The organism is Nostoc sp. (genome assembly GCF_036917415.1).
Lineage (GTDB): Bacteria > Cyanobacteriota > Cyanobacteriia > Cyanobacteriales > Nostocaceae > Nostoc.
On the sequence record NZ_JBALDJ010000119.1, the window covers coordinates 1 to 57,671 of the forward strand.

The 57,671-nt window shown below is 42.5% G+C and carries 56 protein-coding genes and 3 pseudogenes (1 of these 59 running past the window's edge); 39 read left to right on the top strand and 20 right to left on the bottom strand.

Annotated features, from left to right (window positions below; genetic code table 11):
* From V7K41_RS28920 to V7K41_RS28930, 3 genes are all read left to right on the top strand, one after another.
* On the top strand, positions 1-2,731 hold a 2,731-nt coding region (locus V7K41_RS28920; protein WP_334853829.1), incomplete at its 5' end, for a COR domain-containing protein.
* Between the two features lie 302 nt (positions 2,732-3,033).
* Positions 3,034-3,912, top strand: a complete 879-nt coding sequence (locus V7K41_RS28925) for a peptidoglycan recognition family protein (protein ID WP_334853830.1) — start codon at positions 3,034-3,036, stop codon at positions 3,910-3,912.
* 141 nt (positions 3,913-4,053) lie between these two features.
* Complete coding sequence (locus V7K41_RS28930) at positions 4,054-5,313, top strand: FAD-dependent hydroxylase (protein ID WP_334853831.1); 1,260 nt, start codon at positions 4,054-4,056, stop codon at positions 5,311-5,313.
* A 34-nt stretch (positions 5,314-5,347) separates the two neighbouring features.
* On the opposite strand, the gene V7K41_RS28935 is transcribed toward V7K41_RS28930, so the two are convergent.
* Positions 5,348-6,868 (bottom strand): site-2 protease family protein, encoded by a 1,521-nt coding sequence (locus tag V7K41_RS28935; protein WP_334853962.1) that lies wholly within the window; start codon positions 6,866-6,868, stop codon positions 5,348-5,350.
* Between the two features lie 193 nt (positions 6,869-7,061).
* Here V7K41_RS28935 and V7K41_RS28940 point away from each other — a divergent pair, with 193 nt between their 5' ends.
* A complete protein-coding gene (locus V7K41_RS28940) occupies positions 7,062-7,763 on the top strand; it encodes an MBL fold metallo-hydrolase (protein ID WP_334853832.1) in 702 nt (233 codons plus the stop codon).
* 60 nt (positions 7,764-7,823) lie between these two features.
* Here the strand turns inward: V7K41_RS28940 and V7K41_RS28945 are convergent, their stop codons facing one another.
* Positions 7,824-7,997 (bottom strand): hypothetical protein, encoded by a 174-nt coding sequence (locus V7K41_RS28945; RefSeq protein WP_334853834.1) that lies wholly within the window; start codon positions 7,995-7,997, stop codon positions 7,824-7,826.
* A 122-nt stretch (positions 7,998-8,119) separates the two neighbouring features.
* Here V7K41_RS28945 and V7K41_RS28950 point away from each other — a divergent pair, with 122 nt between their 5' ends.
* A complete protein-coding gene (locus tag V7K41_RS28950) occupies positions 8,120-8,497 on the top strand; it encodes a hypothetical protein (protein ID WP_334853836.1) in 378 nt (125 codons plus the stop codon).
* A gap of 87 nt (positions 8,498-8,584) precedes the next feature.
* Here the strand turns inward: V7K41_RS28950 and V7K41_RS28955 are convergent, their stop codons facing one another.
* On the bottom strand, positions 8,585-8,953 hold the full coding sequence (locus tag V7K41_RS28955; RefSeq protein ID WP_334853837.1) for a hypothetical protein: 369 nt from the start codon (positions 8,951-8,953) through the stop codon (positions 8,585-8,587).
* Between the two features lie 195 nt (positions 8,954-9,148).
* Between V7K41_RS28955 and V7K41_RS28960 the strand changes: the two genes are divergently transcribed.
* On the top strand, positions 9,149-10,639 hold the full coding sequence (locus V7K41_RS28960) for a glutamine synthetase family protein (protein WP_334853838.1): 1,491 nt from the start codon (positions 9,149-9,151) through the stop codon (positions 10,637-10,639).
* Positions 10,640-11,136: 497 nt separating this feature from the next.
* On the top strand, positions 11,137-11,286 hold the full coding sequence (locus V7K41_RS28965) for a hypothetical protein (protein ID WP_334853839.1): 150 nt from the start codon (positions 11,137-11,139) through the stop codon (positions 11,284-11,286).
* Positions 11,287-11,470: 184 nt separating this feature from the next.
* On the opposite strand, the pseudogene V7K41_RS33040 reads toward V7K41_RS28965, so the two are convergent.
* Positions 11,471-11,613, bottom strand: a pseudogene (locus V7K41_RS33040) (ISAzo13-like element ISMae28 family transposase); the annotation flags it as partial.
* A 407-nt stretch (positions 11,614-12,020) separates the two neighbouring features.
* Between V7K41_RS33040 and V7K41_RS28975 the strand changes: the two are divergent.
* The 15 genes and pseudogenes from V7K41_RS28975 (at position 12,021) to V7K41_RS29045 (ending at position 25,200) form a co-directional block, all read left to right on the top strand.
* Positions 12,021-13,880, top strand: coding sequence for a glycoside hydrolase family 2 protein (locus V7K41_RS28975; RefSeq protein WP_334853841.1), 1,860 nt, complete (start codon positions 12,021-12,023; stop codon positions 13,878-13,880).
* Positions 13,859-14,959: a galactose-1-phosphate uridylyltransferase gene (gene galT, locus V7K41_RS28980; protein ID WP_334853845.1), complete on the top strand. Its 1,101-nt coding sequence runs from the start codon at positions 13,859-13,861 to the stop codon at positions 14,957-14,959. Before V7K41_RS28975 ends, galT begins: the two co-directional genes overlap by 22 nt.
* 409 nt (positions 14,960-15,368) lie before the next feature.
* Positions 15,369-16,682: a hypothetical protein gene (locus V7K41_RS28985; RefSeq protein WP_334853846.1), complete on the top strand. Its 1,314-nt coding sequence runs from the start codon at positions 15,369-15,371 to the stop codon at positions 16,680-16,682.
* A 116-nt stretch (positions 16,683-16,798) separates the two neighbouring features.
* Positions 16,799-17,086, top strand: coding sequence for a hypothetical protein (locus tag V7K41_RS28990; protein ID WP_334853847.1), 288 nt, complete (start codon positions 16,799-16,801; stop codon positions 17,084-17,086).
* The gene (locus V7K41_RS28995; protein WP_334853848.1) at positions 17,086-17,481 is read left to right on the top strand and encodes a type II toxin-antitoxin system VapC family toxin; all 396 of its coding nucleotides are present in this window, start codon (positions 17,086-17,088) and stop codon (positions 17,479-17,481) included. The genes V7K41_RS28990 and V7K41_RS28995 overlap by 1 nt, the downstream gene beginning before the upstream one ends.
* Before the next feature lie 98 nt (positions 17,482-17,579).
* On the top strand, positions 17,580-18,668 hold the full coding sequence (locus V7K41_RS29000; RefSeq protein WP_334853849.1) for a M24 family metallopeptidase: 1,089 nt from the start codon (positions 17,580-17,582) through the stop codon (positions 18,666-18,668).
* Between the two features lie 5 nt (positions 18,669-18,673).
* Positions 18,674-19,777, top strand: a complete 1,104-nt coding sequence (gene galK, locus V7K41_RS29005; protein WP_334853850.1) for a galactokinase — start codon at positions 18,674-18,676, stop codon at positions 19,775-19,777.
* Positions 19,767-19,973: a hypothetical protein gene (locus V7K41_RS29010; RefSeq protein ID WP_334853851.1), complete on the top strand. Its 207-nt coding sequence runs from the start codon at positions 19,767-19,769 to the stop codon at positions 19,971-19,973. The genes galK and V7K41_RS29010 overlap by 11 nt, the downstream gene beginning before the upstream one ends.
* Positions 19,974-20,739: 766 nt before the next feature.
* Positions 20,740-21,951: an efflux RND transporter periplasmic adaptor subunit gene (locus V7K41_RS29015; RefSeq protein ID WP_334853853.1), complete on the top strand. Its 1,212-nt coding sequence runs from the start codon at positions 20,740-20,742 to the stop codon at positions 21,949-21,951.
* Positions 21,951-22,010: pseudogene (locus V7K41_RS29020) on the top strand (hypothetical protein); the annotation flags it as partial. The gene V7K41_RS29015 and the pseudogene V7K41_RS29020, both read left to right, overlap by 1 nt.
* An 18-nt stretch (positions 22,011-22,028) precedes the next feature.
* Positions 22,029-22,235: a hypothetical protein gene (locus V7K41_RS29025; RefSeq protein WP_334853854.1), complete on the top strand. Its 207-nt coding sequence runs from the start codon at positions 22,029-22,031 to the stop codon at positions 22,233-22,235.
* A gap of 270 nt (positions 22,236-22,505) precedes the next feature.
* On the top strand, positions 22,506-22,784 hold the full coding sequence (locus tag V7K41_RS29030; RefSeq protein WP_334853855.1) for a hypothetical protein: 279 nt from the start codon (positions 22,506-22,508) through the stop codon (positions 22,782-22,784).
* Positions 22,785-22,794: 10 nt separating this feature from the next.
* Positions 22,795-22,992 carry a hypothetical protein gene (locus V7K41_RS29035; protein ID WP_334853857.1) on the top strand — a complete coding sequence of 66 codons (198 nt, stop codon included), beginning with the start codon at positions 22,795-22,797 and terminating at the stop codon, positions 22,990-22,992.
* 227 nt (positions 22,993-23,219) lie between these two features.
* Positions 23,220-24,029: a phytanoyl-CoA dioxygenase family protein gene (locus V7K41_RS29040; protein ID WP_334853858.1), complete on the top strand. Its 810-nt coding sequence runs from the start codon at positions 23,220-23,222 to the stop codon at positions 24,027-24,029.
* A gap of 154 nt (positions 24,030-24,183) precedes the next feature.
* Positions 24,184-25,200, top strand: coding sequence for a glycoside hydrolase family 43 protein (locus V7K41_RS29045; protein ID WP_334853859.1), 1,017 nt, complete (start codon positions 24,184-24,186; stop codon positions 25,198-25,200).
* Here V7K41_RS29045 and V7K41_RS29050 read toward each other — a convergent pair.
* A complete protein-coding gene (locus tag V7K41_RS29050; RefSeq protein ID WP_334853860.1) occupies positions 25,194-25,676 on the bottom strand; it encodes a DUF4383 domain-containing protein in 483 nt (160 codons plus the stop codon). The two genes, V7K41_RS29045 and V7K41_RS29050, sit on opposite strands and share 7 nt — an antisense overlap.
* 1,440 nt (positions 25,677-27,116) lie before the next feature.
* On the opposite strand from V7K41_RS29050, the gene glf reads away from it, so the two are divergent.
* The gene (gene glf, locus V7K41_RS29055; protein WP_334853861.1) at positions 27,117-29,558 is read left to right on the top strand and encodes a UDP-galactopyranose mutase; all 2,442 of its coding nucleotides are present in this window, start codon (positions 27,117-27,119) and stop codon (positions 29,556-29,558) included.
* Positions 29,559-30,043: 485 nt separating this feature from the next.
* The gene (locus tag V7K41_RS29060) at positions 30,044-32,251 is read left to right on the top strand and encodes a family 1 glycosylhydrolase (RefSeq protein ID WP_334853862.1); all 2,208 of its coding nucleotides are present in this window, start codon (positions 30,044-30,046) and stop codon (positions 32,249-32,251) included.
* Between the two features lie 31 nt (positions 32,252-32,282).
* Here the strand turns inward: V7K41_RS29060 and V7K41_RS29065 are convergent, their stop codons facing one another.
* On the bottom strand, positions 32,283-32,519 hold the full coding sequence (locus tag V7K41_RS29065) for a hypothetical protein (protein WP_334853864.1): 237 nt from the start codon (positions 32,517-32,519) through the stop codon (positions 32,283-32,285).
* 376 nt (positions 32,520-32,895) lie between these two features.
* Between V7K41_RS29065 and V7K41_RS29070 the strand changes: the two genes are divergently transcribed.
* The gene (locus V7K41_RS29070; RefSeq protein WP_334853866.1) at positions 32,896-33,150 is read left to right on the top strand and encodes a hypothetical protein; all 255 of its coding nucleotides are present in this window, start codon (positions 32,896-32,898) and stop codon (positions 33,148-33,150) included.
* 131 nt (positions 33,151-33,281) lie between these two features.
* Here V7K41_RS29070 and V7K41_RS29075 read toward each other — a convergent pair whose 3' ends face one another.
* Positions 33,282-33,920 carry a histidine phosphatase family protein gene (locus V7K41_RS29075; protein WP_334853868.1) on the bottom strand — a complete coding sequence of 213 codons (639 nt, stop codon included), beginning with the start codon at positions 33,918-33,920 and terminating at the stop codon, positions 33,282-33,284.
* A gap of 400 nt (positions 33,921-34,320) precedes the next feature.
* Between V7K41_RS29075 and V7K41_RS29080 the strand changes: the two are divergent.
* From V7K41_RS29080 to V7K41_RS29100, 5 genes and pseudogenes are all read left to right on the top strand, one after another.
* A pseudogene (locus V7K41_RS29080) lies at positions 34,321-35,535 on the top strand (alpha/beta hydrolase family protein); the annotation flags it as partial.
* A 591-nt stretch (positions 35,536-36,126) separates the two neighbouring features.
* Complete coding sequence (locus V7K41_RS29085; protein WP_334853870.1) at positions 36,127-36,837, top strand: alpha/beta hydrolase; 711 nt, start codon at positions 36,127-36,129, stop codon at positions 36,835-36,837.
* A gap of 377 nt (positions 36,838-37,214) precedes the next feature.
* Entirely contained in the window at positions 37,215-37,706 is a 492-nt protein-coding gene (locus tag V7K41_RS29090) for a hypothetical protein (RefSeq protein ID WP_334853872.1), read from the top strand.
* A gap of 136 nt (positions 37,707-37,842) precedes the next feature.
* Complete coding sequence (locus V7K41_RS29095; RefSeq protein WP_334853874.1) at positions 37,843-38,082, top strand: hypothetical protein; 240 nt, start codon at positions 37,843-37,845, stop codon at positions 38,080-38,082.
* Between the two features lie 144 nt (positions 38,083-38,226).
* Positions 38,227-39,045: an SDR family NAD(P)-dependent oxidoreductase gene (locus V7K41_RS29100; RefSeq protein ID WP_334853875.1), complete on the top strand. Its 819-nt coding sequence runs from the start codon at positions 38,227-38,229 to the stop codon at positions 39,043-39,045.
* A gap of 270 nt (positions 39,046-39,315) precedes the next feature.
* On the opposite strand, the gene V7K41_RS29105 is transcribed toward V7K41_RS29100, so the two are convergent.
* From V7K41_RS29105 to trxA, 4 genes are all read right to left on the bottom strand, one after another.
* Positions 39,316-39,981 carry a nitroreductase family protein gene (locus V7K41_RS29105; protein ID WP_334853877.1) on the bottom strand — a complete coding sequence of 222 codons (666 nt, stop codon included), beginning with the start codon at positions 39,979-39,981 and terminating at the stop codon, positions 39,316-39,318.
* Positions 39,982-40,126: 145 nt separating this feature from the next.
* A complete protein-coding gene (locus tag V7K41_RS29110) occupies positions 40,127-41,239 on the bottom strand; it encodes an alkene reductase (protein ID WP_334853964.1) in 1,113 nt (370 codons plus the stop codon).
* A gap of 535 nt (positions 41,240-41,774) precedes the next feature.
* Complete coding sequence (locus V7K41_RS29115; protein ID WP_334853879.1) at positions 41,775-42,569, bottom strand: SDR family NAD(P)-dependent oxidoreductase; 795 nt, start codon at positions 42,567-42,569, stop codon at positions 41,775-41,777.
* A 249-nt stretch (positions 42,570-42,818) separates the two neighbouring features.
* Positions 42,819-43,142, bottom strand: coding sequence for a thioredoxin (gene trxA, locus V7K41_RS29120; protein ID WP_012412473.1), 324 nt, complete (start codon positions 43,140-43,142; stop codon positions 42,819-42,821).
* A gap of 80 nt (positions 43,143-43,222) precedes the next feature.
* Here trxA and V7K41_RS29125 point away from each other — a divergent pair, with 80 nt between their 5' ends.
* Complete coding sequence (locus V7K41_RS29125; RefSeq protein WP_334853881.1) at positions 43,223-43,573, top strand: ArsR/SmtB family transcription factor; 351 nt, start codon at positions 43,223-43,225, stop codon at positions 43,571-43,573.
* A gap of 50 nt (positions 43,574-43,623) precedes the next feature.
* Here the strand turns inward: V7K41_RS29125 and V7K41_RS29130 are convergent, their stop codons facing one another.
* Positions 43,624-44,373 carry a nucleotidyl transferase AbiEii/AbiGii toxin family protein gene (locus V7K41_RS29130; protein WP_334853883.1) on the bottom strand — a complete coding sequence of 250 codons (750 nt, stop codon included), beginning with the start codon at positions 44,371-44,373 and terminating at the stop codon, positions 43,624-43,626.
* Positions 44,370-44,606, bottom strand: a complete 237-nt coding sequence (locus V7K41_RS29135; protein ID WP_334853885.1) for a hypothetical protein — start codon at positions 44,604-44,606, stop codon at positions 44,370-44,372. Before V7K41_RS29135 ends, V7K41_RS29130 begins: the two co-directional genes overlap by 4 nt.
* Before the next feature lie 253 nt (positions 44,607-44,859).
* Here V7K41_RS29135 and V7K41_RS29140 point away from each other — a divergent pair, with 253 nt between their 5' ends.
* The 3 genes from V7K41_RS29140 to V7K41_RS29150 all read left to right on the top strand — a co-directional run bounded on the left by V7K41_RS29140 (position 44,860) and on the right by V7K41_RS29150 (position 46,390).
* Positions 44,860-45,240 (top strand): hypothetical protein, encoded by a 381-nt coding sequence (locus V7K41_RS29140; RefSeq protein WP_334853886.1) that lies wholly within the window; start codon positions 44,860-44,862, stop codon positions 45,238-45,240.
* 1 nt (position 45,241) lies between these two features.
* Positions 45,242-45,655, top strand: a complete 414-nt coding sequence (locus tag V7K41_RS29145) for an HNH endonuclease (RefSeq protein ID WP_334853888.1) — start codon at positions 45,242-45,244, stop codon at positions 45,653-45,655.
* A gap of 120 nt (positions 45,656-45,775) precedes the next feature.
* Positions 45,776-46,390 carry a pentapeptide repeat-containing protein gene (locus V7K41_RS29150; protein ID WP_334853890.1) on the top strand — a complete coding sequence of 205 codons (615 nt, stop codon included), beginning with the start codon at positions 45,776-45,778 and terminating at the stop codon, positions 46,388-46,390.
* 303 nt (positions 46,391-46,693) lie between these two features.
* On the opposite strand, the gene V7K41_RS29155 is transcribed toward V7K41_RS29150, so the two are convergent.
* Positions 46,694-47,983 carry a glycosyltransferase gene (locus V7K41_RS29155; RefSeq protein WP_334853892.1) on the bottom strand — a complete coding sequence of 430 codons (1,290 nt, stop codon included), beginning with the start codon at positions 47,981-47,983 and terminating at the stop codon, positions 46,694-46,696.
* 122 nt (positions 47,984-48,105) lie between these two features.
* On the opposite strand from V7K41_RS29155, the gene shc reads away from it, so the two are divergent.
* Both shc and V7K41_RS29165 read left to right on the top strand, forming a co-directional pair.
* Positions 48,106-50,022 (top strand): squalene--hopene cyclase, encoded by a 1,917-nt coding sequence (gene shc, locus V7K41_RS29160; RefSeq protein ID WP_334853894.1) that lies wholly within the window; start codon positions 48,106-48,108, stop codon positions 50,020-50,022.
* A gap of 166 nt (positions 50,023-50,188) precedes the next feature.
* Positions 50,189-50,539: a hypothetical protein gene (locus tag V7K41_RS29165; RefSeq protein WP_334853896.1), complete on the top strand. Its 351-nt coding sequence runs from the start codon at positions 50,189-50,191 to the stop codon at positions 50,537-50,539.
* Between the two features lie 188 nt (positions 50,540-50,727).
* Here V7K41_RS29165 and V7K41_RS29170 read toward each other — a convergent pair whose 3' ends face one another.
* Positions 50,728-51,174 (bottom strand): TOBE domain-containing protein, encoded by a 447-nt coding sequence (locus V7K41_RS29170; protein WP_334853898.1) that lies wholly within the window; start codon positions 51,172-51,174, stop codon positions 50,728-50,730.
* A 356-nt stretch (positions 51,175-51,530) separates the two neighbouring features.
* On the opposite strand from V7K41_RS29170, the gene V7K41_RS29175 reads away from it, so the two are divergent.
* Positions 51,531-52,328: a hypothetical protein gene (locus tag V7K41_RS29175; RefSeq protein WP_334853900.1), complete on the top strand. Its 798-nt coding sequence runs from the start codon at positions 51,531-51,533 to the stop codon at positions 52,326-52,328.
* A 583-nt stretch (positions 52,329-52,911) separates the two neighbouring features.
* On the opposite strand, the gene V7K41_RS29180 is transcribed toward V7K41_RS29175, so the two are convergent.
* From V7K41_RS29180 to V7K41_RS29185, 3 genes are all read right to left on the bottom strand, one after another.
* Complete coding sequence (locus V7K41_RS29180; RefSeq protein WP_334853966.1) at positions 52,912-53,571, bottom strand: sugar transferase; 660 nt, start codon at positions 53,569-53,571, stop codon at positions 52,912-52,914.
* Between the two features lie 239 nt (positions 53,572-53,810).
* The gene (locus tag V7K41_RS33045) at positions 53,811-53,990 is read right to left on the bottom strand and encodes an STAS domain-containing protein (RefSeq protein WP_442943303.1); all 180 of its coding nucleotides are present in this window, start codon (positions 53,988-53,990) and stop codon (positions 53,811-53,813) included.
* Between the two features lie 47 nt (positions 53,991-54,037).
* On the bottom strand, positions 54,038-54,853 hold the full coding sequence (locus tag V7K41_RS29185; protein ID WP_334853902.1) for a WecB/TagA/CpsF family glycosyltransferase: 816 nt from the start codon (positions 54,851-54,853) through the stop codon (positions 54,038-54,040).
* An 831-nt stretch (positions 54,854-55,684) separates the two neighbouring features.
* On the opposite strand from V7K41_RS29185, the gene V7K41_RS29190 reads away from it, so the two are divergent.
* Complete coding sequence (locus tag V7K41_RS29190; protein WP_334853904.1) at positions 55,685-55,819, top strand: hypothetical protein; 135 nt, start codon at positions 55,685-55,687, stop codon at positions 55,817-55,819.
* Positions 55,820-55,853: 34 nt separating this feature from the next.
* Positions 55,854-56,147, top strand: coding sequence for a hypothetical protein (locus V7K41_RS29195; protein WP_334853906.1), 294 nt, complete (start codon positions 55,854-55,856; stop codon positions 56,145-56,147).
* Positions 56,148-56,149: 2 nt separating this feature from the next.
* Here V7K41_RS29195 and V7K41_RS29200 read toward each other — a convergent pair whose 3' ends face one another.
* Positions 56,150-56,830 carry a response regulator transcription factor gene (locus V7K41_RS29200; RefSeq protein ID WP_334853908.1) on the bottom strand — a complete coding sequence of 227 codons (681 nt, stop codon included), beginning with the start codon at positions 56,828-56,830 and terminating at the stop codon, positions 56,150-56,152.
* Positions 56,831-56,853: 23 nt separating this feature from the next.
* Positions 56,854-57,671: the 3' portion of a HAMP domain-containing sensor histidine kinase gene (locus V7K41_RS29205; RefSeq protein WP_334853910.1), read on the bottom strand. 601 nt of this gene lie beyond the right edge of the window; only the last 818 of its 1,419 coding nucleotides appear in the window; its start codon lies beyond the right edge, outside the window — the gene reads right to left on this strand; it ends in the stop codon at positions 56,854-56,856.

Below are 57,671 nucleotides of genomic sequence, written 5' to 3' on the forward strand. Positions count from 1 at the left end.
CCAACTCTCCAACTTGACAACGCTATCCCTCGATAACAATCAACTCAGCAGCCTGCCGCCAGAATTCAGCCAACTCTCCAACTTGACAACGCTATCCCTCGATAACAATCAACTCAGCAGCCTGCCGCCAGAATTCAGCCAACTCTCCAACTTGACAACGCTATACCTCGATAACAATCAACTCAGCAGCCTGCCGCCAGAATTCAGCCAACTCTCCAACTTGACAAGGCTATCCCTCGATAACAATCAACTCAGCAGCCTGCCGTCAGAATTCAGCCAACTCTCCAACTTGACAAGGCTAGACCTCGATAACAATCAACTCAGCAGCCTGCCGCCAGAATTCAGCCAACTCTCCAACTTAACTGAGCTATACCTCAATAACAATCAACTCAGCAGCCTGCCGCCAGAATTCAGCCAACTCTCCAACTTGACAAGGCTATACCTCGATAACAATCAACTCAGCAGCCTGCCGCCAGAATTCAGCCAACTCTCCAACTTGAGAAGGCTAGTCCTCGATAACAATCCATTAACCTCGCCACCGCCTGAGATTGTCGAGCAAGGAATGCAGGCAATTTTCACTTATCTTCGAGAAAGGTTAGAGGGTAGCCTACGGCAGTGGGTTTCTAAACTGCTAGTTGTCGGTGAAGGAGGAGTGGGTAAAACATCCTTGTTAAGAGCATTACGCGGTGAAGAGTTCGACACGCAGGAATCCACTACTCATGGTATTGAAATTAAATGGCTCGATTTAACCCATCCCGGAAAAGCAGGTACTACAATGCATCTGAAAACCTGGGATTTCGGCGGACAGGAAATCTATCATGCTACCCATCAATTCTTTCTCACCAACCGCTCCCTATTTTTACTCGCCTGGAATGCTCGACTAGGATTTGAGCAAGGTAAACTCTATTACTGGCTGGATACTATCAAAGCCTTAGCCCCAGAATCCCCAATTTTACTTGTCGCCACCCACATCGATGAACGAGATGCAGACCTTCCCCTCAAAGAATTATGCGACAAGTACCCCCAGATTATCAAACACTGTAAAATTAGCTCTAAATTCATCCGAGGAGTTGAAGAACTGCGGCAAGCAATTGCTGAAGCAGCCGCTAAGTTACCTTTAATGGGGGAAATCTGGCCTACCACCTGGCTAAATGCTGCCAATGCCATCCGCACCCAGCCGAAAAAACAAATCACACCGCAGCAATTGTGGGACATCATGGCTGATTCCCAAGTTGCTGAGATCAGTAAGGAAGTGCTGGCACGATGGCTGCATGAATTAGGTGAAATTCTTTACTTCCAAGACAACGAAGAACTTAACGATACCGTTATTCTCAAGCCCCAGTGGGTAACTGAATATATCAGCAAAGTGCTGGAAAGCGAAGACGTAATTAACCGCAAGGGCATTTTCACCCGTCAAGAAATGGCTCAACTTTGGCGCGACTTAGAGCCATCCATGCAAGATCACTTTTTGCGCCTCATGGAGCGTTTTGACCTTTCCTACCGCACTCAAGAAAACCGGGATCTCAGTCTGGTGGTGGAACGTTTGCCCCTCGACGCGCCTAATTATGAACAGAAATGGCAGCAAATTAAACAAACAAGTGAGTGCCATGAAATTTCGATGAAATTCCAACTCAATACCATTCCTGCGGGGATTCCCACTTGGTTTATTGCGCGTCAACACCGCTTCACAACTGGCATCCATTGGCGTAACGGTGTTTTATTTGCTTATGAGCAAGAACATTTAGCATTAGTGGAAGCTGTTAAAAGCGATCGCTATATTAAATTAATAGTGCGAGGCCCTAACCCGCTAAATTTCTTTGTCCTGCTTCGAGATGGCATCGAAGTCACTCTCGCCAGGTTTCCCGGATTAGATATTAAACGCACAATTCCCTGTCTTGGTCATAATGGTCAACCATGTACCCACGAATTTGACTATAAACAACTATCGCAACGCTGGGAAAAAAAGAAAGGAACAATTGAATGTCCAGAAGCTATGGAAGATGTATCAGTGCCAGAACTCTTATATGGCTTAAACTGGAATACCCAAAATGCAGTCCTAGAACGCATTGACCAGTTGGAAACAAAAGTTGTTGACGGACAAGCAGTAATTCTCGGTGAATTCAAAAATCTCCTAGAACTGACGCAACGGGGATTTACCAATGCATTCCGCCGCGAACAAGCAATGATAGATGCTCATTGTCCCAATGTTTTTATGCTGCGTCCTCATGGCACTAAAGTTTGGCAAAAAAATCTCACCGGACAGAAATTAGATTTACAACTCTATTGCCAAGCACCAGGCTGTTGGCATCCCACCCAAGAAGGCGGTTTATATGAAATAAATGAACCTGCCAAATGGCTGAGAGTAACTGCACCTTATATTGGTAACTTATTCAAAGTCTTGAAATATGCCGCCCCGATAATTGGCCCTTGGCTGGGTGTTATAGATCCCAAAGAATATGAAACGCTATTTAAAAATGACTTAGAACTATTTAAAGAAGTAGCAGCAAAATTACCTGAACTCAAACAATCTGAAGATTTAGAATTAGCAGACATTGCTAGAGGTGAAGATTTAGATCCAGAACGCGCTGATGGTGCAGCTTTGCGTGCCTTGCGTCAACTTTTAGAAGAAAAAGATCCCCAGCAGCACTGGGGTGGATTAAAGAAAGTCTTGACTCCAGAGGGACATTACCTCTGGCTATGCGAACATCACGCAGCAGAGTATAAACGCTAACCATATCAATCAGATTTGAGATTGCGATATTGAATTGTAGAGAAACAATTCATCAACTATTCCCTAAACCAGCAGCAATAGTTTTGAGAGTATTTAAATAGCTCCATGACAGAGGAAGCATTTAAAACAATTACTTAGGATTCTTATATATATTAATAGGGTATATTTGACTAGAATTAAGGTATTATAGCGATTACTATTTGGATACCATAAGCGGTAGGGGTTTACAGAAGTGCGCCTCTACAACTGACACGCCAGTTTAGCTATAAATTAATATCTACGGTTTTACGGGTATTAGAAAAATGAAGTTTACAGACTGGGTGACTAGGGTGCTACTAATCTGGCTGATGTTCGCCACTCTAATAGTAGTGCTGCTAATTGGACGAGCAACAAAATTACACAACAATCCGACAATATCCCGTACATCCAATCCACAGGTTACAGCTTTCAGTCAATATCCCCAGGCGCAATTTCAATCAGCGAAAGAGCCAGAGAAGAAATTTCAAAATGTTATCAAGTCTCCAGTCAAGACTAACAAAACTGTAGCAAGGTATATAACTACTCAAGCTTTTGCACAGTACAGACCTAATTATCAAGTTGCTTCGGTTGATCCAAGTAACTATGGAGAACGGTATGTTCAAGATGTTAACGGCGTAACTCTCCACAATCAACCAATTATCGTCCTCCATGAAACTGGTTATTCAGCTTCTAGCGCAGTTAATTTTTTTCAAGTAGCTCATACTGATGAAAGTGTGCAAGCAAGTTACCACGCTTTAGTCAAGTTAGACGGAACAGTGGTTTATTTAGTACCGCCAGAAAAGCGGGCTTTCGGTGCGGCTAACTCAGTATTTGAGAATTCCGAGGGAGTGGAAACTGTGCAGACTAATCCGAATTTGCCGGCGTCTGTGAATAATTTTGCTTATCACGTCTCTTTGGAAACACCGCCAGATAGTTATGATGCTAGCAGCCAACAAACCCATAGCGGCTACACGGAAACTCAATATCATTCTCTTGCTTGGTTAATTGCTCAAAGTCAAGTTCCAGATCATCGCATCACTACGCATCATTTAGTAGACCGTTCTGGTAAAAAAGTTGACCCAATAAATTTTGATGGTCAGAAATTTTTGAGCTTACTTAATACTTATCGTCAGGTTAGACCAATCTATCGAGTCAGCAAATAATTTGTAGAGACGCGAAAATTTGCAGAGACGCGAAAATTCGCGTCTCTATAAGGGTTCTGGATATAATTTTAAATTGTTAACTTGCTCTAGGAGGCGCGATCGCGTCAAAATAAGAGTTAGACGCTGTAACCTAACTTAATAATGACCCCAACGCAGCTTGAGCAAACTCTTTCCCCTCAACCAACACCGTCAAATGAGCGGGGATATGAATATGATTTGGTAATTGTCGGCGGTGGGATTATTGGGTTAACTCTAGCCTCTGCTTTAAAAGATTCTGGTTTGAGTATTTTGCTAATTGAGGCGAAAGTCGCATCAGTGGCGGTAGCGAAGGGACAAGCTTATGCAGTTCATCAGCTTTCGTCGCTAATTTATCAAGGAATTGGCGTTTGGGACAAAATGTTGCCGCAAATCGCCAAGTATTGCCGAGTTCGTCTTTCTGATGCCGATTATCCCGATGTGGTGGAATTTACCACAGATGATATAAATACCCCAGAGTTGGGTTATGTCGCAGAACACCAAGCGCTGTTGCAGCCGTTGCAAGATTTTGTCCAAGATTGCCCCAACGTGACTTATTTGTGTCCGGCGGAAGTGGTAAATACGCAATACCAGCAGCATATAGTCGCCATTGATATTAAAATTGCCGATCAACTAAAGACAGTCAAGAGCAAATTAGTTGTAGCAGCAGATGGATCGCGATCGCCAATTCGGCAAGCGGCTGGAATCAAAACCTCTGGCTGGAAATATTGGCAATCTTGCATCGTGGCATTTGTCAAACCAGAAAAACCCCACGATAACACTGCTTACGAAAGATTTTGGTCTAGCGGCCCCTTTGCGATTTTACCTTTACCAGGGAACCGTTGCCGTATTGTCTGGACAGCGCCCCATGAAGAAGCAAAAGCTTTGTGTGCTTTAAATGACGAGCAATTTTTGGCAGAACTCAGCCGCCGCTATGGCGATCAGATGGGGAAATTAGAATTACTAGGCGATCGCTTTGTTTTTCAAGTGCAACTCATGCAAAGCGATCGCTACGTTCTCCCCCGACTAGCATTAATTGGTGACGCGGCACACAATTGCCATCCCGTCGGCGGACAAGGTTTAAATTTGGGTATTCGGGATGCCGCAGCTTTGGCGCAAGTAATTCAAGCCGCGCATAAGGCAGGTAAAGATATTGGTGATATTCAGATTCTCAAAGGTTATGAACGCTGGCGCCAGCTAGAGAATTTGACAATTTTAGGTTTCACCGATTTGTTAGATCGGATGTTCTCTAATAATTTCTTCCCTGTGGTGGTGGTTCGTCGTTTGGGTTTATGGTTTTTGCAGCGAGTGCCTGTATTAAAAGTATTTATGCTGAAATTGATGATTGGCTTAAAGGGGCGGACTCCAGAATTAGCAAAACGATAAAGCTTGAGAATGCGATCGTTGATATCTTTACTTTTTAAATTTGCAAAAAGTTAGCGATCGCCTGCGGTAATGGCAGAATAATTACAATCAACAAAGCCATTGCCAGTAACCCACAAACGTCACGTTTGTTATCCAATTCAGTGACATCATTCAGTGCAGGTTCATCAATCAATGGCATAAATAATAAGATAATCGCCCACACCAAAAATTCTTCTCGTACTAAAGAAAGTAACAGCAACAACACGCGAGCAATTTGACCAATTACGATCGCAGTTCGTTGTCCAAACATCGCATGGACAATATGACCTCCATCTAGTTGTCCCACAGGCATCAAATTTAATGCCGTGACAACTAGTCCTAAAAAACCTGCTACTGCAACTGGATGCAAGTCAAGGGCTGATTTTGCTGTTAACTGACTTCCCAAAGCTAACTTCGAGAGTATAGCCAGTAAAATTGAATACTTGGGATTGAGGGCATCAGGATTTAAAAGTTGGGTTTTTTCAGTCAGGGAAACTATATCAGAATGAGCCAAACCCCATATTAGTAATGGCAAAGTAACAACAAAACCTGCAAGTGGCCCAGCGATACTAATATCAAATAAAGCTTTGCGGTTAGGAATGGGACTACGCATCTGAATAAATGCACCAAAAGTTCCCAAAAAGAAAGGTACAGGAATAAAGTAAGGCAACGTCGAGCGAATCTTATAGAATCTAGCTGTCAAATAATGCCCAAGTTCGTGAATGCCTAAAATAGTCATCAGTCCTAAAGCATAAGGCAATCCTTTGAATAGAACATCTGGGTTAGATAGAAGTTTGAACAAAGATCCAATTTGCCAGATAGGCGGCAGAGAAACACCAGCATTTTGCACTCCCACCAAGGTAGTAGTGATCAAAGTAGCTGCTAGCAGCATCAGCGCTAATCCTGGTCGAGTTAATTGTTCCTGGTTGCGTCGTGGTGTATTTGTCTGTTTAGCTGCTTGAGTGTTAGGAACCAGCACAAAGAAAGGTTTGCCATTGAAGCCTTCTTGAAAAATCAGCAAGAAGCGATCGCCAAATTGTGCTTCAATATTAGTTTTAATCTGCTGGTAAGCGTTGCTAGCTTTAGTTCGCAACTGCCCCCGACAAATCACAGATTGTGGTCGATACTCAATATTTTGAATGTAGTATACAGACCAAGGAAAACAATTTCGCAGTTGGGTTTCTTCCGTTGGTTCAATGGGACGCACTATTGGTTCTGGGGTAGGCTGGATAGTTGGTTGTGATTCTGAGGGTTGGGTTTGGGCTTCGGTCTGTGTATCTCTTGGTATTTGACGTCCCCATTGAAACAATACCCAGTATAAGACTGTGCAGACAAATACTGACCAGAGGATCAACTCTGGCGGTGGAGATTGTTTCGCTCCGTAGATTAGCGTCCATCCACTCAACAGGAATGCTGGTGTCATTAAAACCAGCCACAACAACCATACTGGTGTTCGGGTGATGTGAGCAACGCTGCGCTGCACCATGAGATAAGTAGCTAGCCCCAGCAGGAGGATAAACAGAAACCAAAATGCCATATTATCTTCAGTAATTTTGACAAAACGCCCCACCAGTAGCTTCAGCACCATAGCATTAACTACAAGGCAGACCTCAAATCCCAATTTTTTTCACAACGGTTAACAGTGCTGGTTAACGCTCAAGTTTCAATTCTTGAGAATTTCCGCACTGTAATCAAATTGTCCACAACTCCTCAGTTTCGGTTCTTTGATTATGTGCCCTTTACCTCAACAGCCAAGTCATACAACTAAGCCGCCACGGGCTGTCTTCCCTGACGAAGTTCTCAGCACAGGTTCTCTGCAATCGAACTTCGCACAAGAGAGCATTTTTGCCTTTCCACCCAATCGGGACACATTAGGGGGAACCTCTTATTTTATTGTAAGAAATGAAGGCAATATCCTCATAGATTGCCCTGCACTAGAAAAAACAAATCAAGATTTTTTGCGATCGCATGGAGGCGTGCGTTGCTTATTTATCACCCATCGCGGCGCCATTGGCAAGACTGCTGAATTTCAGCAAGCCTTTGGCTGCGAGGTGCTAATTCAAGAGCAAGAAGTGTATTTATTACCAGGCTTAACCGTAACTACCTTTAGGCAAGAATTTACTCTTGATGCTACAACACAAGTAATTTGGACACCAGGTCATTCTCCCGGCTCATCTTGTCTCTACTACAGCGAACTTGGGGGTATATTGTTTTCTGGTCGCCATTTACTCCCTAACCAGCATGGTCAAGCAGTACCATTACGGACAGCTAAAACCTTTCACTGGCCAAGGCAAATTCAGAGCCTTCGATTATTATTAGAACGTTTTACACCAGAAACTCTCCAGTATATTTGTCCTGGAGCTAATACAGGCTTTCTTAGAGGTAAGCATTTTGCACGCAGTAATAGCCTTTTTAGTCATTACTCTCCTTAAAATGCTCACTTAATGAGTAAAGTATGTGTAATTCCATGCAATTGTACCAACCTACCGATTCTATTTCTTCTCATCTAGTGCCTTTTGCACGGCATCCCTACAGAATTGTGCTGGATTGTCTTGCTTCTGTATCTCTTCCTTCATTTCCTTGGTAGCCCTGAAAGTAACATTCTCAGTCAAATCTCTACTTGGTTGGTTGTCAAAATTTTGAGGATTACCTTTACGGTTAGACATTGTTGAGATATGTAAATATAGCTTGTTTCGGAGCAAGCATCGAAATAGAGTTTTAATCGGTGGCGATACCAGTCAGCAAAACAGTTCACCACCGATACCACTTTTTTGGAAATGGTAACTCTATGTTCACACGTTCAGAACTCGAAATCAAAACCATCAAAGAACTTCATGACTTATGCTTACGCTACGGCATCAAACCAACCGGGAATAAAGGGTACAAGACTTCGTGGATTACATCATTGATGGTATTCCCTCAAATGGCGTTATCCCAGTTTGAGGCAGGTAAAGGATTAAAACCTCCTGCTTTTGCTTTTATGCAAGCACTGAGTAACGCTATAGATGAGATGAATTCACCCACTGATGAGCAAGCAGCACTGATTAAAATCTCCCTGGAAGGTAGGAGAATGCAGTCACCCGCTAGATGGAAACAGGAGAAGCTTATCAACCTGTACAAGGCGAAACAGAAACTAGAGGAGGTTATGTCTTTACTGGGTGACTAAGCGGGAAGTACTTAGACTATTGTATATATAACTCAATGGATGGGCTTCGTACCTCAGCCCATCCTACCGCGCTTGAGTGCAAACGTCTTATTTTTGTTTGCAGCTTGCGGTAAGTTCTAGATTGTAGAAAGTCCCTGATTTGGGATTAATTGAACGCAATTCCTGAATAAAAGCATTAAATCTTGTATTGCTTATGCCGAAGCCAGCTTCAGCACAAGCAGATAAACCTCCTTCGATGGGAATAGATCCTGCCCTGGGACTATATACAATGAATTTATCGACGGTGCTTGTACCGACTGCAAACCCGATAACTTGGCGAATTGCTTGCAAAGCGGCATTATCTAAGGGACCACCAATACTGCCAATACTGATATTAACCGCACGATTTTCAGCAAAGGCTGGCGCAGTAATCGACAATACTGCCCCGACAATCATTAAACTGGCGAACTTCTTCATTTTTCTCTCCTCCAAAAAATTGAAAAACTAATAATTAGGTTTCGATATGGATGAAGTACATCACAGACTTAGCCCTAGTGTTGTACCTCACTCGTTTTACTTTTATTCCCACTATAAGTATTGTCCATTTTGTTAGGTAGCGATCGCGTACTAGCCGAATAATTAGTAACATTAAAATATTTTCTTTCGTGTGCAATGAAAAGACCTGGATTTATTGAGCGTCATCACTTGTGGACAGAAATCCAAAAATCAGCATCTGAAAAGATCGAGGCTGTTGTTAAAGAACAGGATCTACTGTTGATTCGTACTGCTTGGTCAGACCAGCATGGCATTGTTCGCAGCAAGTCGCTCTTACCTCAAACGTTTTTAAGCGCCTTAGAAAACGGTATGCAAATCAGCACAGGGACATTCCTGTTTGATACTGGTGGTGCAATAGTATTTAACCCGTTTGTTCCTGGCGGTAGTTTAGATATGCCTTTGATGACAGGTGCGCCAAATCTTGTAGCTGTTCCTGACCCTGATACCTTCAAAATTCTGCCTTGGGCAAAACGTACTGGCTTTATTCTCTGTGACGAGTACTTTCAAAATGGTCAGGCAATGCCCTTTTCCAGTCGCGGTATTTTGCGCCAATCATTGGTAGAGTTACATCAAAGAGGGTTAGAGCATATTATCGGCTTAGAAGTTGAGTGGTATCTGGCAAAGTTAGAAGATCCGATGTTAGCGATCGCTAATGTTGGTACTTCTGGAAAACCTGGTGAACCTGCCAAAGTTAGTGCTGTAGAGCATAGCTTCCAATACCTTTTAGAATCCCACAATCCAGAGATTCACGATTTGCTATGTGTTCTGGCAGAAAACTTGGTTGAAATGGGATTGCCTTTAAGAAGTGTAGAAAACGAAGGAGGTGTCGGTCAATTTGAATTTACCTTTGACCCGATTCCAGCATTGCAAGCTGCGGATACAATGATGATATTCCGAATGGCGACCAAGCAAATCTGCCGTCAACAAGGTTACATCGCCTCATTTATGTGTCGTCCAGGATTGCAAGGTTCTTCTTCCAATGGCTGGCATTTGCACCAATCCCTTGTAGACCGAACCACAGGCGAGAACGCTTTCATGTCTGCAAACTCCGAATCGCTAATGTCAGATTTAGGTAAACATTTTGTTGGTGGTCTTCTTAAACACGCCAATGCCGCTTCTGTGTTCACAACCCCGACAATTAACGGCTACAAAAGATTTAAGCCTTATTCCCTAGCTCCTGACCGTGCCGGATGGGGATTGGAAAACCGAGGGGCAATGATTAGATTACAAGGCCGTTATGATGACCCCACCACCCACATTGAAAACCGAGTTGGAGAACCAGCAGCCAATCCCTACCTGTATATGGCATCGCAATTGATTTCTGGGTTAGATGGTGTAGATCGTAAACTTGACCCTGGCTCCCCAACGGAGTCACCTTACGCTACAGAAAGTCCGACCTTACCCAAAAGTTTGCCAGAGGCGATTTCATATTTGAGCCAAAGCGAACTTTTTTCTCAAAAAATGGGGCAGCAGTTCATCAACTTCATCATTAAGATGAAACAGAGTGAAATTAATCGCTTTTTGCAGTCCGTCGCCGATCGGCCACCAGAAGACTATTTAAAGCAGGTGACTAACTGGGAGCAAAGAGAATATTTTGAATTATTGTGAAATGAATAATTCCTGGAAATGTCGCGCTTTTAAAAATGATTATTTAGGTATTTAAGTGAATCTTTTGACAATTGCCTGAACGTTACTAATTACTTCAGCTTTGTCATACGGGAGTGCTACGGGGTGTAATTTGGGATTGTGTAGGTATTGGGGGCAATTGATTGTGTTTGACGCAGTTAGGCTGGTTTTTAAGGTGGTGTGGAAATTAGACTTGGCGTTAAGTTGACGTTTTAAGGCTTTAAATTCTTTCAAGTTTTTGACATTTTCTATAAGTCTAGGACTAGCCCTTTCAAGGTGAGTAAAATTTTAGTCAATAAATTCTTCTTTAAGCTATTTACTCTGTGTTCTCTGCGCCTCTGTGGTTAAATAAATTACTTTTTAACCGCAGAGGTACAGAGAGAGAGTACTGAGAAAAAACAATCTTATTTTACGAGTCACCTTGAAAAGACTACACCTGAATCCTTACCTTAAAACTAATGCTCATATAGGACTCATATTTGATTTCTGAAATACACGTAGGGTGCGTTACGCCAAAGGCTAACGCACCAGTTAACGATTTAGGTGCGTTAGGCTACCCCATAACACAACACCAGTCCGCTCAAGTCGGGAAACCCGCCCACGCGGCTGGCTTCCCTACAGATACTTAGATTTTTTCATAAATCAAATCGGATTCCTATAGTCATGCAATCCTATTTTCTAGTGACCTAAAGTTGTCACACGAAAAAATAATCGATTACTACAAACTGTGCTTTCAAATCGAGTTTAACTTTGGTGATGCGAAGCAGTTTTTTGGATTGGAAGAGAACCCTCTTAATTTGGCAGAGGTATTGCAATAGTTACGCGATTCCATCTCTAACTCTTGTTCTGCTACAGACTGTCCTCCATGTCCTAATGCCGCAACTGTTTGTGCTATAAATTTACGCTTGGCCGCACATGAGTAATTGCTCGGCAGTTTCCTTCAACAATTTTTTCAATGAATTAGTTGTAGTGACATCTCAAACATCCCAAAATCGAATCATCATTGAATTTACTACAACTTGGGGTAGGAAAGGCTGCCAACGGCAGCCTCTCCTACCCTATAACAATGATTATCATTATTATTAACTATATATTTTATTTTCTGGAAGTCCCTAACTTGGCAAAGATTAGTAATGTATATGCCATAATGTCACGAGCTAGGGGTATATAAACTTATTGCTATACTTCAACACGTAAGTGGGGAAGGTATCAGTATTGGCTACAAAAAAATATAATGCTACTAGCTCGAACCGATCCTTCATCGATCGGGTCAAAACTCATGCTATATACCGGAATCCAATATTTTGGTTCGGATTTAATCTATAGCAGGGGTTGATTGAGTTATGGATAGGGAGGAAATTTGATGAAATTGTTGTTAGATTTGGAGAATCCTGAGGTTAAACTAGCCTCTAAAACTGATAGTAATTTTGTGGACTTAACAGCAGCACACCCCCGACCATTGTTAAAGCGCTCACACTGGCAAACTTTAAATGGGCTGTGGAAATTCGCATTTGATGACGAGGGAAAATGTATCGAACCTAGCGATTTTGTCGAATGGTCTCATCATATAGAAGTTCCTTATGCGCCCGAATCTACCAAAAGTGGGATTAGCGATCGCGGTTTTCATCCAAACTGCTGGTACGAGCGGGAATTTGAAACACCACCAGGAGACGGCAGATTACTGTTACATTTTGGCGCTGTGGACTATCGCGCTCGTGTGTGGGTAAACGATAAATATATAGCCGAGCATGAAGGCGGACACACCTCTTTCAGTCTCGATATTACCCATGCCTTAAATGACAGTGGTACAACCAAGGTAACAGTGTGGGCGCAAGACGATCCGCACGACCTCGCCAAACCTCGTGGTAAACAAGATTGGCACTTGAAACCTCATGGTATTTGGTATCCTCGCACGAGTGGTATTTGGCAGACAGTTTGGCTGGAGCGCGTCGGTCAGACTTATATCGGTAATCTTCGTTGGATTCCCGACTGCGAAAGGTGGGAAATTGGGTTTGAAGTTGGGCTGGCCGGTAATTTACCTACTTCGGGTGTACAAATTAAAATTAAACTCAGCGCTGGCGATCGCGTGTTAGCAAGCGATACTTATGAAGTATTCAATGGGGAAATTAGCCGCCGCATTGTTCTAAGCGATCCGGGTATTGACGATTGCCGTAATGAATTATTGTGGAGTCCAGAAAAGCCGACGCTGATAGATGCTGGAATTCAGCTATGGCATAAAGATCGTCTTTTAGATGAAGTGCAATCTTATACAGCGATGCGGACTGTCAGCGTCCAGCGCAATCGCTTTATGCTCAACGGTCGCCCTTACTATCTCCGGCTAGTTCTCGACCAAGGCTATTGGCCTGATACATTAATGACTCCACCCAATGACGAAGCATTACAACGTGATGTAGAACTCGTCAAAGCTATGGGTTTTAACGGAGTACGCAAACACCAAAAAATTGAAGATCCCCGCTTTTTATATTGGGCAGACGTTTTAGGGTTGTTAGTATGGGAGGAGATGCCTAGCGCTTACCGCTTCACGCCGAAAGCCGTGGAACGTATGACCCGTGAATGGACAGAAATTATCAAGCGAGATGTTAGCCATCCTTGTATTGTGGCGTGGGTGCCGTTTAATGAATCCTGGGGTGTGCCAAATTTGGTTGAAACGGCAGCTCATCGTAACTACGTATTAGCAATGTATCATCTGACCAAGACTCTCGATCCGACTCGCCCAGTAATTGGTAACGATGGTTGGGAAAGTACCGATACCGACATCCTCGCTATTCACGACTATGAACGCCAGCCTGAACGATTAGCCCATCGCTACAGACCGGATATTCAAATATCAGATTTATTTGAGCGTAGCCGCCCTGGAGGACGTATCCTCACCTTGGATAACTATCCCCATCAAGGACAACCAGTGATGTTAACCGAGTTTGGTGGCATCGCCTATGCCCCTCTTGACCAACCTAATGCCGATCAAGCTTGGGGATATGAAAACTGCTCGAATATCTCCGAATTAGAAATGAAATACGCTGCTCTGCTCGAAACCGTCAATAACATTGAGCTATTTAGCGGATTCTGTTACACACAATTAACTGATACCTTTCAAGAAGCTAACGGTTTATTGTACGGCGATCGCACCCCGAAATTTCCTATTGAGGCGATTCGCGCTGCAACTCTTTCAGGACAAGGATTATGTACTCCCACAAGCTGTTAAAGCCCGACGGACGCAAACTCAAGTTATACAGTCGCTACCCAATTACTACTCAGTTAGAAGCCACTAGCCCTAGTAATGAGCCAGTGCAAGCTAATCCTCACCTGCGCTGGCACCCCTTGCGGGGCGAATGGGTAGCTTATGCTAGTCACCGTCAAGGGCGGACATTCATGCCGCCCCCAGAATATAATCCCCTCGCACCTACTACCAACCCTGAGTTCCCAACGGAACTACCCCAAGGTAAGTATGACGTGGCAGTGTTTGATAACCGCTTTCCCTCAATGAGTCCGACAGCCAACAATCCACCCGATACCATCGTGGAAACGTTACCAGCTAATGGGGCCTGTGAGGTAGTGGTTTTTACTCAAGATGCTAGCGCCTCCTTGAGTTCCTTAGAGTTGGAACATCTAGATTTGCTCTTAGAAGTGTGGGGCGATCGCACCCGCGAACTAGGGCTAAATCCCCAAATTCAATACGTGTTGCCCTTTGAAAATAAAGGTGTAGAGGTGGGTGTAACATTGCACCATCCCCACGGGCAAATTTACGCCTATCCTTTTATACCTCCTGTTCCGGCGCGAATGCTGTCAATGCAGCAGGAGTATTATGAAAAACATCGGCGGGGTTTACTGCAAGACTTGATTCAGAAGGAGATTGCAGACGATCGACGGATTATTTATCAAGATGAATATGCGATCGCATTTGTCCCGGTATGCGCTCGTTACCCCTATGAAGTCTGGATTGCACCCAAAGAGTCAGTTAGCACTTTTATGGATCTTACCCCTGAACAACGTTGGGGACTCGCCAAAGCGTTAAAAACTGTCACTCTCAAGTATGACGGTTTGTGGAATCGTCCGTTTCCTTACTTGATGGCTTGGTTCCAAGCGCCAACTGACGGTTTAGCGCATCCCGAAGCGCATTTACACGCCGAGTTTTTTCCACCATATCGGACAAGCGAAAGGCTAAAGTATCTGGCGGGCACTGAACTTGCAGCAGGGATGTTTGCCAATGATGCTTTACCAGAGGAGAAAGCGAAGGAACTACAAGCTGTGGTGGTGAATATTGAAGAACCGATTTCGGCATAAAGGGGAATGGCACTAAAACAGCTAAAGACTTTTTTGCTGCTTGTACTCCAGAGTGCTTCGTATTTAATGCCAACAGAAAGCAAGGAGGGGGCGAAAACCTCTTGTCTTTTCTTAATTTAGTCTCTATCCAATATTCAGTTAAAGTATAAAAAACTACTAAAATTAGATTTTTTGCATATTACTGTTTGTGGTATTGCAGGATAATTTTAGCATATATGCTAATCAGCCTTGTCAAATTATAAAATATATGCATAAATTAATTTATTAACTTGCATAAATCACTATAGAAACAGTTTCTCAAGAAGTCCAGCGCCTGATATTTAATATAGCTGGATTGAAAGGGGAAAGTTTTGCAGAGTTAGCAAACCAGCATTCAAACTCAGATACTCTGCGTTTAAATGTTTCGGAAATGCTAAAGCTTCCAGAAAGGACGCGAGAAGAAATATGGTTTGAGGAAACTTCTAATCAGACAGAAATTGAATGGCTCAAAGAAACCTTTAAGCAAATCAACTATGGTCTCCATAAGGAGTTTTCAGTTCCACAAAGAATAGATATTATTGTTCCTGGTGAGTTATTTCAGTCATCTCCCTATGAATTACAGGTTATTGATACCAAGGGTTTAGATAAGGATGGTACGGCGGTTCGACGCGATTTAATGGACTGTTTAAACGACCAACGAACTTTGACTGTTTTGTGTTCCAGCTTTGAGGATGCACCAAGTAGTGAGATATATGACCTGATTGCTAACTTGATTCAAACTGGTTCTGAAAAATTGTTAAAAGAGCGCGTCATCATTCTTGTGCTACCGAAAAATGATGACGCTTATAAGGGAAATAATGAAACTGGAGAGCCAGTAGATTCAAAAGAGGAGGCATATAGCCTAAAGCGTGAAGAAGTGAAGAGGTCACTCAAACCACTGCTTAAACAAATGAATGTCAAAGATATACCAATTCTGTTCTTTAACGCTATACCAGAAGAAGATAATCCTTCAGATGTCGCCAGGATGCTAATTGAGAAACTGGATAAATTACGTTCCACCTACGTTCAGCGCCTTTCTAGTTCAGTTGAGGCGATAAACATTCTGATTAGAAACCAAAAAGAAAAAAATGCGGGGGAAGCATACGAAAAAGTTAGTAAATCACTAGAAATTTTCTTGAATGATTACCATAAAAAAACTCTATCTTTTGGTAGTATTCATCAGAGGCTACTAATACCAGAAATGCGAAAGACTCGTTCAGGCACACTACGGGCAACTATACGTCGTAATGGAACCTTAGACAAGTTTGATGTGTATTTTCTGCTGGGTAATGGTTCTAAGTCTGTTGCATGGAACGCTACTATGGGGATTTTCCACGAATTGAAAGGAATACTTAAAAATTTGAGTGGTGATTCTCTAGTCAAAGAATATGCAGAAGGTTTTATAACTCAAATATTAGCAAACTGGGATGAATGGCATCAGGAATTTCTTACTTATTCAGAGCAAATTAGTGAACAAGTTTTCAGACCTACACTCATCAAGTCTCCTATTTGGGATAAGTGTATGTTTATTAAAGGTTCAGGATTTCGTAATGATGTAATATATGCGTTTCAAGTATGGTTTAATGCTGCTGAACAACGGCATTTACACGACTTGTTAAACAGTCAGATTGAAAAAGCATGGCAAGAGAAAGTTTTAGGTAAACTAGACAATCTGATAGGTAATAGTACAACAGCGTCATCATGATATGAAGTTGTGATTTTATTTGTAAGTTGTATTAGAAGACGTGTAATCTAACTACCCTTTTCTAATAAATTCTACTAATATTTATTGATACATCGAAAGATAAAGGATAAAATGACATGAAAATTCGAGGAATAAAACGCGGTCAAAATATAGAAATATTAGAGCAACTAAATAACATTCCCGATGGAACAGAAATAATTATAGACTTAGAATTTATTGAAAAGCAAATACCCAAACCAAAACTACATTTAACAGAAGAAGAGAGATTAGCTAAATTAAATAAATTATTTGGGGTATGGAAAAATCAACCAGATTTAACAGAAATATTTGGAGAAATTGACCAACAACGTCATACTTACCAAGGTAGAAGCATAAACTTAATTGATAATCAGGATAACGGCTAATGTATCTGTTAGACACTAACATTTGCATTGCACTTCTCAAAGAAAACCCCGAAGCATTGAAAAAAATTAATCGCTACTTTAGCCAATGTTATCTATCAACAATTATAGTTGCGGAACTTTATAAAGGCGTTTACTTTTCTCAACAGGTGTCCAATAACCTGGAAAGTTTGCAGCAATTTACTGATCTATTACCCATAAAACCATTTGACTTAGAAGCAGCTATTGAATTTGGCAAGATTCAAAGCGAACTCAAAAAAATTGGTAAACCAACTGGAGAATTAGATGCGTTAATTGCTGCTGTTGTTCGTTCTCGCAATGATATTCTCGTGACTAATAACATCAAAGATTTTACTAATATTCCTAACTTACAATTAGAGAACTGGTTAGAAAAGTAGACATAGATTAATTGTACCATTTTGAATACCAACCTCAGACAGACGCAGACAGACGTAAATAAATTTGATAATTATCTGTATCTATCAGTGTTTTTCCTATGAATGAGGAAGTCTCCAAAAAACTAGAGTTAATCAGGGAAACCTTGCGTGAAACCGAAATGCAAGGTGTGCGTTTGCGCGGTACAGACTGGTTTGCCTGGGCAACAGGTGGCGCTTCTAGCACCGTGCTGCTTACTGCTGAAACTGGCGTAGCAGAAGTATTAGTAACTACTGAAGATGCTTGGATATTGACAGATGAAATTGAAGCGCAGCGACTTATTGATGAAGAACTACCAGCTAATTTTAAAGTGCATATCAACCCTTGGGCTGATGCTGCTGCCCGTGAGTCTTTTGTTCGTGATGCAACTGGCAAAGGAAAAGTAATCAGCGATCGCCCCATCTCCAATTTAGAAAAGCCGTTACCCCCATCTCTACAAATGCATAAACGGGTAATGATATCAAATGAATTAGAGCGATATCGCCAAATCGGGCAAAAAGCTAGCGTTGCAATGACAGAGGTACTCAAAGCCGCCAAGCCAACTTGGACAGAATATCAGTTAGCGGGTGCAGGTGCAGAGGCGTTATGGGCGAAAGGCTTGCATCCAGCGCTGACACTAGTAGCAGGTGAGAGGCGTTTACCGTTATACCGTCATGCTACAGCCACTGGAGAACAGATTGGACGGCAAGCGATGCTGGTGTTTTGCGCTAGAGGTTATGGTTTGTATGCAAATCTAACTCGGTTTGTTTCTTTTGGTGCGCTTTCAAACGAACGAGCCGAGTTACATTCCCATGTACGCGAAATAGAAGCAGTAGTTTTGAATTTGTGCCAACCCGGAACCACACTCGATGCAGTTTATCACGCGCTAGCTCAGGCTTATGAGCAGCATGGATTTCCCAATGCCATCCGCGAACATCATCAAGGAGGAACCACTGGATATTTAGCGCGAGAAATCGTCGCCAATCCAACTACTACTGATACTTTGACAGAAGGTATTGCTGTCGCTTGGAATCCCAGTTTAACAGGGGCAAAGGTTGAAGATACTTTTGTGATTCTTAAGGATGGAAAATTGGAAAATCTGACTTTTGATCCAAATTTTCCTAATGTTGAGGTAGAAGGAAGGTTACGACCTGTACCTTTGTACAATTAAAAATTATGGATTTTCAACAATTATTCGGAAAACCACCTGAAACTCAAGCAAGTGCGCCTGGAAGAGTAAATTTACTAGGCGAACATACCGACTATAACGATGGCTTCGTTCTGCCAACTGCGATTCCTCAATGCACAACGGTACAGCTGGGTTTTAGTAGCGATGCCGGCGGCGGGCTACGCCTACGCCAACATCACTTTTACTCGGAAAATTTCAACGAGCAAGTGAGTATTTTAGATACCAATCATACCCCGTCTGGATTCGCCAGTTATATTTTTGGCTGCATTGAGGTTTTGCAAAAAGCAGGATACACAATACCATCACTTTCTGTGTACGTCAGATCATCGGTTCCTATGGGTTCGGGTTTATCTAGCAGCGCGGCTTTAGAAGTGGCAACCCTGCGGGCAGTACGCCAACTTCTGAACCTTGCCATTGATGATGTTGAAATTGCCCAATTTGCCCAGCAAGCAGAAATTCATTATGCTGGCGTGCAGTGCGGCATCATGGATCAGATGGCTTCTAGCTTGGCTGATACTGAACATATCTTGTTTTTAGATACTCGGACTTTAGAACGCCGCGTGATGCCTTTGCCTGAGAAAGCGGAGATTTTGGTTATTGATAGCGGTGTACCCCGTACCCTTGCAAGTAGTGGTTATAACCAGCGTCGGGCTGAGTGTGAGGAGGCGGCGCGATCGCTAGGAGTTAAGGCACTGCGAGATATTACTGATGCCGAAGTAACAGAAACACTACCCGAACCTCTACGGCGGCGTGCCCGTCATGTGGTTACAGAAGATAACCGCGTCTTAGAAGTATTGCAGGGAGTATCATCTGAACGCTTTGGCGAATTGATGAATGCATCCCACGCTAGTTTGAGAGACGATTATGAAGTGTCCGTACCTGCACTGGATACTTTAGTAGAACTGCTGCAAAAAACTCCGGGAGTGTATGGTGCAAGACTTACGGGGGCAGGTTTTGGTGGTGCTTGTGTAGCTTTGGTTAAATCAGGCCAGAGCAAAGATATTGCAACTCATGTTCTTGAACAATACAAGCAAGCAGGTTACACCGGACAAATTTTGGTTCCTTCTTTGGAGTTAAGTGATGCAGCCTAAAGTTGTTTATGGAAACGCAGCCGTTGAAGGTGTAAATCATTGGGGATGGTTCATGGGTCACTTTATCACCCCTGAAGACGATCCGCGTTCCACGGAAATGCTAGAAGTAAAATGGGCTGTTCACAAAGCAGGTGAAAGTAGAACTGATTGGGCAGTAAATAACCAAGCTGCGACGCTTTCAATTTTCATTCACTGACAATTTCGCCTGCAATTTGAAGATAGAGAAATTTTATTATCTCGTGGTGATTATGTTCTTTGGTGTGCAGGTGTATCCCATTGGTGGGTTGCTAAGTCCGACTGCACTATTTTGACTGTCAGATGGTCTTCAAAGCCGGGTGATAGTATTGCATTGCCTGGAGTGTCAAAGAGTTAGTTTGCTAAGTAATTGAGCATAATTAATTTTAATTAGGTTCGATGCTCCCTCATTTGTCAGGACTACTTTGCTTCTTAACATCAGATTTAAGATACAAAGTCAGGGACTTGAGTAGATTGGCTTAAATAATTATCGTTGCGATCGGTCAGAAGCATAAGAAAAAATAGTTTGAGCCTTGTTTACTTTTGTTTACACAAGTTGCTTTTATTATGCCGATTTACTTATCATTTTCAAAAATCTTTGATATCTACCCTACAAACTTAATTATCTCTATCTTTGGTATTTTTTTAATCCGTCGAACTCACGTAGTATGAATCCAGAGATTTTTTGGAGATGAGTTTGTTTGACGTAAAGCCGTGATTCTGATGAAAGCATCTAGTGCGATCGACAAAATATCTAGACATATAGATAGAAAATTTATTGTGGCAAAGGTAGAGTCATTAGGCTTTCTTAATCCCTTCGATTGAGACGTAAAAATTATACAGTGTATAGATTTAACTAATCAGCATTTTGTTTCATGCTAAAACCTGATTATCTACTTAAATACTTAAGCCTATTACTCGCAAATCCAGTATTAGTTATCGTACTAATGCTTACGACCTTGACGAGTGGTTGTCAAAAAAACGATCCGGCAGCAAATGCTCAAAGTCCGCCACTATTACCAGTGAAACTTCAGCAAATTGGCACAGGCACAATTGAAGAAAGTTCCGAGTTTGTCGGCTCGTTGGAGGCGCAACAAAAAGTCACACTACAACCACAAATTCAAGGTCGAATCGAATCAATTCTCGTTTCGAGTGGTCAGCGAGTGCAGCAGGGTACGCCGATCGCATCTTTGAGTTTAGATCAGGCTCAAGCCAATGTCACCAGTTCGATCGCGGCTGCTAGTTCGGTGCAAGCAGCATTGGGTACTGCTCAAGCAGAGCAACAACAAGCCGAAGCCCAACGCACCAAAGCAGCTGCAAATGTTCAACTGCAACGGACACAATTCAATCGTACCCAACAGTTAGTCACCGAAGGAGCCGTAGCTAGGCAAGAGTCAGACATTGCTAGAAATAATTTACAAACTGCGATCGCAGACCTGCAAACAGCCGAAAAGCAAGTCGCAGCAGCTAGGGCAGCCGTCCGCCAAGCACAGGCAAATATCCGCCAAGCTCAAGCAAGCACAGCTGCGGCGCGAGTCAGCCTCAATTTCAAGCAAGTGGTAGCACCCATTACTGGCGTAGTCGGTGAATTTCCGGTCAAGGTTGGAGATTATGTCAACATCGGACAAACAATCACCACCCTCACACAAAACGATTCACTGGATCTCAATCTTTCTATACCCTCAAATCGATTGCGTCAATTACGAACGAACTTACCCGTTCAGTTAATCGATCCCACCACCCAGCAATTGATTGGCGTTTTTACACAGTTTACTGCTAGTACACCACAGTTTCAAATTGATTTTGATCGCACTCGTTTAGAAGCACTCAACATCGATTTTCAACAAGCTGTCACCACACTTGGAACTGCAATTGGCTCCCAGTATGTTAACGATTTTACCTTGGGACAGCGTAGCTACCGCGTATATGTTCAAGCAGATGCCAACTATCGGCGATCGCCTGATGATATTCGGCGGCTTTATGTGCGCTCGGCAAATAACCAAATGGTGCCATTGAGTGAGGTTGCAAAAATTACACCCACTACAGGGCCATCTGTGATTTCTCATTACAACGGCTTCCGTGCGATCGATTTACAAGGTAGAGAAGCGTCGGGCTACAGTAGTGGACGCGCCTCCTTGCTGGGATTTTTCCCCTCGTAATCGCCACCGGAGCCGGTTCTGCGTCGCGTTGGTCTTTAGGAACAGCCTTATTTGGCGGGTTACTCGTAGCAACCATTTTGAGTTTGTTGATTGTTCCAGTGCTGTACGTAATCATCAAGAATTTGGAAGAACGCTTCTTGAAGAAAAAACCTGTTAATCGCTCCCAACCGCCATCCCCAGATGGAAATCAAGATGGACAATCAAGAGCGAACGCTCATCAACATTCATCTGTAATTGTCAGACAAAATGTTGATGATAACAGATCCAATGATTCGAGTCATTGAAAAAAGGAATAGAGAGTTAGGGATTGACAAAAAATAAATTATCCCAAATTATTTGTACATTGTAGGAATGCAAGACCTTGCGCCCCTACGTTCGAGGAGCGTCCCGCAGGGATGCAATGTTTTTTGCTGGAAGTCCCTCATCCTCCTTGTCTTTCCCTTCTATCTTCTATTACAAGAGATAAAGATTAAGTTCTAACTTTGAGAGGCGCTGAGAAAATGTAGAGTATCTCCTGAGAATTTAGCAAAGTTATAAGTATTGGAGCGAGGCAAATGAACGCTAAATTAATCGCTTTTTCTGCCTTGGTGACAGCATTTGTAGGTGCAGGAATTGGTTTTATTACTGCTAATTTACTCCCTTGCCCTTACACAAGTCAAATGTATAAAGATTTAGAGCAAAAATATGCGATCGTTGGTGCAATTGCTGGCTTTGTGATTGGTTATAGTCAAGAAATGATTCGAGAACTCAAGCAAGAGCGGGATGCAGAAGAAGAATTACTGCGGGATTTGAACAAAGCTATTCACTCAAGTACAGATCAAAAAAATTTATGACAACAGTTTTTTGACAAGGACTAACAGCTATAGCAAAAATTCCGATCGCGTTTCTGGAAAACTGCAAGGCAAAACCGCCATCCTCACGATTGGTAACTCTAGAATTGGGCGGACAGTCGCACTTGCCTTTACCCGTGAAGCTGCCGATGTGCTGAGGTATGCAGGTGTGTCCATTGCTGGTTTGCTGAGTCTGACTGCACTATTTTGACTGTCAGATGGCCTTCAAACCAGGCGATAGTGCTGCATTGCCTGGAGTGTCAAAGAGTTTAGTTTGTTAAGTAATTCGTCATAATTAATTTTAATCAATTGTTACAGAGAATTAGTATCAGCCACTAATTTTAAAAATAGTGCGCTACTATCGACAAGCAATTAAAAAATCCCCTAGAAGTCTGATATTAATACGACTCTAGTTCTAAGTTGGAGAGGATAAAAAAGATGGTTCAAAGTATAGGCGGTATAGCGAAATATTCAGCTACCGACCTAGACCGATTTGCTCAAGAACTAAATAAAGACGGAATTTGTGTCATTCCTGGTGTTTTTGAGCAAAAATTAATTGACGAGTGGACACAAGCTTTTGAAAAATTATTTCACGAGCGTCAGAATCAACCAGGTGGGTTGGCTCCTCGTGAAATTTCCCGCTACTATCTAACCTTGCCTTGGATTTATCCATTCGCTAATGAATTAGTTTTTGCCAACCCAGTGATTATGGGTGTCCTAGAGCGCGTATTTTTCCAAGAATACGTGATGGTTCAGTTAGGGGTTGATGTCCCATTCCAGGGTTCAGATTATCAGGAAATTCATCGAGATTTTCGCCCATTGTTTAGCGATCGCATAGTTACACCACTTTACGCCCTAGCAGTCAACTTTCCCCTTGTGGAAGTAACCGCAGAAAACGGGCCGTTTCAAATGGCGCGTGGAACCCATGTTATACCGCGTGAAGAGGGATTAAATAAGGTTGCTAGTGGTGAAATTCCGATCGAATCTTTTTATATGCAGCCTGGTGACGTGATGGTGCGATCGCCTTTAGCACTGCATCGGGGTTCCCCAAATCGGACAAACCAGCCAAGACCGATGGTAGTCATGGGCTATGCCATGCATTGGTTGCACACACCAAAGGTAGATTTGACTCTCCCACAAGACTATTATGAAAGCCTTCCAGAAAAGCTAAAGCAGATGCTACGGTGTCAGCTAGTAGAAAGCTTACCTAAGAATAAAGTCGAAACTTACGTGAATTTCAAATACTAGTAGTTTTTCAAGGCAACAATGCTTGGTAAATAAGTTTGTAGTCAGGACTTTAATCCTTGATTTAAGCGTTAAAGCCCTCACTACAAACCCAGCAAACTTAACTTGACGGACTACTAGTGGAAGAAGGATTTTTGTCATTCCATAGATAATTAAGATGCAAACCTATACTAATCCAGTCTACAAAGGTTATTTTGCCGATCCCTTTGTTTGGCAACATGAAGGGGTATATTATGCGATCGGTACTGGCGCAGCAGAAGCAGAAGGAACGGTAGATGAAATAGCGGATGCACCAAATATTAACGCCAATAACAAATCGCGTGTCTTTCCTCTGTTACGCTCTTTCGATTTTGTGAATTGGGATTTTGTTGGTAACGCGCTACAACGGCCAGATCGAGCCCTTGGCGATAATTTTTGGGCCCCCGAAGTTGCTTACTGCGATCGCCAGTTTTATCTCTACTATTCTGTGGGACATGAAGACAAGAATCATCAGTTACGTGTGGCTACAAGCGATACTCCCTTAGGCCCTTATCAAGATGTTGGTGAACCACTTGTAGATCCAAAATCTTGTCCTTTTGCGATCGATCCGCACCCATTCTGTGATGATGATGGACAGTGGTATTTGTTTTACGCCCGTGACTTTCTAGATACATCGGATGGAGTACGTGCTGGTACAGCGTTGTTTGTAGAGAAACTCCAAACCATGACTAAGCTTGCTGGTGAAGGGAAAGTGGTTTTACGGGCGCGATCCGATTGGCAACGGTTTTTAGCCAACCGTTTGATGTACGGTGAAATCTATGATTGGCATACTTTAGAAGGCCCCTGCGTTCGTAAGCATGAAGGTAAATACTACTGCTTTTATAGTGGTGGACGCTGGGAAACTGAGAACTACGGTGTAGATTATGGCGTTGCTGACAACGTGATGGGGCCTTACTCTGATGCAGGTAATGAAACCGGGCCACGGGTGCTAAAGTCTGTTCCTAATTTTGTTAGAGGGCCAGGACATAACTCTATCGTTATTGGGCCAGATGGTAAGACTGAGTATGTTGTCTACCATGCTTGGACGGAAAACATGGAGAAGCGGCAAATTTGCTTAGATATGCTGATCTGGAAACCAGAAGGGCCATCTTGCAATGGCCCTACCTGGACACCGCAGACTATCAGTAACTATTGAAGATTTTGCGATACATTAACACCGCTCACTTTGGCTGGTATAACAACACTGTAGTAGCCAGCTGCGATCGCTGCTAATGCATTCAGCAAAACATTAGCGCCGAACAATGGCATTAAGCCGAAAAATGTCTTACCAAAAGGCAACAATCCAACGATCGCCAACAAAGCATAAGAAACTGCAAAACCACGATTGAATAGACGCGCAGTGGTAGTATTGTTGTAAGAAGTAATTCCTAACAATCCTACGGCGGAACGTACAATGTTATGCAAAAAGTTGGTGGGAATTGCACCAAAGATATAACCAAAGCCCGCAGAATAAGCACCAGCAGATTCATCAAGTGGAACAAAAGATTCACTCGTTCCTGGTAATGAAACCAAAGCTGGTATAAATCCAGCTAAACCTAAAAGTAAATAAATGATTCCGATAGCCAAAGCAATGTAACGCTCGATCATTTTTGCCTGGTTAATGTTTTCCATTTTTTTCTTGGTAAGTGTGTAGATGTTTACGAAATAGTAACCGCTAGCTGATACGGAACTTAGGTGCTGATAAAACACTTGTATTCATTACTCGCAATTCCTCAGACTAATGGAGTGATAATTAAGGTTGTAGCTAATATGGAGCTTGCAATTATCTGTCACAGGTTTCAATGTATTGTCTGTCAGTAGTTTTAAGATTGAGTTTGAGTTTTTACATCTAAAGTCAGAATTTTAATTAGAAAAAATGACTTCATTAAGAAGTGAACAATTCCTAAATCCAGAAAATTTCCACTTTTTAAGGCTAGCTACCACTACAAAGCAACATTAGGACTTTTAAACATCAATGCTGACATTTACTGGACTACCTATTTTATTTGAGAAATATTGAGAGAAAAGCGATCGCTTCACGGATTTGCATCATTAGAAGCGATCGCGTGAGGTTTATGAATTGAATTACGAGCAATTGTACACACAGTCAAAAAACGTTTAACCTAACCAAGGCTGAGAGAATATATATATCATCAGGGTGAAATTTATAATACTTATTTCCAAGAACCAACAGTAAAAGAAATTACTTCATTTACTAGGGTTTATCAAATAATGGTTACAACAATGTGTATTCAAGGTAACAAAATAATATTCTTTTAATGCTTAAAAAATAGCCAATTTATATATAGCGGTTCCCATTCAGATGCGGTACAAGATTAATCGCGAAGTGTAAGGGCACGGCACTGCCCATACGTGTCAACTTCAGCCGAAAACTATATCAGACAGGCGTTTTGTAAATCCCTCACGCCCTCATCCCCTAACCCCTTCTCCCAAGGGAGAAGGGGAATTGAATGTCTAGCTCCCCTCTCTCTTGGGAGAGAGGCTGGGGGTGAGGGCAAAATGTCTTCACCAAGCGGGTTTAGCGTTAAGTTAACACCAATGGGCACTGCCGTGCCCCTACGGGTGTACCTCACTCAACCGAGAACCGCTATATACTATTAGGGTAAAATATTTAATATGAATAACAAAGCAAGTTAATAAATAACCTGAATTTATTAACTTTAATATTAGAGATGATTATTTTAATGATGTTGTGTACGAAACCGAACAAACAAAGATAAGTATATTTGCATAGGTTTATAAATAAAAATACGTTACATAAATTAATGCTTAGTTTTATATTTTAGATATTGATAATTTAAATATATAGTGCTTAGGACTTAAGAAAGTAATTTTATTAATTTTATATTTATTTGGGTAGATGAAAAAATTAGATATAAAACAGTATTTTATGATTAATGCAACCAAGTATTGATTATACTGATTTGAGATTGAAAAACAGCAAAATATGTTGCAAGCTTTTGCCTAAAAGCTAGCTTGGTGCTGCCTTACAAAGAAAGTGTATTAGCGTTTGGCTAGTCAGAATTAATAATTTAAATAATGAGACGAACTATGACAAGTGAAAAATCTCAAGTCAAAAACAACAGTGTCAGCAATATTATTTCGCCGAAGCAGCAGCGTAAAACAAAGCGATCGCAGCTGGTTGAAACGCAATCATCGAGTCCGTCACTGTTGAATTTAACTTCGTCTAATAAAAAAGTTCAATCAACAGAAACTTTTAAAGACACACCTGATATAGTTTGCTTATCTCATTTACGTTGGAATTTCGTCTATCAAAGACCACAACATCTTCTTAGTCGCTGCGCTCAAGGAAAGCGAGTGTTTTTTATTGAAGAGGCAGTTTTCTCTGAAGAACCCTTGGCAAGGTTAGATGTAAACGAAGATTCTAATGGAGTAGTTGTGGTCGTGCCACACCTACCCCAAGGTTTAAGTGAAGAAGCAATAAACGCAGAGTTACAAGTACTAATTAATAGTTTGTTTGCAGAACATAACATCAACAAATACATTTGTTGGTATTACACACCAATGGCGATCGCGTTTACCCGCCACTTACAACCCCAAGCCGTGGTGTACGATTGCATGGATGAATTGTCTGCATTCCAGGGAGCATCACCCACTTTAAAGAATTACGAAGCCGAACTATTTCGCCGTGCAGACTTAGTATTTACAGGGGGACAAAGCCTTTACGAAAGTAAAGTGAACCAGCACCCCAACGTTTATGCCTTTCCCAGCAGTGTAGATGTCTCCCACTTTGGTCAGGCGAGAAATCTTCAAGAATCAGAAGATCAAGCTCATATTCCCCATCCTCGCCTTGGATTCTTTGGTGTAATTGATGAACGGATGGATATTGAACTGCTTGCAGGTATTGCCGAAGCACGTCCCGACTGGCATTTAGTAATTATTGGGCCAGTTGTCAAAATCGATCTAGCAACTCTGCCACAGCATGAAAATATCCATTATCTCGGTGGCAGAAATTATAAACAACTACCTGCTTATTTAGCAGGCTGGGACTTAGCGATGTTGCCGTTTGCGCGTAACGAGTCAACACGCTTTATTAGCCCCACCAAAACTCCAGAATATCTTGCCGCAGGTAGACCTGTAGTATCTACCTCAATTCGAGATATAGTGCGTCCTTACGGAGAGTCTAAACTGGTGCGAATTGCAGACACAGTTTCTGAGTTCGTCACCGCCGCAGAACTTGCAATGCAAGAAGACACCCCAGCCTCAGAATGGTTGAGTCGAGTAGATGTCTTTTTAGAAAAGATTTCTTGGGATCGTACTTGGGCATCAATGATGAAGCTGATTGACTCTGCGATTGCAGCCCGTGATGGTGAAGACAAAGCTAACTCCACAGGTGCGGTTGGTAAACAAGCACCAAATATCATTACCAGAGATTTTGTCTTCGATTACTTGGTTGTCGGTGCTGGTTTTTCTGGTAGCGTCATTGCTGAACGTTTGGCAACTGAGTCTGGTAAAAAAGTGCTGGTTGTAGATAAGCGCAACCACATCGGTGGCAATGCCTACGATCGTTATGACGATCATGGCGTTCTCGTACACAAATATGGCCCCCACATTTTTCACACTAACTCCCGCGAAGTTTTTGAATACCTCTCGCGGTTTACTAAGTGGCGGTCTTACGAGCATCGCGTTCTTGCAAGTGTAGACGGGCAACTTGTTCCTATTCCGATCAACCTCAACACCATCAACAAGCTGTATGGCATGAATCTCAATTCATTTGAGGTGAAGGAATTTTACGAATCACTTGCTGAACCAATGGAATACATCCGCACTAGTGAAGATGTAGTGGTAAGCAAAGTTGGTCGAGAACTGTATGAAAAGTTTTTCCGAAATTATACGCGCAAGCAATGGGGACTTGACCCTTCAGAACTTGATAAATCAGTAATTGCCAGAATTCCCACACGGACTAATCGTGACGATCGCTATTTTACCGATACTTACCAAGCAATGCCACTGCACGGCTTTACCCGAATGTTCGAGAATATGCTTAATCATCCGAACATCAAGGTAATGCTTAACACAGATTATCAGGAAATTCAAAAGGCGATACCTTGCCGCGAGATGGTTTACTCCGGGCCTGTTGACGAATACTTTGATTATCGCTACGGCAAACTACCCTATCGCTCGCTTGATTTCAAGCATGAGACGCACAACACCAGTGTGTTTCAAGCAGCACCAGTCATCAACTATCCCAATGAACAGCTTTATACTCGTGTGACAGAGTTTAAATACTTAACTGGTCAGGAACACTCTAAAACTAGTATTGTTTATGAGTTTCCCAAAGCTGAAGGAGACCCTTATTATCCTGTACCGCGTTCTGAAAATCAGGAAATTTACAAGAAATATAAGGTGCTGGCTGATGAAACTCCAGGGATCTATTTTGTAGGACGATTAGCAACCTACAAGTACTACAACATGGATCAATGTGTTGCTCAGGCTCTGTCTGTGTACAAACAAATTGCGGTCAAGGCTTAAATAATTCGTAATTCACGCCGGGTGCAACTTTCTTTCAAACCTAACCCCCAGCCCCTTCCCTTGTAGGGAAGGGGAGCAAGAATCAAAGCCTCTCTTCCTGTGGGGACTACGGTGTACACACATCTCTGTACCAAGCCAAAATCGTGTAGATCCTCCTAAATCCCCCTTTTTAAGGGGGACTTTGAGAGGTTTTTGCCCCCCTTTTTAAGGCAGGTTGGGGGGATCAAAAAGCTGTGGGGCAACTCTAGAAGACTTGTGTGTACACCGTAGCCCCCACAGGGAGAGAGGTTTGGAGAGGGGTTCTAAGAATAAGTTGCACATCGCGTTAATTCGTAATTTGTAATTAGGGCTGCTCTGTATTTAGTAGGGTGCTCATGTCTGTAACGCAGTGAAAATCTAGGATGGTGCGTTAGCCTCTGGCATAACACACCCTACAAAACTCGAAAATAACCCATCAAATAAAATATCAGCTTGAGTTGTAAATTATGGCTTCTGCTTTCAACTCGACACTCAACATTAACAAAGCACAACTCCCTCTAGAAGTTTGGGCTGGTGTAGAGTGTACGGTTAATCGTGTGGGTGAAGAGTATTTTGATCAGTTAGAACGCAATGGTCATGCAACCCGCTTGGATGACCTAGATTTATTCGCTGAACTTGGCATACACGCCATCCGTTATCCAGTGCTTTGGGAAAGGATAGCGCCGAATGGTTTAGAGAATGCTGATTGGTCGTGGGCGGATGAACGGTTGGGGCGTTTGCGCGAACTCGGCATCTGTCCGATTGTAGGATTAGTGCATCATGGCAGTGGCCCGCGTGATACCAGCTTGGTAGATCCAGAATTTCCTAAAAAACTAGCGGTGTTTGCTCGTGCGGTTGCAGAACGCTATCCTTGGGTTACACATTACACACCCATCAACGAGCCACTGACAACAGCACGATTTAGTGGGATGTACGGTCACTGGTATCCTCACGGAAAGGACGATTTAACTTTCGCCCATGCTTTGTTAGGAGAGTGTAAAGCGATCGCTCTTTCGATGCAAACAATCCGGGAAGTCAACCCCAATGCCCAACTCGTACAAACTGAGGATTTGGGTAAGATTTACAGTACACCAAAACTGGCTTATCAAGCAGAATTTGAAAACGAACGTCGCTGGTTGAGTTTTGATTTATTATGCGGTCGAATCAACCCAACTCATTCTATCTGGGGTTACTTGCGCGACTGTGGTGTAAGTGAGTCTGAACTTGAAGAATTTTTACAATATATCTGTCCACCTGACATTATTGGCATTAACCATTACCTGACGAGCGATCGCTTCTTAGATGAAAACCTAGAAAACTATCCAGCTTGGACGCATGGTGATAATGGTCGGGACAAGTATGCAGATGTAGAGGCAGTGCGAGTTTGTGCTGAGGGTTTAGCAGGGCCGCGGACATTGCTCAAAGAAACATGGGAACGCTATAAACTGCCCCTTGCTGTCACTGAAGTTCACCTGAGTTGTACCCGTGAGGAGCAGCTACGCTGGTTCAATGAAGTGTGGAATGCAGCGCAAGAATTACGAAACCAAGGTGCAGATGTTCGTGCTGTAACTGCTTGGTCACTTCTCGGCAGCTACGATTGGAATAGTTTAGTGACTCGCTCCGCAGGATACTACGAACCAGGCGTATTCGATTTGCGTTCTCCACGTCCCAGACAAACAGCGATCGCTAAAATGGTGCGAGATTTAGCCACTGGACATAAACCCAATCATCCATTACTTGATACACCAGGATGGTGGCATCGACAAGAGCGCCTATTATACCCAGCCGTCAGTTGTCGCGTATCTTCCCCATCTCCCCCGCTTTCCTCCCCTGCTGCCAATCGTCCCCTGGCGATCGTTGGAGCCACAGGAACTCTAGGCAAGGCTTTTGCTCGATTGTGTCAAGTGCGAGGAATTTCATATTGCCTGTTAAGACGACAAGATATGGACATTGCCAATCCTGCTTCCGTCAATAAAGTACTTGCCGAGTTGCAACCGTGGGCGGTTGTGAACGCTGCGGGATATGTGCGGGTGGACGATGCCGAACACGAACCCGATATTTGTTTAAAGGTAAACGCTGAAGGGGCAGCGATTTTAGCTGCTGCTTGCGCTCAACATAAGGTGGCGCTGGTAACTTTCTCTTCAGATTTGGTATTCGATGGTGCTGAGTCTAATCCTTATGTCGAAACTGATACCGTTGCGCCCCTCAATATATATGGATGCAGCAAAGTTTTGGCAGAAAAGCTAGTATTACAGGCTCATCCGGCATCGTTAGTGATTCGCACCAGCGCATTTTTCGGCCCGTGGGATGATTATAACTTTGTCACGATCGCTCTACGGCAATTAGCTGCTGGTAATACTTTTGTCGCAGCAGAAGATGCGATCGTTTCACCTACTTATGTACCCGATCTTGTCCATGCCAGCCTTGATTTATTGATTGATGGCGAGAACGGTTTATGGCACTTGGCTAACAAAAGTGCTGTTGCTTGGGCTGACTTGGCACGACTAGCGGCGAAAAAAGCAGGTGTAAGTGTCAACAGTCTAATTGCTCGTCCGACACAAGAACTTGGTTTAATTGCTCCCCGCCCAGCTTACAGTGTTCTTGGTAGTAATCGAGGTGAATTAATGCCACACCTTGACAGTGCAATTTCCCGGTACTTGGAAGAAAGAAGTTAGTAACCCAAGTTGCTGGTTATCATAAGTATTGTTACTGATTAACTCTTAATGGTTCTTCACGAATAGTTGATGACATTAGTGGCGGGCGCAAGCAAAGATAAGCAAGAGAACCGAGTAAGGGAACAAACACCACTGCTAAAAATACCTCGGCATTAGGGAAACGGCGACGAGCCATATCATCACCAATAACAGTAGGAAATAAAAGATAAAATAGGCAAAATGCCAAGCTCATGCCATCGCGTAGCGTAACGCACCAAAGCCTTCGCATGGTGCGTTAGCCAGAGGCATAACGCACCCTACATATACAGCAGTTTTCGTTTGGATGAAGTACAAAGTCACTAGTTTTGAGGCAGGAGGCAGGAGGGAGAAGAATAATTTAATTTTTGAGTCCTCGGTTTTGTACCTCACGCTTGTTGCAAACTGCTGTATTTCAAAAATCAAATATGAGTCCTATAGAAGTTTTATGAAGCAGCTAGGATTTAACTAATTGATAGTTAAATCCTGGCTGCATTGTAAATTATGAATCCTCTGCTAGTTGTCGCTCAATGGGTAGAGCTTCTACAGGTGAAAAAGGTAACATAGTTGCTCAAGTACAATTTATTACCAATCACGTTTGAAAATAGATCGCCCCCACCTCCCCCACCATGACTGAAACCGACGATTTGGGGGGCTACGCTTACGCTCCCCATTCAAAGAGGAAAACGAGAGAGCGATTACAGATTTACTATGTGATTTCTAGTACATTCCTAGCCAGTTGTGGCGTTCACGCAGCGTCTCGTAGAGAAGCGATGACCGAGGGCTGTGGGTTTGCTGCTAAGTTCTTCTACAGCGTTGGGTCAACAACTGGCGGTAGCTGTTCTGTTGATATCTCATTTAAACGGCAATTCAAAGACAAGTGATGCCAAATTGCCAAAACCTTTGAACTTCGACTTTTACAAGCGAACGCGAGTAGCGTCTCGTAGAGAGGAAACCCTAAGCGATCGCCCAGCCCACCCAATCTTGACTCACAGAACTAATTGAAAAATGCCTATTATGTTCCCGGACGAGAGCGAATACGATCGGGTATATGATGGCGATCGCCTAATATTTCTAATAAGGGGCCATTAACGTCAAATTTAACCATACTTACCGACGCGACCAAAATATTCACCCGATAGCGATAGCGTCCCAAATCAATTCCCAGTAAACTGCAAATCAGAATCCGAATCGTGGCTTTATGGGAAACTACTAAAACATTACCTTGAAGATGTTTTTCTTGAATTTCAGCAATCACAGGCATAGAACGGTTAGCAATATCTACCGCAGTTTCTCCACCTAGTGGCGCATTCCAAGCGGGTTCTGTCAACCATTTTACATAGTTTTCTGCATAATTCTCTTTGACAAACGATTTACTCAAAGTTTCCCAAGAGCCGTAACTACCTTCTCTAAGTCCGTCACGCAACTGCATATCCATACCAATAGCATCACAAAATGGCTTGGCAGTTGCAATTGTGCGCTTCATCGGGCTAACATAAACAGCCTCCCACAACAAGCTTTGATAAACATCGGCAAAACTCTCTGCCATCTGCATCCCCTCTGTTGTCAACTCCGCATCAGTTTCACCGCAGAAATTACCACTTTGACTAAAAGTAGTTTCTCCATGTCGCAGTAAATATAAATTGAGTGTCATAGCTTGTATCGCGATTGGGATAAAGGAGTTTGTGCAAACATAAAATACCATCAATCTCACAATTGAGTCTGTGACATCAGGACAAAGTAATCAACCAAAAAAGTCAATCAACCACAAACTTTTGTCAACGAGATCAAAAGTAGCGGTAAGAGCTAAGTAGGTGGGCGTAAATAATTATCGTTAGGATAAGGCAGTTCTTGCTGGGAGCAGGGGGAAAAAGGGTTTGAGCCTTATTTACTTTTCTTCACACAGTTCGGTTTTATTCTGCCCACTTACTTAGTACTCTAGTTTGAGCCGGGATACGGATACCGTTGGCAAATCCCCCAAACAGCTAAACTGAACTGATTGAGAGCTTTCTGAGCAATTTTATACCCAGATGTAACATTCCCCAACTTCAGTTCTTACCCTTTTAAATGTCTTAAATAAATTTCCTAGTAGTGCAATTTCAATTAATTTAAGTCAGAGTTTAGAAATTGTAAATGCATTACAGAACTTAGCCAATCAAACCCAAGATGCAGTAGCACTTATTAACCAGCAATCGCAACCAAAAATAAGCACGGCTTCTACACTTAATACGGTTCCATCGATAGACTTAGTAAAAAGCGGAAGTTTTCGTTTTTCTAAGCAAACTATCATTCTCAATGACTTCACGCGTAACAGAACTTTTCCAGCCGATATTTACCTTCCCATTGCTAAAACTCCTCGTTCTATAATTATCATTTCGCATGGACTGGGTTCTGACAGAACAAGTTTTGCATATCTAGCTGAACATCTTGCTTCTTATGGTTTTGTAGTTGCTGTTCCAGAGCATCCTGGCAGTAATTCAAAACAACTAGAAGCGTTATTAGCAGGTACAGTTGATAAAGTTACCGATCCTAGAGAACTTATTGATAGACCTTTGGATATAAAATACTTATTAGATGAACTTACTCGTTTATCAAAGTCTAACCCAACATTTAGAGGGCGTTTAAATTTAGAACAAGTTGGTGTAGTAGGACAATCATTTGGTGGATATACAGCATTAGCATTGGCAGGCGCAAAGATTAATTTTGAACAACTACAAGCCAATTGTCCATCTTTTGAAGATACATTAAATATTTCGCTATTACTTCAATGTTTGGCTATCAATTTACCAAATCGTAGCTATAACTTATCCGATCCAAGGATAAAAGCAGTAATTGCAATTAATCCAGTTGATAGTAGTATTTTTGGTCAAGCTAGCCTCAGCCAAATAAAAATTCCGGTGATGATTGTATCTGGCAGCGCTGATACTGTTAGTCCTGCTTTACCAGAGCAAATTCAGCCTTTTATTTGGTTAACAACTCAAAATAAATATTTAGCACTTATCAATGGCGGCACACACTTTTCTACTATTGCAGAATCTCCGAATGCAGTTGTGCCTGTTCCTACACAAGTAATTGGTTCTAGTCCAGCTTTGGCACGTCGTTATGTTAAAGCTTTGAGTGTTCCTTTTTTTGAAAGTTATATCGCCGGAGAGCCAAGTTACCTTTCCTATTTGAGTGCAGATTATGTTAATAACATTAGTCAGCAACCACTACCGTTAAGTTTAATTAATTCTTTGACAGAGGAACAACTAAAACAATCGTTTCAATGAACTTATAAAAAGTAGTCAGAATTCAGAATTCAGAATTCAGAATCCTCTACCTATAAAGGGATAGCTTTTAATAAGGAATAGTGTTTACACTTTATTTCGCCCACGATGGGCAAGGTTTTAACCCAATATTTATCCGCCTCTGGCTCCGCTCCTGACTCTTGAATTCTATTTTATAAAAGTTTTGGTATTCTGTAGGGGCAATTCACGAATTGCCCCTACATTATGTATTTGATTAATAAGTCCTAAAAATTTTAAAATCAAACTATTTTAGCTATCACTTTAGATGTATAAAACTAAATTTAATGCTGAAACTTCTGATAGATAAGAAAATACTTTTTTTGAGTTAAAACCTTAGATATCTCAGTACTAACAAAATTATAAGAATTGACTGCAATGGAAAATATCAACGCAGCTAAAGTCGCGGGTGTTAATGTATCGGAAAACGTTTAACCTCTTCTTGTATCCAATCAGGTTTGCTGTGAATCCTCCTGACTGGAAACGACGGCAAGTACTCCGGTTCGGGCTATCAGTGATGATTTTCCCCTCGCTGCCTCTAAACTATCCAATTGCCAAAAGCGGAACTTATTAGTCATGGAAACTTCAAAGCAGGTTGATTCTAAAGCGACTCAAGGACAGTTGTTGTCTCGTCCAAATCACCCCACAACAACCGCTTTAACTGGGTTACACCCACTAGGGCTAGATGGGCAGCGAAATGGTTTTGTCTATGTACCTGAAACCTATCGGGCAGATCGGCCTGCTCCGCTGGTGTTGATATTGCATGGAGCAGGGGGCAATGCAGAGGGAGCGCTAAAAATCCTCTATCATCTGGCAATTCGCTTTGGGACAATTCTGTTGGCAGTAGATTCACGCCAAAAAACTTGGGACATTCTTCGGGGTGGCTATGGTCCTGATATTGCCTTTATCGAGCGGGCATTAGCACAAACTTTCAGTCATTACGCGATCGCTCCGAACCAGGTAGCGATCGCTGGTTTCTCGGATGGTGCTTCCTACGCCCTTTCGGTTGGCATTACCAATGGCGACCTGTTTAATCACATTATTGCCTTTTCACCCGGATTCATGCCTCCTGCTAGACAATCCGGGAAACCGCGTATATTCATCTCTCATGGAAAGTCGGATAAAGTGTTGCCGATTGAACGGTGCAGCCACCGAATTGTGCCGCAGTTAAAACAAGCAGGCTATGACGTAGAGTACCGCGAGTTCAACGGGTTCCATACAGTTCCGACTGCGATCGCTCAAGCAGCTATGGAGTGGTTTACTCAACCAACACCTGTTAACAATTAAATAGGACTTACGCACAGGTAACGGAAAACGAACCACAGAGGACGCAGAGGTCACGGAGAAATGAGAGTTTGAAAGGGTTTTTGCGTAAGTCCTATTAAAAATTAAAAACTATCCGAACAGACGGGGATTTAAAACCCGACTGAAATCGATAGCAGAGTGTCAGCGAGTCTACGTTTGATGTTGCTTCTCTAGAAAAAGGGGCGGCTGTATTTACTAATGCTGGCTGCATAGACTGTCATAGTGGACGCTACTTTACTAATCATGATGTCATTGCTCAAAACGAGATTGGAACTCAACTATCACGCGCCTCTACATTAGCGCCATTCGCTAAGAACTTCACTACACCCCAAACCTACCCCAACAGTATCTCTGTTCCCTTGCCGTCTAATCCTCCAGTGTTAGAAGTTCCTACAAATATTACGCCACAACAAGCACAACAGTTAGCTTTTGGGATGAACAACCCAGCCGGTGGTTATAAAGTAACAAGCTTGATTGGGTTGTATCTAACTGCGCCTTATTTACATGATGGTGGCGTGGCTGCTAGTGCTTCAGCATTAAAGCAAAATCAACAGGACGGACAATTTGTGGTGGCAAATCCTGAGCAACTTGGTATGGCTGGGACATTAATGCAAAATATTTTACCCGATCCAGAAGCAAGTTTACGATTGCTAGTCGATCGTAAACTTCGTGAGGCAATGGTTGCAGCTAACCAAGCTAATCCAGATTTGCAAAAATCGAATGTAGACGGCAGAGGACACGCTTATTGGGTAGATGCAAAAGCTGGCTTTACCACTCAAGAACAGACAGATTTAATTCAATTCCTCCTGAGTTTGGACGATCAGCCAGAAATTCTTCCCAGTTCACGTTAGGGACTTCCATATAAAAATATCCCAAAACTGAAGCAAAAATCCTCTCAAATTCTCCTCTCTCTGTGTTCTCTGCGTCTGGAGTGGTTAGTTTATTGAGATAATTTATTCCTTGGAAATCCCTTAACTAAAAACAGACATGGAAAGAAAAATTCAAGATTCAGATGGAATTACATGGACTTGTATTCAAGCATTTTCCGGTCTTTCTGATATCTCAAAAGCTCAAGATGCAGCTGAGGTTGAAGGAGAACCGAATACTTACTGGGTTGTCTGCACTCCTAGTGGCGGCGCACAGTCTGTACGGCTGAAGTTAAAAGGCAAATGGGAAGAAGAATACTCTGATGAAGCGTTACTCAAGGAAATTAAAACGCAGCAATAATTGGCGTTGTTGATTAAAAAGGGGGAATAAGCTTTTTAAAGTCCTCCTTCTTAAGGAGGATTTAGGAGGATCTAACCTTTTGGATACCTCAAGTAGCATTTTTAAAACAACCTCTAAGATTCGCAATAGAAAGCAACTAAAATTATGACAAATACAGTAACTATTACAGGCGCATCTCAAGGAATTGGCAAAGCTACAGCATTATTATTTGCCCGTCACAACTATAATATTGTGTTGGCAGCTCGTCAAATGGACCGTTTAGAAGCTACTACCGCACAGATACGGGAACTTGGCCGAGAAGCGATCGCTATTTCTTGCGATGTGAAAGATCCTTTACAAGTAAACAACCTGATTCAAAAGGCAATAAATTATTTTGGTAACATAGACGTATTAATTAATAATGCAGGTATTTTTTGCTTAGGTCCCGTCGAGGATTTTAGCTTAGATGATTGGCATCAGATAATTGATACCAATTTGTGGGGCTATATCCATACTATTAATGCCATCCTGCCCCATTTTTTAGAACGTGGCAAAGGAACAATCGTTAATGTTAGTTCTATTGGTGGTATAGAACCGATTCCTTACCAAATTCCTTACACAACCAGTAAATACGCCATAACTGGGTTGACAAAATCGCTACACGCAGAGTTATCGCCTAAAGGCATTCACGTTAGTGGAATTTATCCCAGTTTTATCAGTACTCAACTTATGGAACGGGCAATTTTTCGTGGGAAAAATGAGGAAACTGCTCAGGCGCGTTCTGAGTTGGTAGATAAAGCAATTCAAACTCCTGTACTAGAAAAGCCTGAAGATGTAGCAAAATCAATTTGGGAAGCAGTAAAGGATCGACGTTCGGATGTCATGGTAGGCACAACTAACCTTTGGAAAGCAGTTTATCACTTGTCTCCTGGTTTGATGCAGTCAGTTTTCCGGCGTGTCTTCGGTATGGAAGAACGACGTTAGTTCTTCTCTTGAGGATTGGCTGAAAAGTCCGCAATATATATCATGTCCGCTTGATTACTGATAATAAAATCTATCGATGTAGATTGGGTTGTAAGTAGGTTGGCGTAAAAATTTGTCGTTGGGATAAGGCAGGGGGCAGGGGGCAGGGGGCAGGGGGCAGGGGGCAGGAGATAAAAGGGTTTTAGCCTATATGTCCCCCCTCTTCCTTGTCTACCTTGTCTCTTCTCAATGCCCTGTTTGGCCAATGTCCCATTCCCAATTTAGAGAGAACTACCCTGCATAAGGATTACCAATTCTGTCTACAGAGACATTGGAGGAAAATGGCAAACGACCTGGATTTAAGCGTGGTTCGGCTGCATAGCCAACAGGAACTAAAACAGCGATCGCTAAATCTGGATTATCCCCAGCCCCAATCACTTCTTTTACCTTGTCTTCAAGCCAACCATTCATAAAACAGGTAGATAAACCCAGACTTTCAGCTGCTAATACTAAATGGGTAGCAGCGATAATCGCATCTTTGATCGCATACTCCCGTTGTTTGTCTCCTAGCGTCTCTTGAAATTGCGGAATAGCAGTTTTAAAATAATTAGCTGTGCTTTCATTCCATGCCCCACTTGCAAGAGCCTGTTCAATTATCGGGTTCAAGTTTTTTTCAGATGCACTCGCATCGGCAGCAAAAACAAAGGTAACTGGTGCTTGGACAATTTGCTGTTGATTCCAAGCTGCTGCTGATAAGGCTGTCTTTTGTGCCTCATCTTGCACGAGAATAATTTGCCAGTCCTGAATATTAAAGCTGCTGGGTGCTGCTACGGTTAACTCTACCAATTGCTTGAGCAGTTCTGGGGCGATGGGGTCTGTTTGAAAAGTTTTGATAGAACGACGTTTAGCGATCGCACTGGGTACATCTAAAGGTTGGGTTTGGATGATGGAACTCATGAGATTCTCCTGATAGTTGGATTATGACCAAATAATTCGTAGTTAGCATACAAGCGAATTGATTTATTCATGAAACAAAAACAAAAATTATTTCTTATTTCCGAACAAACAACTTGTCTACAATACCGCAAGGGACAATTACGAATTACGCATTAGCTACTGGCTCGTTAGCAGGCGACCAAAATGGATAGTCTGTATATCCTTTTTCACCGCCACCATAAAAGCTTGCTTGATTTGGTTGATTTAATGGTGCATTCAAAGCCAAGCGTCGCGGTAAGTCGGGATTTGATATAAATAATGTGCCAAAGGCAACTAAATTTGCTGCTTTATTTGCCAGTACTGCATCGCCTTTTTCACGAGTATAACCGCCATTGACGATGAGAGTACCTGTAAAGCGATCGCGGATATGACTAGTGGGTACAATTATCCCGCCATGTCTGATATCTGCCTCTGTGGCCTCAAAAATATGCAGATATGCCAAATTAAATCGGTTCAACGCTTGAGCTGCATAACCGAATGTCTCTAGAGGATTCGAGTCACCTATATCGTTATAAGACCCGCTGGGAGATAAACGTACCCCTACTCGGTTAGAATCCCACACACTCGTTACCGCCTCTGTCAACTCTAACAGGAATCGGGCACGATTTTCAATGTCACCTCCATATTTATCTGTACGTTGATTGGTGCGATCGCGGAGAAACTGATCTATCAAATAACCATTAGCTCCGTGAATTTCCACCCCATCAAACCCAGCCGCTAGGGCATTTGCCGCTCCCTGACGGTACTGTTCCACTATCTGCGGTATTTCCGAAGTTTCTAAAGCACGGGGAGTTACAAAGGGTTTTGGCCCTTCATAAGTTGTAGCATCACCTTTAGGAGCAATCGCAGAAGGTGCCACAGGTAAAACTCCATTCGGTTGTAAGTCAGGGTGAGAAATCCTGCCTACGTGCCATAGTTGCAGAAAAATTCGCCCTCCGTGCTGATGCACAGCATCGGTTACTAACTTCCATCCCTCCACTTGTTCTGGTGAATGAATTCCTGGTGTAGCAGGATAGCCCTGTCCTTCAGGAGTTACCTGTGTTGCTTCGGAAATAATCAGTCCGGCGGAAGCACGTTGGGCATAGTAAGTAGCATTCAGCTGGTGTGGTACGTTTCCCTGACTTGCCCTGTTTCGGGTTAAGGGTGCCATTACTATCCGGTTAGGTAGTTTTAGATTCCCTAATTGGTAAGGAGAGAATAAGTTGAGATCAGTAGTCATTGGTTTTATCTCCAAATTAGTCATTGGTCATTGGTCATTGGTCATTGGTCATTGGTCATTAGTCATTAGTCATTAGTCATTAGTCATTAGTCATTAGTTATTAATTCTTCTCCCTCCTCTGCTCCCCCTGCTCCCCTGCCTCCCCTGCCTCCCCTGCCTCCCCTGCCTCCCCCTGCTCCCCTGCCTCCCCTGCTCCCCCTGCTCCCCTGCCTCCCCTGCCTCCCCTGCTCCCCCTGCTCCCCTGCCTCCCCTGCCTCCCCTGCTCCCCCTGCTCCCCTGCCTCCCCTGCCTCCTGCCTCCCCTGCCTCCCCTGCTCCCCTGCCTCCCCTGCCTCCCCTGCCTCCCCTGCCTCCCCTGCCTCCCCTGCCTCCCCTGCTCCCCTGCTCCCCTGCTCCCCTGCCTCCCCTGCCTCCCCTGCCTCCCCTGCCTCCCCTGCTCCCCCTGCCTCCTCTGCTCCCCCTGCTCCCCTGCCTCCCCTGCCTCCCCTGCTCCTCCCAGTCCCCATTCCCCAGCTGCACTCAAAGGGTATTAATAACTAAACAATCGACCGAATAACGCCACCATCTACGCGCAAAGCTGCACCATTAGTTGCTGAAGCTACGGCACTAGAAAGATAAACTACGATCGCTGCTACTTCTTCATTCGTTGCAAAGCGTTTGATTAAGGAACTTGGACGCACATTTTGAAAAAATTCAGCCTCAACTTCCGCTGGACTAATACCGCGTTCCTGTCCTAGCTGAGAAATAAAGCCCTCAACTCCTTCTGAGCGGGTTGGCCCTGGTAGGACGGAGTTTACTGTGACTCCAGTTCCGATAGTCATTTCTGCTAGACCCCGTGCAATGGCTAGTTGCGCTGTCTTAGTTGTGCCGTAGTGAATCATTTCCACTGGGATCTGAATAGCAGATTCGCTGGAGATAAAAATTATCCGCCCCCAGTTTTGCTCTAGCTGCTTTTGCAGATATTGCCGACTCAAACGGACTCCACTGAGGACGTTAACCTCAAATATCTTTAACCAGTCTTCATCAGTAATATCAAAGAAGGTTTTTGGCTCATAAATACCCACATTGTTTATGAGTATATCAACGTGAGGAACTTTTTGAAGGAGTTGTTCTACCCCTGATGCAGTGGCTGCGTCAGCAACAACACCAGAAACTTTCGCTTCAGGTGTAGAATGCTGAATTTTGGCGATCGCTTGAGCTACTCGTTCTTCAGATCGACCGTTGACAATCACTGATGCACCCTCTTGAGCTAACCCAAGAGCGATCGCCAAACCAATACCTGCGGTTGAGCCACTCACTAGGGCGGATTTACCATGCAATTTCAAGTCCATTTTGCTCTTTCCCCGTTAGTTGAAACAGAATGATCTGGGATTGGGGATTGGGTACTGGGTACTGGGGACTAGGGAGAATGGGAGGGGGACAAGGAGAAAGGTCTAAGAACCGGAAGTCGGCGCTCAGAACTTTAGAAGGACAAGGGGGACAAAGAATATTCAAGAAGTCTCTCCCCAGTCCCCAACCCCCAGCCCCTAATCCCCAGTCCCCAATCCCCAGTCCCCAATCCCCAGTCCCCTTGACTTAGATTAAAGATGCTGTGCTAAGGTCTTATTCAAGGTAGTTTTTGGGACTGCCCCGACGACAGTATCAACCTGCCGACCTCCCTTAAAAACCATCAATGTCGGAATGCTGCGAATTCCATAATGGCTGGCAACAGTAGGATTTTGATCTGTGTTCAACTTCACAAATTTCACCTGTCCTTCGTATTCAGCAGCAACTTCATCGACGACTGGGCCCACCATCCGGCAAGGGCCGCACCACGGTGCCCAAAAGTCCACTAATACCGGAATTTCACTTTCCAAAACTTCTTGCTTGAATGTGGCTTCTGTGACGTTTGTAATGGATGACATAAATTGCCTTCCTACTTAATTCTATAATTCGATAATATCGAATAATAAAAATATATGCCACTTGATGAGATAATGCAACTATGAGATTCCTTTATCATCCAGATCGAAAAAATATTTTTTTACCGGGCGTGTTGTATGCATTGGGCGATCCGGTACGGCTAGAGATTGTGCGCCTGCTGGCGACTGAGGGGGAACAATGCTGTGCCAAATTTGATTTTGCGATCGCTAAGTCCACTATGTCCAACCACTTCAAGATTTTGCGGGAGTCGGGGATAGTCTTTACACGTAAAGAAGGGACACAGCACATTAACATCCTGCGGCGTGAAGATTTAGAGATGCTGTTTCCAGGGTTGTTGGATGTGGTATTGAAAGCCGCTCAACCATTACCTGTTGAACCTGCCAGTACTAAACAAACAGCCTCAAGGATTTAGGGGCATTGGGCACAATCTGTTTAAGAATCTGCTCGTTTTTCAATTTGTGTTTATAAATCACCAAAGATATCATGTTGTTCTTGAAAAGTCCTTGGAGTGTCAGATAAACCTAAATCTGTAGATAGCAAATCAATACCGTCGATAATTTTGGGTATCTGAGTTCGATCCACTTGCAGACCAAGAAAGCATTTCTCCCTGTAATCTGGTCTTTCTTGAAAGAGTGCGATCGCTCTTTTCAAAGGGCGCATAACCTGATATGCTTTTTCAGCCTTCTCAATTGATGCTTGAGGTATTGGAGATTGCAGTCTGAGAACTGCTAAATCGATTAAATCTCTTGCCTCAACGCTGTCATCGGCGTAACGGTCAGAATTTGACAGCAGCTTAGAGGTAAAACAGTCATTGAAGCTTAAGCAAGGAACGACTGACCACTTTGGATATCTTGGTACGTCTAGTTGAAAACGAGTTTCGGCAATAATTTCTGTTTTAATAAGCACATTATCTACAATAACTATCATCCGAATTCCATATTGGTCAGTTGTGCTACGTCCAACTTGGATTTTACTTAAATCACGAAATAATGCTTCATGCCCACCCTCAAATACCACTGTCCGCAGGTATTTGTAGCCTTCTGTACCAACAGAAGCGAGAAAATCAACATCCTTACTCCGGCGATATTCTTCAAACTCAAATGCCAGAAGGGTTCCGCCACCGAAGTAAGCAGAACCCTTCCTAAGTATGTCCGAATCTAAGCATTCAAGAACTGTGAGAATTTTATCATGGTGTTCAAACCTGAAGGTCATAAACAAACTTGCAACCAGGATTTATAGCGTCTGGCGAGTTCCTGAAGAAAATTGAGTTCTTCACCCTCAAGATTATTAAATAGGTTGTGATATTGCCAACCACGCTCGTAGCGACTCAGCATTTGTTCTGGAGTAAAGCGATAGACATCGGCTGTCTGCCAACAAATTGATTCCAAAAAAGGCAGCTTTTTAGGGACAATAACAGGATTATTTGTTGGTATTGCTGTTGTCATAATTTTTTGAATCAATCACTTCCAGCTTACTTTAATTTTAGCTTTCGCGCCTTATATTTGGTCACTGTAGTTGATAAGGACAAATCAGTGACGAAATATAAGGTGGGCAATCCAAAAAAATCTACGTGCCGCTAACTATTAGAGTGTAATGTCTGTATCAAAGCAATGGCATCTGATGCAGAGGTAGGTTTGAAAGCTATAATTAGGATACAATGCATATTATTAAAAGTGCAAAATCCCAACAAAAGCACCAATGGCAGAATTCACTATTCAAATTCCCGATGAACTAGCTGAACGTTTAGAACCTCTGCAAAATCGTTTACCTGAATTGCTTTGGCGATTACTAGACGTTGTTAATATACCAATAACCATTCAGCCAACAGTCAAGCATGAGACCATAAATGTTCCAGCAGTTTATCAAGAAATTATTGATTTTTTAATTAAGGAACCAAAACCAGAAGAAATTATTAATTTTAAAGTTTCATTTCAATCTCAAACACGCCTACAAGAACTACTAGAAAAAAATCGCTCTGCAACACTTAGTCAAATGGAATTAGCAGAATTAGATGTTTACGAGCAACTAGAGCAGATCATGATTTTATTAAAAGCACGAGCTTATTCTGCAATCAGCTAACATGACTTCTAATTCGATTTCTGTGGAACTCCGTAGGTTAGTTATTCAGAGAGCTTCAGCACGTTGCGAATATTGCCGAATCCATCAAAACTTTTCTATTTATACCCATGAAATAGACCATATTATTGCCGTTAAACATGGGGGTGAAACTACTGCTGAGAATTTGGCACTTTCATATTTATCCTGTAACCGTCATAAAGGCTCTGATTTTGCTACTATAGACCAGTTTACTGAAGAAATTGTCCCATTGTTTAATCCCCGCCGCCTGGTTTGGGATGAACATTTTTATCTTGAGAAGGCCAGAATAGAAGGAAAAACTCAGATTGGTCAAGGGACTGCAAAGTTACTTCAATTTAATGTTCCCAATCGGGTGATTTCTCGACAAGTGTTGATAAGTCAAGGACAATACCCGTAGATATAAGATTAAGTTGAATTTTGCTCCCAGAGTAATACGGAATTTAGTAAACTTAAGAGATGTTAATATTACTGGAATCCAAATATAGTTCATTCCAGAATTTATTGCGGAGGTGTATAGATGAGGATAACTGCTGAGGAGTTGCTCCAGCAATATGCTGCTGGGGAGAGAGATTTTAGTGGGGTTGACTTGGAAGGAGCTAACTTGGTTAGAGCTAATTTGAGTGAAGCAAAGTTGAGGGGAGCTAATTTGGCTAGAGCTAGTTTGAGAGAAGCTAATTTGGCATATATTTTTCTGGAGGATGCCAACTTGGAAGAGGCTGACTTGATCGGTGCCAATCTTGAGGATGCTAGGTTAATGCGTGCCAATTTGAGTTACACCAATTTGCGAGGTGTCGATTTGAGAGGAGCAATTTTGTGTAATGCCAACTTGACCAGCGCTAACCTGAGATGTGCTAATTTGGCTTGCTCCTCCTTGAATGGCGCTAACCTGACCAATGCGGATTTTACGGGGGCTGTTTTGGACAGTGCTACTTTGACTGATGTTGAGTTCGCTGGGATTAATTTGGATTGGACTATCCTGACCAATACTGATTTCCGGGGAGCCAAGAAACTGGGTATTCCACCCTTGGAACAAACTGGAATGCTTTTCCCCAGTAGCAGAGGCGCTCTGTTCTTGAAAACCTCGTTTCCAGATGGTGAGATCATCCAAGGTCTATACTACAGAAATCCCTGAATCTACCAGATTATCAGTCATTGAAGTTTCAGCTAGTAAAGATGATTTAGGAGGTGAATCAATAGGTTTGTTTTTATTATTAATATGTAAGAGGTTGTTTGAAAAGGGTTGGCTTGAGCCTCAAGTATGACTCAGGGGCGCGATCTCAAATCCCAAAACTCTGATTCTCTCGTAGCAGTTTCTTGGTAGTCAGGGTAGTGAAACACACGCTTGAGGACTTTTCAAACATCCTCTAAAACTATCTTATTTTGAATAAGGTCTTTTGCTTCTTGATTCAAATTTTTAAATCTAATTTTATTCTAACTATAAATTATCTGGGTTTGGGTAGACTCTTCCTTTCCAAGCGCCGCCGCGCCCTTGCCAGTGACGTAGTGCTGAGTCTAGAGTCATTAGGGTATATAGAAAAGCGATCGCAGGTAAGCTCAACGCGAACCAGACAGAACATTTATAAAAGCGGATTGTCGGGTAATAAGCCAAGACCATTAACAGCCATCCTAATAAACCAGTAAATGCGATCGCCCAATTGCTCCAAACTACACCCAGAATCACACACACAGGTGAAACTAAATAAATCAGAGGCATTCCCACCAAAGTTCCCAATAGTATTAATGGAGAATAATTCAGTTGGGTATAGGCAGTACGAGCAACCATATCCCAAATCGTCGCCAGTGAGTCATAGGGACGTAAACTGCGAGTCAAGGTACTCAATCCTAGCCAGATACGACCTTGACTGGGGATTGGGTATTTGGGATTGGGTATTAGGGATTGGGGAAGACGGGAAAGACTTTTTGCAACAAGTTGTCTCCTTGTCTCCTTGTCCCCAGTCCCCAGTCCCCAGTCCCCAGTCCCTCTCTTAACAGCCTGAGCCAAGGCGCAATCGTCAATTAAAGTTTGGCGAATGACTTGAATACCTCCGATTCGCTCTAAAGCTTCACGGGCGATCAAAATAGATCCCCCGGCGGCTCCTGCTGTGGGATTGTTAGGATTATTCACCCAACGGAAGGGATAGAGTTTTTGGAAGAAAAAGACGAAAGCTGGAATCAAAAGTTTTTCCCAAAAGCTCTCACACCTGAGTCGCACCATTACCGAAACCATGTCTAAATCTTCTTGCACAGCTTTCGCAACGAGCCGACGAAGATTACCAGGATCGTGTTCGATATCTGCATCAGTCAGTAAAAAATAGTCAGGTGCGAATAAACTCGCGCTTTTTATGCCTTGCTCAACTGCCCAAAGTTTCCCTGACCAACCAGAAGGCAGTGATTCGCCTGAGATAATATGTAATTGCTGGGGTTTACCTACAGCGTGTGCAACCCCTTCAGCAAAATTTGCTGTACCGTCTGTGCTGCGATCGTCTACCAAAAACACGTTGAAAGAACCAGGATAGTCTTGGAGTAGGAGCGATCGCAGTGTAGTTGGTAGCAATTGGGCTTCGTTACGGGCTGGAACTACAGCACAAACCACAGGTAACGATTCTAGCTGAGTTTCTGTAAACTCTAATTGCTGGTCTGTCCGCCAAAACTGTCCCCAAAAACATAGTAATCCTAACCAAATTGTCAAGGATAAGAGCATCAATCCTAATACAATTACATCCATGACCTATTGCAAATTATCAATGACTCAGACAGAATACTATGTCTATTGATACAGCAAAAAAAATTTTTCGCTGTAATACCGTGTTCATAACTAGGTTGAGTGTTGAGGTTAAATAGTATTTGATGCAAACACAAGACAGGGTAAAAGTCAATCAAGTCGCAGATGCGATCGCAGCTAGTCAAGAATATCTGCTTTCGATTCAAAATCCCGCAGGTTACTGGTGGGCAGAGTTAGAATCTAATGTCACCATCACTGCTGAAGTCGTCCTCCTGCATAAAATTTGGGGAACAGACCAAGCCAGACCTTTGCACAAAGTTGAAGCATATTTGCGTCAAGAGCAACGGCAGCATGGCGGCTGGGAACTTTACTATGGTGATGGCGGAGAACTTAGCACTTCGGTTGAAGCCTATATGGCGCTAAGACTGCTAGGTGTACCAGCAACCGATCCGGCGATGATTCGGGCGCAAGCCTTTATTCTCCAACGAGGTGGAATCAGCAAAACTCGGATTTTTACCAAGTTACACTTAGCCTTAATTGGCTGCTACAACTGGCGCGGTATTCCCTCACTACCACCTTGGATAATGCTGTTGCCAAATGCTTTCCCTGTGAATATCTACGAGATGTCTAGCTGGGCACGTTCCAGCACCGTACCATTACTGATTGTATGCGATCGCAAACCTGTTTTTCTCACCGATTCAACTATCAACTTAGATGAACTCTACGCTGAAGGTATCGATCGAGTCCGGTGGGAATTACCCCAAAGTGGCGATTGGACAGATTTATTCCTCACTCTCGATCGAGGTTTCAAGTTGGCAGAAAGCCTTAATTTAGTACCCTTCCGCCAAGAAGGCATCAAAGCCGCCGAAAAGTGGATTTTAGAACGCCAAGAAGCTACAGGCGACTGGGGCGGCATTATTCCGGCGATGTTGAATTCAATGTTAGCTTTGCGGTGTCTGGATTATCACCCAAGCGATCCCATTGTCGAACGAGGTTTGCAAGCAATTGATAACTTTGTTATTGAAACAGAGGATAGCTATCGGGTACAGCCTTGTGTTTCACCTGTCTGGGATACAGCTTGGGCGATGCGTGCTTTGATAGAATCTGGTTTTGCAGCAGATCATCCCGCCGTGGTGCAAGCTGGAGAATGGTTGTTGCAAAAACAAATTTTGGATTACGGAGATTGGGCTGTCAAAAATCGTCAAGGAAAACCAGGGGCTTGGGCGTTTGAGTTTGACAATCGCTTTTATCCCGATGTAGACGACTCGGCGGTGGTGGTGATGGCTCTACATTTGGCGAAACTCCCCAATGAAAAAATCAAGCAGGCTGCGATCGCTCGTGCCTTAAACTGGATTGCATCTATGCAATGTAAACCAGGCGGTTGGGCTGCTTTTGATTTGGATAACGATCGAGATTGGCTCAACTCGATTCCTTATGGCGACTTGAAAGCGATGATCGATCCAAACACCGCAGATGTTACCGCCAGAGTACTAGAAATGCTGGGTGCTTGTGATTTGTCAATTGATAGTGATAATTTGGAGCGATCGCTTACTTATCTTTTGCACGAACAAGAAACTGAAGGCTGTTGGTTTGGTCGTTGGGGTGTAAATTACATCTACGGCACCAGTGGCGTTTTATCAGCTTTGGCGTTAATCGATCCTCAAAGACATAAACTCAGTATAGAACGGGGAGCAGCTTGGTTAGTTGGATGTCAAAATCCAGATGGTGGTTGGGGCGAGACTTGCCGCAGCTACAACGATCCCAGTCTCAAAGGAAAAGGAAATAGTACTGCATCTCAAACTGCTTGGGCTTTAATTGGGTTAATAGCAGCAGGTGAAGCAACAGGTAAATTAGCTCTTGATGCGATCGAGCGAGGAATTTACTATCTAGTGGCAACTCAAAAGCCAGATGGTACTTGGTTTGAGGCGGACTTTACAGGTACTGGCTTCCCTTGCCATTTTTATCTCAAGTATCATCTGTATCAACAATACTTTCCTTTAATCGCGCTAGGTCGTTATCAAGCAGCGATTCAAAAAGGTTAAGAGTAATTATGCGTTTGCCCTACCTCCCCAATCCTCCCCTTGGTAAAGGCTAAGGTGTACACACAAGTCCTAAAAATCTAGCTTGATAAGGCTTGACTCATTCTCATACATAGCATGGGAACGAGAGAAATAGCATTGTCAGTCGATGCAATGCCATTGTTAGTCGATGCAATGCCATTGCAGGTCAAGACACCTGTGTGTATACCGTAGTTGCGTTGCTGTGGGTATTGATGCGATCGCTGATTTCAAACATTCCCAAGGCGATAAGATTATCCTGGATAAAACTACTTTTAGTGCTATTACTTCAATTCCAGGTACAGGTTTTAGTAATGCCAATGATTTTAAAATCACTTCTTCAGGGGCGGCTAGCACGGCGAAAATTATCTACGACGCTGTGAGTGGACAGTTGTTCTACAACCAAAATGGTAGTGCGGCTGGTTTTGGCAACGGCGGTCTATTTGCAACCCTGACTGATGCGTCAACTCTCAGTGCATTAGATTTTGTGGTGCAAGCGTAGGATGGCACATCTGTTATCTGTGTCAACTTCAGTAGGTCAGCACAGCTATGCTATCTTACGCTGTATTACATTTACACAAAAATAGCTATTACATAAGCGATCGCATCAACTATATATACTCAATTCTTCAAAATCTTAGTAAATAAAGCTTATTTTCTTAATATCTAACACCCAAAATCAACGTGTTTTTATTCTCTAGCAATGACAATATCGTTAGATTTAATAACTGCATAAGCTTCTTTTCCCTCAGATAATTCCAACTCTTCTGCGGAAGCTCTGGTGATAATCGAAGTTAATTCTACTTTGTGAATAATTTCCAGAGTAACCTCACTATTAACTGCTCCATAAACAACTCGTTTAACTACACCTTTAAGAATATTGCGAGAGCTAACTTTTAATGATTTCTTTTGAATACTACTTTCTATATCAGGCTTTTGAGCATAGTTAATATCTTCCTGTTGTTCCTGCTGTGTTGCTGGTGATATTGGTGTCAAGGTTTGCTGAGTGAGACTACGCACAAGTTCCCGCAGAATCTCAGTCTTGGTGCGTTGAGACTGTTCGCAAAACTCCTCTAAAATCTTCCGTTCGTCCTCTGAGGTTTGAAATGTAACCCATCCTTGTTCTTTTCTTGGCATAAGAATATTATTATCAATTTTGGTTATCTTGGTAAAATTCTACCAAGTATCAATTCGTTACGTCGTTTTAGTAATAAAATTTTTTTGTCAGGATTTTCGGCATTTTAATCGCAAATTAATCAATTAATCTCATATAGTAAACTACATATATATTTATTTTTTTGTAAATGCGAAATATTTTGTTACTTGAAATTGTCTAAATCATCACTAAATTATTACCAACTAAGATGGTATAAGGTGAAGTTTATGGTATTTGTTGGGATAGCGATGCCTATGCAAGGGTAATCTAGCAGAAAATTCCACTGGCGATCGCGTGAGTGCCGTAGGATTATTTAACGTGAGTTCACAGCCGGGGGATGAAACACCTAAAATCACGTTCTCAAGACCTGCGGAGTTTATTTGAGAACAATATCACCATTGAATACGTGGCAGAACCCCTAAAAGCTATGCCAGCTGATGCGGAGGCGAAAGAAGTGCTGCATTGGATGCAAGCACAAAATTTTGATGTTATCGGCGTTGAGACGGGAGATATTATTAGCGGTTATTTAGAACGCTCTAGTTTGATCCCAGACAAAAAAGGTAAATGTAGCGACTATCAACGGGTATTTCATCCCAAAGAACTGATTGCCATTTCCACACCACTGATAAAGTTGCTACCCATTTTGCAACATACTCCCCGATTGTTTGTGTTAGATTGCAATCAGGTAAGTGGTATTGTTACCTGTGGTGATTTGCAGAAAGCACCCGTGCGAATGTTACTGTTTGGCTTAGTAACGCTGCTAGAAATGAATTTGCTGCGGCTGGTGCGGATTTACTATCCCCAAGATTCTTGGCAAAAAGTCCTTAAACCTGAGCGCTTAGAAGTTGCTCAACGACTATGGCGAGAGAGTCAGGAAAGAAACGAAGCCACCGATTTGTTAGATTATTTACAATTCTGTGACAAGCGAGAGTTGATTTTAAATCAACCAGAACTTCTCCAGCAACTAGGATTAAAATCAAAACGGTTTGGCGAACGTTTTCTTAAGTCTGCTGAACAGTTGCGAAACCGATTAGCTCACGCCCAAAATTTAGTTAGTGGTTCCTCTTGGACAGAATTGATTTCTCTAGCAGAAGCGATGGAAAAGCTGTTAATTCATTGTGAGGAAGTTGAGTAAAGTGGTCAGCTTTCTATAACACTATTGAACCAGCCGATCGAATCCGCTGCTGTCGATAAATCTAATAGCGACTTACTTAGCTCGACTTTATCCCAATACAGTTCAGTTAAGTATTTCTTCCTTCTTTTTTTTCTCTTTCTTCGCGTCCTACCCTGCGGGAAGCCACTTCGTGTCTATGCGTTCTTTGTGGTTCGTTAAAAAAATAACTTTGACAAAATGCTCTATAAAGAGAAGCAAATTCTTATTTTTAAATAAAGTCGAGCTTAGAGAATGTTTGAAAAGTTTTATTGTCGGTATCAAAAGTTTTAGGTCCCTCTAAATTCCCTTTAAAAAGGAGGAATTTGATTCCAGTTCGCACCTTTTTAAGGTGGTTTAGGGGGATCTAAAAGTGATTAAAGTCACAAAAAACACTTTTCAAACAACCTCTTAAATCCTCTAATTGAGTCAGAGACAATACTTCAATCTGCGATGTCTAGGACGGGCTTCTCTATGAGATGCACTCGCGTTTGCCTACACAATTTTGGATCAACTGTTGCAAGCTTATTTTTGAGTGAACTTATAACTTTTTTCTATTAACTGTACGTTAGCAAGCACCGCTCTTATTTGACACAACTTTTAAAGTTTTGAAGATTAGACTAATATCATAAACGATAGACCACTTACGTTGGTAGTCTAAGTCCATGTAAACAATATCTTCAAAGTCTTTAATACTGGAGCGACCATGAGCCTGCCATTCACCAGTCATACCCGGCTTGACATTCAACCGTTCCCAGTGGTGCTTTGAGTAGTGTATCACTTCATTAGGAGTGGGAGGGCGGGTGCCTACTAGACTCATTTCCCCCAGCAGCACGTTCCAAAACTGAGGAAGTTCATCTATACTAGTGCGGCGAAGAAACCTTCCTATACAGGTAATGCGGGGGTCATTTTCATTTTTGAATATCCGATCGCTTTGAGCTTCATTCTTAACTAGATGCTTAAGTTGGTCAGCTCCGACTGACATCGAACGAAATTTCCAAATTCGGAAGTGACGCCCATTCAAACCACAGCGAATTTGACTGTAAAATATAGAACCTGGGCTATCTAACTTAATAGCGATCGCAACAGGAATTGCTACGAATACTGTAATCGATAGCCCGATAATAGCACCCAAGATATCAATCATTCGCTTGGCTTTACTGATTACAGAGGGATGAACTGGAAGTTTAACTTTAGGAACAGTATGGGTATCATCTAAAACTTGCATATTAAAACGGTGGTAAGTAAAGGTATTAGACATAGTAATTGCAATTTCATTAGGTAAATTTATGAACTCAATTTTACGTATATTTATTTACTTAAGTAACCTGTAAAAGCAGGAATGAGATTTTCTAATAGGTTAAGCAAGTAAATATGTCACCAGTCAATCTGTTCTTTAAGATATTTGCAATGACGGTAGCGATCAATACTTCATGTTTAAGCATTCAACATCGTTACGACGGCATCTTAATTCTCATAAATTTCAAACACTGAATCCATCTGAGTCAGTTCAAAGATCATCCGAACAAGTGCTTGCAAATTGCAAATTACCGAACTACAGGCACTTGAACGTATAGACGAAATCCCTTTAAGTAAAGCGGTTAAGCCTAAATTATCTATAAAATCTACTTTGACTAGATGAATCACCCAAAGAGTAGTGTTACAAGGTACTTTTAATCAGTCTTGATGGTTAATTAAAAGTTCAAATCATTTTCAAATCCAGACTTATTTCGTGCAGCTAATGTGATTTGGCTACTTTGTTCTTCACTTTGGTGTCGAGCAAACGCATAGGTTAGTACTAAACGTAAAAAGATAAAGTTGCCTAGAAGATAACGCTGCCAAAGTCGAGTCGGTTCCATTGCCAGTCGCCACAGCCACTCCATGCCAACAGAGCGAATTGGATAAGGGGCACGGGTGACACGTTCAGCCATAAAATCGAACAGACCCCCCACACCCATACAAGTGATACGAGGCAATTGGCTAGCGTATTGGTTAATCCAAATTTCCTGTAGTGGTACGCCCATTGCCACTAACAGCAGGTGAGGGCGGGCTATCCGAATAGCCTCTAATACTTGCTGAGTTTGTGTTTCAGGAAAATAGCCGTGCTGAGTTCCGGCAATTATCAACCCAGAATATGCTTTCTTGAGGTTAGCTGCCGCTTCTTCAGCTACACCCGGCTTACCACCTAGAAAATAGACTGATAAACCTTTTGCTGCCCCTTCTTTGCACAAAGCCGGAACTAAATCAGTGCCATTTAGATTATGCACCAATGGTGTACCCAAGAAAGCGCTACCCCAACAAACTCCGCTCCCATCTGCCAACAACAAATCACTCTGCTCTAACGCCTTTGCCAATGCTGGGTTTTTGGCAGCAGTTACCATCGTGTGGGCGTTGGCATAATACACGCGACCACCCTGCCGCTTTAGCAACTGCACTAGTAATAGTTCAATTGCTTCGTATAAAGGCATACGATCAAAATCAGTATCTAGAAAACTAACTCGGTCTGCCATATAATTTAATGCTCGCCATCTGGAGTTGCAAAATAGTAGGATTCAGAGCATTGCCCATATTTTCTGCTCGCCGGAAATTTACTGACAGTGTTTTACATTAATCGACACAAAGAATTATGGCTGCTGGTAGGTGAGTATTACCTGCAACAAAACTGAAATCTTTGATCTGTCAGGACTTTTGAGATACTTGACTTTTTAATGTGTAAGTACCATAAAAGATTTGATCCGAATTGAGAGTTTATTCACAAGGTTGAGTAAAGACCTAGTGAAGCCTACGTATACTTTCGTACGCAAATACCGATATAAAATACTATCTGATGGCTACTTAAATTATTTTTTATACAGTATCCTAATGAGAAATAAAATTATCCAGCTAACTATCCGTTTGGCTGTAGCGTACAGATAGTCTAAATTTCATAATAAGATAAGTTGGCACGATAAAACAAACGTATGTTTTATTTTTTCAAAACTGTAGAGTAACCAATTTATAAGCTATTAGTTGAATTTACATTTCTTCACATAGCTTGGTTTTTTAACGCCGATTGACTGACTACACCACATAAAAAACCACAAAAATCAGAGATTTGACAACTACAGAAATAAGATAACAAACAATGATTGCCACGCAGAATTGATGTTGAACAGATGATATGTTGAGTGAAAATATTTTAAGTAGCGAGTGAGAAGTTTTGTTTATCTCGTCATTGCTATAGTCAGGTAATAATGGCAGTCTGTGGACTTGTCAGATTGCAATTTTATTGCTTATGCTTTTTATCTGTTAATGACTTGAGCCTTTCTGGGAAAAAATAAATTTTTCTTCTTTCTATCTTTTTGCTCTTAACTGATGATTTAGCTCAACTTATTCGCCCAAAGCCTTATTGTTACGTCCATTCAACACTGACGATCAGCTACGCTGGGCGGTTACGCCATCGCACTTCCTTTGCGATCGCTAAAACCATTGTCTAGTAGGAATTTCCCATTTGCAGATAAGTCTAAATATATGAAAAGACACCGAATTATGGTTATTGGTAGCAATGTCATGACTGTGCAGCGCGTCAGCAGTCATTGCCTAAAACAAAATGCAGAAGTTTTTCCATATTATTGTATTCCCACACCTGAAGAGATAACTTTGTTTGAACCTCATGTATTGGTGCTATGTCTGCCCATACCTGAGCAATTCCAGCATCAACTACTTCAGCCTTACATTTTGTGGTCAGAACAACTCGTGAATGACATCTCACCACTAGCTACCACTTTTACAGAATTATCTGCCTGTTTACATAAATTCTTTTAAGCTTATATCAACCCTTGGCGTACGGCTAAAGCTGCTGCTTGAACGCGATCGTCAACGCTAAGTTTGTTGAGAACCATACGTACATAAGACTTGACGGTTCCAAGTGAGAGGTAAAGTTGGTTTGCAATCTGCTGGTTTGAGCGCCCTTGTGCAATAAGTTTAAGAATCTCGCGTTCGCGATTACTGAGAATAGGTTGCGCTATTACCTGAGATACAGGAACATCGGGAGCGACAGCGGTTGACCTAAGCATCCGAGCAACTTTTTGAGCTATTAGAGGATCTAAATAAGCACCACCTTGAAGTATCAATTGAATGACGGCGATCAGCTGTTCCCATTCAATGGTTTTAAGACAGTAACCATCAGCACCAGCCGCAAGCATCCCCATGACCTGGATATCATCGTCGAAGGCACTTAAGGCTAGAACACAAGTAGTCAAACAGTTACTTTTTATGTGCTGGGTGGCTGTAATCCCATCCATAACTGGTAGATCGATATCCATTAAAACTACATCTGGTTGGAGTTGGCTAGCTAATTCAACAGCCTCTCCACCGTCCAATGCCTCTCCAACTATACTAAAACCGGGTTCTAGGCTAAATTGCCCTTTCATCCCTCGGCGGATTAAAGCGTGATCGTCAACTAATAAAACCCGCACAGTTTTATCTTTGTCAATATTAGGTATCATTATTGCTACATCTGGTTATATTTCTATTCATCGTTGCTATCAACTTTATTTATGGCACTTGAGAGAGTAAACCAGAAAGTACTTCCCTCTCCAAGAGAACTTTCAACGCCAATGTTTCCTCCGTGAGCCTCAATAATTTGACGACATAAGTACAGACCAAGCCCACTTCTTCCACGATGCCCTCGTCCTTGAATAAAGCGGTGGAACAGCTTTTCCTGAGCTTGCGGTGCAATTCCCGAACCGTAATCACGCACCGAAATCCGCACTTGCTCCTCTGCATAAGGCGTTATCTCAATCAGAATTTCGCCGTTAAGCTTACTTACGCGCATAGCGTTATCAAGTAAATTTTGTAAAACCCTTTGAATTTCTAATTCATCACCATAGACAGTTGGCAGCAATTGAGAAGTTTTACAAACGAAGGCTAACTCACGTGTAGATGTTGCTTTTATCTGACCAATTACTTTAATTAAAATCTTTTCCCAATTCAGGCGATCGCACATTAAACAAGCGCTGCCTGCTTCATAACGGGAGATATCTAAGAGGAGTTCTACAAGCTTAAGCAGATCCTCATTAGCTTCATGGTACTCTTCAAAAACTTCCTTCCAAGTGTCATTGACTGAACCAAAAGCTCCTCTGAGCATACAGTCTAAAGTGTTACGAGTGGCAAGTAAAGGAATACGTAGGTCGTGGGAAAGTGCAGATATCATGTCTTCAAGCTGTTGGTTATGCACCTCAATACTTTGTTGACGGTGACGAGTCTTATCAGCCATCGCGTTAAGAACTCCAGCTAGTTGCCCGATCTCATCTTTAGAAGAATGGGAGAGTTGCACTTCCATTTGTC

Coding starts and splice junctions, on each gene's coding strand:
- V7K41_RS29030 (WP_334853855.1), top strand. CDS start 22,506: ATGAACGCTAAATTAATCGCTTTTTCTGCCTTGGTGACAGCATTTGTA.
- shc (WP_334853894.1), top strand. CDS start 48,106: ATGCAAACACAAGACAGGGTAAAAGTCAATCAAGTCGCAGATGCGATC.
- V7K41_RS29045 (WP_334853859.1), top strand. CDS start 24,184: ATGCAAACCTATACTAATCCAGTCTACAAAGGTTATTTTGCCGATCCC.
- V7K41_RS28935 (WP_334853962.1), bottom strand. CDS start 6,868: ATGGCATTTTGGTTTCTGTTTATCCTCCTGCTGGGGCTAGCTACTTAT.
- V7K41_RS29125 (WP_334853881.1), top strand. CDS start 43,223: ATGAGATTCCTTTATCATCCAGATCGAAAAAATATTTTTTTACCGGGC.
- galT (WP_334853845.1), top strand. CDS start 13,859: ATGTACTCCCACAAGCTGTTAAAGCCCGACGGACGCAAACTCAAGTTA.
- V7K41_RS29060 (WP_334853862.1), top strand. CDS start 30,044: ATGGCTTCTGCTTTCAACTCGACACTCAACATTAACAAAGCACAACTC.
- V7K41_RS28995 (WP_334853848.1), top strand. CDS start 17,086: ATGTATCTGTTAGACACTAACATTTGCATTGCACTTCTCAAAGAAAAC.
- V7K41_RS29165 (WP_334853896.1), top strand. CDS start 50,189: ATGCAATGCCATTGCAGGTCAAGACACCTGTGTGTATACCGTAGTTGC.
- V7K41_RS29195 (WP_334853906.1), top strand. CDS start 55,854: ATGAAAAGACACCGAATTATGGTTATTGGTAGCAATGTCATGACTGTG.
- V7K41_RS29170 (WP_334853898.1), bottom strand. CDS start 51,174: ATGCCAAGAAAAGAACAAGGATGGGTTACATTTCAAACCTCAGAGGAC.
- V7K41_RS28930 (WP_334853831.1), top strand. CDS start 4,054: ATGACCCCAACGCAGCTTGAGCAAACTCTTTCCCCTCAACCAACACCG.
- V7K41_RS29075 (WP_334853868.1), bottom strand. CDS start 33,920: ATGACACTCAATTTATATTTACTGCGACATGGAGAAACTACTTTTAGT.
- V7K41_RS29200 (WP_334853908.1), bottom strand. CDS start 56,830: ATGATACCTAATATTGACAAAGATAAAACTGTGCGGGTTTTATTAGTT.
- V7K41_RS28975 (WP_334853841.1), top strand. CDS start 12,021: ATGAAATTGTTGTTAGATTTGGAGAATCCTGAGGTTAAACTAGCCTCT.
- V7K41_RS29180 (WP_334853966.1), bottom strand. CDS start 53,571: ATGCAAGTTTTAGATGATACCCATACTGTTCCTAAAGTTAAACTTCCA.
- V7K41_RS28990 (WP_334853847.1), top strand. CDS start 16,799: ATGAAAATTCGAGGAATAAAACGCGGTCAAAATATAGAAATATTAGAG.
- V7K41_RS28925 (WP_334853830.1), top strand. CDS start 3,034: ATGAAGTTTACAGACTGGGTGACTAGGGTGCTACTAATCTGGCTGATG.
- trxA (WP_012412473.1), bottom strand. CDS start 43,142: ATGTCATCCATTACAAACGTCACAGAAGCCACATTCAAGCAAGAAGTT.
- V7K41_RS29000 (WP_334853849.1), top strand. CDS start 17,580: ATGAATGAGGAAGTCTCCAAAAAACTAGAGTTAATCAGGGAAACCTTG.
- V7K41_RS29150 (WP_334853890.1), top strand. CDS start 45,776: ATGAGGATAACTGCTGAGGAGTTGCTCCAGCAATATGCTGCTGGGGAG.
- V7K41_RS29095 (WP_334853874.1), top strand. CDS start 37,843: ATGGAAAGAAAAATTCAAGATTCAGATGGAATTACATGGACTTGTATT.
- V7K41_RS29070 (WP_334853866.1), top strand. CDS start 32,896: ATGACTGAAACCGACGATTTGGGGGGCTACGCTTACGCTCCCCATTCA.
- V7K41_RS29135 (WP_334853885.1), bottom strand. CDS start 44,606: ATGACAACAGCAATACCAACAAATAATCCTGTTATTGTCCCTAAAAAG.
- galK (WP_334853850.1), top strand. CDS start 18,674: ATGGATTTTCAACAATTATTCGGAAAACCACCTGAAACTCAAGCAAGT.
- V7K41_RS28940 (WP_334853832.1), top strand. CDS start 7,062: ATGTGCCCTTTACCTCAACAGCCAAGTCATACAACTAAGCCGCCACGG.
- V7K41_RS29050 (WP_334853860.1), bottom strand. CDS start 25,676: ATGGAAAACATTAACCAGGCAAAAATGATCGAGCGTTACATTGCTTTG.
- V7K41_RS29100 (WP_334853875.1), top strand. CDS start 38,227: ATGACAAATACAGTAACTATTACAGGCGCATCTCAAGGAATTGGCAAA.
- V7K41_RS29145 (WP_334853888.1), top strand. CDS start 45,242: ATGACTTCTAATTCGATTTCTGTGGAACTCCGTAGGTTAGTTATTCAG.
- V7K41_RS29175 (WP_334853900.1), top strand. CDS start 51,531: ATGAAACACCTAAAATCACGTTCTCAAGACCTGCGGAGTTTATTTGAG.
- V7K41_RS29155 (WP_334853892.1), bottom strand. CDS start 47,983: ATGGATGTAATTGTATTAGGATTGATGCTCTTATCCTTGACAATTTGG.
- V7K41_RS29130 (WP_334853883.1), bottom strand. CDS start 44,373: ATGACCTTCAGGTTTGAACACCATGATAAAATTCTCACAGTTCTTGAA.
- V7K41_RS28945 (WP_334853834.1), bottom strand. CDS start 7,997: ATGTCTAACCGTAAAGGTAATCCTCAAAATTTTGACAACCAACCAAGT.
- V7K41_RS29105 (WP_334853877.1), bottom strand. CDS start 39,981: ATGAGTTCCATCATCCAAACCCAACCTTTAGATGTACCCAGTGCGATC.
- V7K41_RS29040 (WP_334853858.1), top strand. CDS start 23,220: ATGGTTCAAAGTATAGGCGGTATAGCGAAATATTCAGCTACCGACCTA.
- V7K41_RS28955 (WP_334853837.1), bottom strand. CDS start 8,953: ATGAAGAAGTTCGCCAGTTTAATGATTGTCGGGGCAGTATTGTCGATT.
- V7K41_RS28950 (WP_334853836.1), top strand. CDS start 8,120: ATGTTCACACGTTCAGAACTCGAAATCAAAACCATCAAAGAACTTCAT.
- V7K41_RS28985 (WP_334853846.1), top strand. CDS start 15,369: ATGCTAAAGCTTCCAGAAAGGACGCGAGAAGAAATATGGTTTGAGGAA.
- V7K41_RS29065 (WP_334853864.1), bottom strand. CDS start 32,519: ATGCGAAGGCTTTGGTGCGTTACGCTACGCGATGGCATGAGCTTGGCA.
- glf (WP_334853861.1), top strand. CDS start 27,117: ATGACAAGTGAAAAATCTCAAGTCAAAAACAACAGTGTCAGCAATATT.
- V7K41_RS28960 (WP_334853838.1), top strand. CDS start 9,149: ATGAAAAGACCTGGATTTATTGAGCGTCATCACTTGTGGACAGAAATC.
- V7K41_RS29115 (WP_334853879.1), bottom strand. CDS start 42,569: ATGGACTTGAAATTGCATGGTAAATCCGCCCTAGTGAGTGGCTCAACC.
- V7K41_RS29110 (WP_334853964.1), bottom strand. CDS start 41,239: ATGACTACTGATCTCAACTTATTCTCTCCTTACCAATTAGGGAATCTA.
- V7K41_RS29185 (WP_334853902.1), bottom strand. CDS start 54,853: ATGGCAGACCGAGTTAGTTTTCTAGATACTGATTTTGATCGTATGCCT.
- V7K41_RS29010 (WP_334853851.1), top strand. CDS start 19,767: ATGCAGCCTAAAGTTGTTTATGGAAACGCAGCCGTTGAAGGTGTAAAT.
- V7K41_RS29085 (WP_334853870.1), top strand. CDS start 36,127: ATGGAAACTTCAAAGCAGGTTGATTCTAAAGCGACTCAAGGACAGTTG.
- V7K41_RS29140 (WP_334853886.1), top strand. CDS start 44,860: ATGGCAGAATTCACTATTCAAATTCCCGATGAACTAGCTGAACGTTTA.
- V7K41_RS29015 (WP_334853853.1), top strand. CDS start 20,740: ATGCTTACGACCTTGACGAGTGGTTGTCAAAAAAACGATCCGGCAGCA.